Here is a 55108-nt window from a genome sequence, read left to right on the forward strand (position 1 = left end):
ACGGATCAGCAGCGACGCGGTCAGCATGTGTGCCGTCCGCTCGGCGTACCAGCGCGCTTCTGCCTCGGGCGGAAGCGCGGGCCATCGTGCGGCATGCTCGGTCAGGGCGGCGTCATAGCGCGCATCCGCGCCACGTGCGGCCACCAATTCTGCCTTCAGTTTTTCGGCTGCCAGCGGATCGCGCGCGAGGCTGCGCAGGATATCGAGGCAGATCACGTTGCCCGACCCTTCCCAGATCCCGTTCAGCGGCGCCTCACGATAGAGGAGCGGCAGGCCGGTCTCTTCGACATAGCCCATGCCGCCCAAAACCTCCATCGCTTCGACCACAACCACCGGGCAGCGTTTGTTGGCGAGGAACTTTGCCAGCGCCACGCCGATGCGGGCAAAGGCGCGGTCGGCCGGGTCGTTGCTGTCAAAGGCCTGCGCCACCCGCAGGCCCAGTGTCAGGGATCCTTCCCAGTCGAGCACCAGATCGGCCAGCACCGCCCGCATAAGCGGCTGGTCGATCAGGCGACGCTGAAAGGTGCTACGATGCTGGACCCAGTGATGCGCCTCGGCCAGCGCCGCGCGCATCAGCCCGGCGGGGGCCATCGCGGTATCCAGTCGCGTATGATGGACCATCTCGATGATGGTACGCACCCCGTCGCCCTCGCCGCCCAACTGATAGGCCAGCGCATCGTGGAACTCGACCTCGGAGGAGGCATTTGCCTTGTTGCCCAGCTTGTCCTTCAGGCGCATCAGGTGGATCGCGTTTCGCTCGCCCTCCAGCCAGCGCGGCAGCAGGAAACAGGTCAGCCCGCCCGGCGCCTGCGCCAGCGTCAGAAACCCGTCCGACATCGGCGCCGAGCAGAACCATTTGTGCCCCTTGAGCCGCCAATGGTCGCGGTCGCGCCGGGCAATGGTGGAATTTGCCCGCACGTCTGAGCCACTTTGTTTCTCGGTCATCGCCATGCCCAGCGTCGCGGCGCGCTTTTCGCCGATCGGGGTCACTGTCGGATCATAACAGCGTGCCATCAGCTTGGGTCGCCAATCGGCCGCGATAGCACTGTCGGCGGACAGAGCCGGGATCGCGGCATAAGTCATCGTCATCGGGCAGCAATGACCGGGCTCTACCTGGCTGGCGAGGTAGACCATTGCAGCATGCGTGGCGTGACCGCCCGGCTGGCCCTCCCACGCGATGGCGGCATAGCCGGCGGACTGGCTGGCCTCCATCAGCCGGTGATAGTCAGGATGGAAGCGGACCTCGTCCAACCGGCGGCCGCCCCGGTCAAACAGCTCCAGCCGAGGTGGATTGGCGTTGGCCTCGCGCCCGGCCTCGCGCATCTCGGACCTGCCCATGGTGCAGCCATAGTCGGCAAGCGTCTGTGTTTGCGCCCCGGCAAGGGCGGCGGTTTCTCGCAATACCGGATCGCTGGTCCAGAGGTCGATGTCGCCGCGCACCTCCGGCTGGTTAGAGACTTCGTGGGTGGCAAGATGGGACAAGGGGGCGGAACGCATGGCGACCTCGGGCAGATCAGTTGCTGCGATGCTCTGCCCGGGTATGCAGTCGGTCAAGCCTGACGGGCCGTCACTTGTCCTGTGGTTCGTCCGGAACCGGGTCGTACCCATCGCCGCCCAACGGGTGGCAGCGCCCGATCCTGCGCATGGCCAGCCACGTGCCGCGCAACGCACCGTGTTTTTCCAGCGCTTCCAGCGCATAGGCCGAACAGGTCGGTTGATACCGGCAGTTGAAGCCGACCCAGGGGCTGAAAACCAGCCGATAGGCGCGGACCGGCAGCGCAAGGAAATGGGCGAGAGGCGTCATGATCTGCAACTTATGGCGCGCGTGCCGAGGCGCCAACAGGCATTGCGACGCATGGTGTCAGCCTTTGGGGGAATGCAGTTTGACCAGCGCCTTGCGCAGATCGTTTTCCAGCATGGCAAAGGGTCGCGCAGCGGTGTCGCCGGGCTTGCCAATCAGGACATAGTCCCAGCCAGCGTGTCCAATCTCAGGCAGCACCCTGCGCGCAATCTCCCGCAAACGCCGCTTGGCACGATTGCGGGCGACGGCGTTTCCGACTTTCTTGGAGCAGGTGAAGCCGACGCGAATGCCCTCCGCCTCGCCCGGCGCGCGGCGCCGGGCCTGCACCAGCATCGACGGTGCTGGTTGCCTTTTGGCGCGGGCGGCTTTCAGGAAATCGCTGCGCTTGCTCAGGACTGTCATTCGGGCAAGTGCACAAACGGACACCGCCGGAGGCAATTCCCCCGGTTTGGCAGAGCCATCCATGGGGGCCTCCGGCGGTGTCATGTCCGTCAGAACGGGCTGTATGCGCTTACGCGCTCAGCTCCTTGCGGCCACGGGCGCGGCGTGCGTTCAGGATCTTGCGGCCGCCCTTGGTTGCCATGCGGGCGCGGAAACCGTGGCGGCGTTTGCGAACCAGGTTCGAAGGCTGATAGGTGCGTTTCATCGCTCCGTACTCCAATCTTGCGGTCGGGTGCGGCGCGGATTCGCCTCCCGGGTCTATTCGAAGCCCGTCCTCTAAAGCGAGTTCCGGGGCAAGTCAAACCCTCTGCGTCGGGTTTTGCGGGCTTTTGCAACAATTTCCCGTGCGACGCCAGTCCAAAGGTTTCAGAATCCGCCCGAGCGGGCAAAAATCTCACGTTTTGCACGTTGTTGGATCAACCGGGCGTGATGGGGCTGTTTGCGGGCCCTCTGCAACTGCATGTTAGATGGACAATGCCACTGAAAAACGACTCGGATCCGGATCGCCCTGCAATGAGTGATACAGCAAACGCATCTGCCATCCGGCGCTTGCGGCAGATGCCGCTGATTGTCATTCTATTTGTCGCTCTGCTCGGCGGGTTCCTTCTGCGTGACTATCTGACCTTCGACACTCTGGCTGCGAATCGCGAGGCATTGGTTGCCTATCGGGATGCCCATTTTGCCGCGCTGGCGGCGATCTTCGTCTGCGTCTACGTGATGATCGTGGCTTTCTCACTCCCTGGTGCTGCGTTGACCTCGATGACAGGCGGGTTCTTGTTCGGCCTGGTGGCTGGCACCGCCCTGAACGTTGTCTCGGCCACTATCGGAGCAGTGCTGATCTTTCTGGCCGCGCGCGCAGGCCTTGGTGCGGCGCTGTCCGCCCGTCTCGACGCTTCCGAAGGGACGGTCAAGCGGCTCAAGGACGGGCTGCGCGAGAACGAGATACCCGTTCTTTTCCTGTTGCGACTGGTGCCGGCGGTGCCCTTCTTTGCTGCCAACCTGATTCCTGCCTTGGTCGGGGTCAAGTTGCGGAACTACGTGCTGACCACGGCCTTGGGCATTATTCCTGGCGCTATCGTTTTCACCTGGATCGGGGTCGGGCTGGGTGAAGTGTTCGACCGGGGCGAAACACCCGATCTATCGCTTTTGAGAGAACCGTTTGTAATCGGCCCGATCCTGGGTCTTTGTTTGCTCGCTGCTTTGCCGATCGTCCTGAAGGCATGGCGCGGCCGCAAGGGAACCTGAGCCATGCAACGGATCAAAACCGACATCCTGGTAATCGGCGCCGGTTCCGGTGGATTGTCGGTGGCGGCCGGGGCCAGCCAGATGGGCGCCGACGTGGTTCTGCTGGAAGGCCACGAAATGGGCGGCGATTGTCTGAACTTTGGCTGTGTGCCATCCAAGGCGCTGATCGCCAGTGCCAAGGCAGCGCATGGTCAGGCGCATGCGGCGGTCTTTGGCGTGGCAAACCAGTCGCCTCAGGTGGACTATGCCGCGGCCATGAGGCATGTGCGCGAAGTTATCGACCGGATCGCACCTGTGGACAGTCAGGAACGGTTCGAGGGCTTAGGCGTCAGGGTGATCCGCGACTATGGCCGATTCATCTCGAAAACCCAGGTTCAGGCAGGTGACCATGTGATTACCGCGCGTCGCATCGTGCTTGCCACCGGATCCTCTCCGCTGGTGCCGCCGATCCCCGGGTTGGACAAGGTCCCGTACCTGACCAACGAAACCCTGTTCGACTTGCGTGAAAAGCCCGGTCACCTGTTAATCATCGGCGCAGGGCCGATCGGCCTGGAAATGGCCCAGGCGCATGTGCGGCTGGGGTGCCCGGTGACCGTGATCGAGGCCGACCGGGCGCTGGCCCGTGAAGACCCCGAAGCGGCAGCGCTGATTCTGGACCAACTGCGGGGCGAAGGCGTCGAGATTGTCGAACAAACCATGGCGGCGCAGGTTCGCGACAATGGCGGGGCCATCGAGGTCGTCAGTACCGAGGGCCGGATTTTCGCCGGCACCCATCTGCTGATTGCCGCCGGGCGCAAGGCCAACACTGATCGCCTGAACCTCGAGGCCGCGGGCGTCGAGACCACCGGTTCCGGTATCCGAACCGATACAGGGCTGCGCACCACCAACAGACGGGTCTATGCCATTGGCGATGTCGCTGGCGGGATGCAGTTTACCCATGTGGCGGGTTATCACGCCGGTATCGTCATACGGTCGGCGCTGTTCGGGTTGCCGTCGAAATCCACCTTGGTTCACATTCCGCGATCCATCTATACCGATCCGGAATTGGCGCAGGTCGGCCTGACCGAGGCCGAGGCCCGTGACCGGCACGGTGACCGTGTCGAAATCGCGCGCTTTGATTACCACCACAACGATCGCGCAATTGCCGAGCGAAGGGCCGAAGGTTTCATCAAGGTCATGGTAGCCAGGGGACGCCCCATCGGTGCCACCATCGTCGGCCATCAGGCGGGCGAGCACGTCGGTTTGTGGTCGCTTGCCTTGGCCAATAACCTCAAGATGAGCCAGATTGCTGCGATGGTTTCACCTTACCCCACATATGGGGAGGTTAACAAACGTGCCGCCGGAGCCTATTTCTCTCCACGGCTGTTCGAAAACCAGACGGTTAAACGAGTGGTTAGGTTGGTCCAGCGCTGGCTGCCCTGACCGGAAAAGGAGATCATGCTGAACTCGCTTTCAGGTCGGTTCTTGATCCTGACCGTGGTCTTTGTGATGCTGGCCGAAGTGCTTATCTTCGTGCCGTCCATTGCCCGTTTTCGCCAGGACTTCCTACAGAACAGGCTGGAACGGGCGCAGATCGCGTCACTCGCCTTGCTGGCGGACGATATGTTGGCAACCGAACTTGAGGCCGAGTTGTTGGCCAATGCAGGGGTGTACAACGTCGTGCTGCGTCGGGACGAGGTTCGGCAACTGATGCTCAGCTCTCCGATCCCCACGCAGATCGGGCATACCTACGACTTGCGGCAAGCAGCACCATTTCCGTTGATGCGGGATGCGCTCAAACGGTTCTTTTCTCCCGGAAACGAGGTGATCCGGGTCATTGGCGAACCGGTCAAGGGGGCCGGGTCACTGATCGAAGTGACCATGGACAGTGCCCCGTTGCGCATGGCGATGATCGACTATGGCATACGCATCCTGATCCTGTCATTGGTGATCTCTGTCATCACCGCCTTCTTCCTGTTTCTGGCTGTGCGGGCAACGCTGGTCCGGCCGATCACAGGAGTTGTCGATTACATGCAGCGGTACGCGCGTGCCCCCGAAGACATTCGCGGGATCATCACGCCGAGCGCGGGCGTGACAGAACTGCGCGAGGCCGAAGAAGCCCTGAAGATGCTGCAGTTGCAGCTGACACAGGCCCTGAAACAACGCGAGCGCCTGGCACAACTCGGCGGCGCCGTCGCCAAGGTCAGCCATGACCTGCGCAACATCCTGACCTCTGCCCAGTTGTTCACCGACCGGATCGAGGCGAGCGAAGATCCATTGGTTCGGCGTATGGCACCCAAACTGGTGAACTCGATCTCCCGCGCAGTGTCACTCTGCGAAAGTACGCTGGCTTTTGGGCGGGCCGAAGAGCCGGCGCCGATACTTACCATGGTCCGGGTTCGCGCGATTACCGAGGATGTTTCTGCCAGTGAACGCCTGGCGTTAGCCGAGGGCAGGATCGAGATCGCAAACGATGTGCCGGAAGGAATGACGGTGCGCGCCGACCCAGAACAGCTTTTCAGGGTGGTGATGAACCTGGTGCGGAACGCGCGCCAGGCGCTGGAGGTTCTGGACCGGCCCGGGAAGGTTACCATCGGCGGACATGAAACAGACCAGGACTGGATAATCGAGATTTCCGATACCGGCCCCGGTCTTCCCCCCAAGGCACGTGAAAACTTGTTCACGCCGTTCCAGGGCGGAGTGCGCAAAGGTGGCTCGGGTCTTGGTTTGGCAATCTCAGCTGAATTGGTGCGTGGTCACGGCGGAGAATTGGTGTTGACGGACAGTGCTCCAGAGGGAACCACCTTTGAAATAAGGCTCCCAAAGGCGAAGAAACTTTTTACCTGAATTCGGCAGAATCGGGTTGCGTGCCTCCAGTGTAACGTCTAGATAGCGCTTCACCACGCGGACCGATAGCTCAGTTGGATAGAGTACTTGACTACGAATCAAGGGGTCGGGGGTTCGAATCCTCCTCGGTCCGCCAGAGATTTCAAGGGCTTAGCGATGAACCGCTAAGCCCTTTTCTTTCCGCACCAGTGCATTCTGTCGCCAACACAAAGTCCGCACTGTCGAAATAGTTGAAGCTTGCGGCAGCCATGAAATCTTGTTCTGAATTGCAGAGACCTTCACACGCCGGGTTGGCTGTGTGACGCGAGGATCTTGAGCACAGGGGAACAATATGAAGGTATTCATTGCCGGTCTTGCGACAGAGACCAACAGCTTTTCTCCGATACCGACGGGAACCCTTGCCTTTCAGGACAGTTTCGTCAGCCATAAGGCCACTTCGGAACCGGCCAATCTGTTCTCGGCGCCGCTGCATGAGTGGCGCCAGATGGCAGAGGCCCGGGGGTGGGAGGTGATCGAAAGCCTTGCCGCCTTTGCCCAGCCTGCCGGGCCGACCATACGCGGGACATATGAATATTTTCGGGACGAAATCCTTGATGACCTCCGCAAGGCGGCGCCAGACATCGCGCTGTTTTCGATGCATGGTGCGATGATCGCCGAAGGTTATGACGATTGCGAGGGCGATCTGTTGACCCATTCACGCGGGATTCTGGGTGACAGGGTCGTGATCGGGCTGGAAATCGACCCTCACAATCACCTGACCCAGGACATGCTCGATGCGGCCGATCTGATCATCTGCTACAAGGAGTATCCGCATACCGACAGCCCCGACCGGGCGCGTGAGCTGTTCGCGCTGGCGGCTGATACGGCCGAAGGCAAGATCAAACCGGTGATGCGGGACTACGATTGCCGGATGATCACGATGTTTCACACCACGCGCGCGCCGATGCGCGGCTTTGTCGACGAGATGCAGGCGAACGAAGGCAAGGATGGTGTCTTGTCTCTGTCGCTGTCGCACGGGTTCCCTTGGGGCGATTGTGAAAGAGTGGGCGCACGGATGCTGGCGATAACCGATGGCGACGCGGGCAAGGCCCAAGCAATTGCGCGTGCTTTCGGCGAAAAACTCTGGTCCTTGCGTGAAGGTGTACGGGTGAACTGGCCGTCGATTGGCGGCGCGCTGGACAAGGCGCAGGCGGCAGCGGAAACTCCGGTTGTGGTGGCGGACTTTGCCGACAATGCCGGCGGAGGCGCTCCGGCGGATTCCACCTTTGTTCTGCAAGAGGTCCTGGCGCGTGGACTGACGGATGTGGCAATCGGCATCTTCTGGGATCCGGTGGTTGTTCGGATGTGCATGGATTCCGGTGTCGGTGCGACGATGCAGGTCAGGTTGGGGGGAAAGGTCGGGCCGATGTCCGGCGATCCGGTCGACCTGACGGTGACCGTGCGCGGCATCAAGGAAAACATGCATCAGATGATGGGTCAGACCAGAATGCCGATGGGCAATGGTGTCTGGCTTGAAGCGAATGGCGTACACATGGTGCTGAGCGACAAGCGCACCCAGGCCTTTCATCCGATCGGCTTCACCGATCTTGGTCTCGACCTGTCAAAGATGAAGATCGTGGTGGTGAAATCCTCGCAGCATTTCCATGCGGGTTTTGCGCCGATTGCGTCTGAGGTGATCTATATCTCCGGGCCGGGCGCGATTACGCCTGACTATGCCAACATCCCGTATACCAAGCGTCATGGGGGATACTGGCCCAAGGTCGAAGACCCCTTTCGCTGATTCCTTTCCAACCGGCTCTGTCCCAATCGGATTACTGGGTTCTCAGGAGGTTTGCCTTTGAAAAGGTGGACTTTTATTGCGTATCGGTTTGCTATTTGAACCGACGGTGGCCTTTTTTTCGAAATCCTTTGACTCGTACAAGCGGCGCCTCAATGATCGAGTCAGCGCATCAAAATTGCGTGTGAAAACGATAGGGAGCAAACAATGTTCAAAACCGCACGACGCGGCCTGATCAAGGGTGCCGTGGCCGCGATGGTGATGGGCCTGGGGTTGAGCGCCACAGGAACATTCGCCCAGGCCGAGACCACCCTGAAAGTCGTTCCGCATTCGGACCTAAAGATTCTCGACCCGATCTGGACCACTGCCTACATCTCGCGCAACCATGGCTATATGGTCTATGACACGCTGTTCGCGCTGGATGCATCCGGCAACGTCCAGCCGCAAATGGTGGATACAGTCACGACATCCGACGATGGGCTAACCATCACCATGACCCTGCGCGACGGTCTGTCGTGGCATGACGGTGCGCCGGTGACGGCGGCGGACTGTGTCGCCTCGATCAAGCGCTGGGGCTCCAAGGACGCCATGGGCCAGAAGATGATGAGTTTCGTCGACTCGCTGGAAGCGACGGATGACAAGACCATTACCTTCAGGCTCAACTCGCAGACCGGTCTTGTGACGCTGGCGTTGGCCAAGCCCAGCTCGAACGTGCCGTTCATGATGCCCGAGCGCATCGCCAATACACCGTCGTCCGAGCAGATCTCGGAGTTCATCGGGTCAGGCCCATTTGTGTTCAATCAGGAAGCCTGGGAGCCCGGCACCAAGATCGTCTATGACAAGTTCGCGGCCTATGTTCCACGCTCGGAACCGGCCTCGGGTCTGGCGGGCGGCAAGATCGCCAAGGTTGACCGGGTCGAGTGGCTGCCGATCCGTGACCAGCAACAGGCGGTCAACGCGCTGAAGGCAGGCGAACTCGACTATATCGAAGGGCTGCCACACGATCTGCTGCCTCTGGTCGAGGGTGACGAGAACATCAAGCTTGTCGACTTCAACCCGGCCGGCAACCAGTTCACCTTCCGGTTCAATGTTTTGCACCCTCCGTTCGACAATCCGAAGATGCGGCAGGCTCTGCTCTATGCGCTGAACCAGGAGGATTTCCTGCAAGCCCAGATCGGCAATGCCGACTACTACAAGGCGTGCAAGGCAATGTTCGGGTGCGGCATGCCGTTCGAGACGATGGCCCATATGGATGGCCTATTGGAATCGAACTTTGACAAGGCGCGCGAACTGATCGCGGAATCGGGCTATAATGGCGAACCGATCCTGCTGATGCATTCGACCGACCTTGCGGTTCTCACCAACCTTGCGCCGGTGGCCAAGGATCTGATGGAAGCCGTCGGTCTGAATGTCGACATGCAGTCGATGGACTGGCAGACACTGGTGGCACGCCGCTCCAAGAAGGATCTGCCTGCCGATGGCGGCTGGAACGCCTTCATCACGTCGTGGACTGCGGGCGACCTGTTCAACCCGGTGGCTATGGCCTTCCTCAACTCGTCATGTGACACGGCCCTCTTCGGCTGGCCCTGCGACGAAAAGATCGAGGGGCTGCGCGATTCCTTTGCACGTGCGACCACCAAAGAAGAGCAGTTGAAGATCGTCGAGGAGGTCCAGGGAGCCTGGCTCGAGTATCCGACCCATATTCACCTGGGTCAGTGGAACCAGGCGACGGCGACGCGGTCGAACATCGACGGTGTTCTGCCCACCGGCGCGGCGGTGTTCTGGAACATCTCCAAGAACTGACAAAAGTGAACTGCGCGGCGGCCTATGCTGCCGCGCAGACCATTTCGTCGCGTAACAGAGTCAGAGATCCATGCTCAGCTATCTTCTTCGCCGATTGATCGCGACCATTCCGGTCATGTTGCTGGTTGCGGTCTTTGTTTTCATGCTGTTGCGCCTGACGCCCGGCGATCCCGCTGCGATCATCGCGGGCGATTACGCAAACGATGCACAAATCGCCGAGATCAGGGCAAAGCTAGGACTGGACAAACCACTGCCGGTTCAATTCATGGTCTGGCTTGGCAACATGTTCCAAGGCGATTTTGGCGAAAGCTTCTTTTACAAGAAACAGGTCGGAGAACTGATTGCGGCGCGGCTGGAGCCAACCTTGTCCTTGTCTCTTCTGACCATCATTCTGACCGTCTGCATCGCTGTCCCGTTGGGCACGTTGGCAGCCTATCGCCAAGGCAGCTGGCTTGACCGGGGCATCATGGGTTTTTCGGTTCTGGGTTTTTCGCTGCCGGTCTTTGTTATCGGCTACATGCTGATCTACCTGTTTTCGATCAAGCTCGGGTGGCTGCCGGTACAGGGATATCAACGCATCGCCGACGGAGTTGGAGGATGGTTGCTCCGACTGATCCTGCCTTCGATCGCGCTTTCAGTAATCTTCGTGGCGTTCATTGCCCGGATGACACGGACCAGTGTGCTCGAAGTTCTCGGCGAGGACTATATTCGCACGGCGCGTGCCAAGGGGCAGACAGAAACCAGGGTGCTCATGCGCCACGCGGTGCGCAATGCAGCGGTGCCTATCGTCACCGTGATCGGCCTTTCCTTTGCCATTTTGATTGGCGGAGTGGTTGTGACCGAGTCCGTCTTTAACCTGCCCGGTCTTGGTCTGTTGACGGTCGAAGCTGTGCTTGCCCGGGACTTTCCGACCATCCAGGCCGTTATCCTCCTGTTCTCCTTCATCTATGTGCTGATCAATCTTCTGATTGACGTCAGCTATACCGTTCTAGACCCGAGGATCCGTTACTGATGTCGACTGCCGCGATTTCCCCCGGTCGCCAGACCCTGCGCCGAATGCTGGCCAACCCTTCGGTGATCATTGGTGGCGTGCTGGTCCTTGCCGTTGTTTTGTTGGGGCTGTTGGCGCCTGTACTGGGCACCCGTGACCCGGCCGATATTTCTCCCAAGGACCGAAACCAGCCGCCGGGGTACGAGACCACGGTGCGTGACCATTCGGGCAAGAAGGTGCCGGTTGTCTATCGGCTGGGATCCGACACGCTGGGTCGCGATGTTTACAGCCGCATAATCTATGGGGCGCGGATTTCGCTGGTCGTGGGTGTCTCGGTTGCTGCGATTTCGATCGTGGTCGGCATGGCGATCGGTGTGCTGGCCGGTTATGTCCGATGGCTTGACGGGATAATCATGCGAGTAATGGACGGGTTGATGGCCATCCCCGCGATCCTTCTTGCCATTGCGGTCGTTTCCCTGTTCAGCGCCGGTCTGACCAGCGTGATCATTGCCATCGTTGTGCCAGAGGTGCCGCGGGTGGTGCGCCTTGTCCGCTCGATCGTGCTGTCCATCCGCGAAGAACCCTATGTCGAAGCAGCGATCACCGCGGGCACTCGCACCCCGGTTCTGCTGGTGCGCCACATACTGCCCAACACCATCGCGCCGCTGATCGTCCAGGGTACGTTCATTGTCGCGTCCGCGATCATCGTCGAGGCGATCCTGTCTTTCCTTGGCATCGGCATCCCGCCCGAGATTCCGACCTGGGGCAACATTATGGCCGAGGGCCGGGCGGTGTTTCAGCTTTTCCCGCACAATATCTTCTATCCCGGTCTGGTGCTGGCTCTGACCGTTCTTGCGGTCAACATGTTGGGCGACGGTCTGCGCGACACGCTCGACCCGCGCTTTGCAAAACGGTTGTGAGAAGGGCGCAGGAAATGGAACAGCAAAACGTCCTCGAGGTTTGCAACCTGACCGTCAGCCTGCCCAAAAATGCAGACCGTCCCAATGCGGTGGAGAACATCAGCTTTACCGTCGCCCCGGGCGAGATTGTCTGTGTCGTGGGTGAAAGCGGTTCGGGCAAATCGGTTACCGCCTCGGCCGTCATGGGGTTGCTGCCAGCGGCCCTTAAACCGTCAACGGGCGAGACTCTCCTGCAAGGCGAGGATACACTCCAGGCGAGCGCGAACCGGCTTCGCGACCTGCGCGGCACCCGCATGGCGATGATCTTTCAAGAGCCGATGACCGCGCTCAATCCCGTGACCCGGGTGGGCGAACAGATATCTGAGGTGCTTGAGATTCATACGGATCTTTCTGCCTCGGATCGGCGCAAGCGCGCAATCGAGATCATGGAGGCGGTACACCTTCCCGACCCAGAAAAGATGGTCGACAGCTTCCCGCACCAGCTCTCGGGAGGGCAGCGGCAGCGGATCATGATCGCGATGGCGCTGGTGCTTGACCCGGCGCTGTTGATTGCGGACGAACCCACGACGGCGCTGGATGTGACGACGCAGGCGCAGATCCTCAAACTGATCAAAGAGATGCAGGAGCGGCGCGGAACCGGCGTTCTGTTCATCACCCATGACTTCGGAGTGGTGGCGGAAATCGCCGACCGCATTGTCGTCATGCAAAACGGCCGGGTGGTGGAATATGGCGACCGCGATGACGTTCTGCGCCGACCCAAGGAACCCTATACCCAGATGCTGATGGCCTCGGTCCCGTCCATGACGCCTCCGGACCGGATGCCTCGGACCGGGAAAAACGCGATCGAGGTAAGCAACCTCAACAAGATCTATGGCCGTACCGGCTGGCTGTCCAAGGACCGGATCGTACATGCGGCCTCTGATGTCGACCTGCATGTCCGCAGGGGCGAGACCCTGGGTATCGTCGGTGAATCCGGGTCGGGCAAATCAACCGTCGCGCGCTGCATCGCCCGATTGATCGACCCGACATCGGGTACCATCAGCCTGCATGGCACCGATATCGGCACCCTGCCTCAGGCCAAATTGCGCCCGCATCGCCGCAAGGTGCAGATCGTGTTCCAGGATCCTTACCGGTCGCTCAATCCGCGCCGCACCATCGGGCAGTCGCTGGTCGAAGCGCCGGTGAATTTCGGCGTGCCGATTGATCAGGCGCTGAAAACCGCGCGCGACCTTATGGAATTGGTCGGGCTTTCGGGCGACGCGCTCGAACGTTACCCTCACCAGTTCTCGGGTGGTCAGCGACAGCGGATCTGCATCGCCCGGGCGCTGGCCGTGGAACCCGATGTGCTGATCGCGGACGAGGCGGTTTCAGCGCTTGATGTCTCGGTTCAGGCTCAAGTGCTTGAATTGCTCGATGACATCCGCGAGCGTTATGACCTTGCCATGCTCTTCATCACTCACGATTTACGCGTCGCTGCTCAGATCTGCGACCGCCTGATCGTGATGAAAAAGGGCGTTGTTGTGGAACAGGGCCCGACGAAAGAGGTCTATTCCGACCCGCAACACGACTATACCCGGCTGTTGCTCGACGCAGCGCCAGGGCGCGACGTCACCTTTGGTTCTGATACCGCTGCCTGAGATCAGGCAGGGTTACGAAAAGGAAAACCACATGGGCATTCTTCCCGTCATCGAACAAAGCAAGGGTGAGTTGGAGGCGATCTTCAAGGATCTGCACGCCCACCCTGAGATTGGGTTCACAGAAACCCGCACCGCTGGTGTGGTGGCCGAAAAGCTCCGTGCATATGGGGTGGACGAGGTGCACGAGGGCATTGGCAAGACGGGTGTTGTCGCGCTTATCAAGGGCAAGGGCGGCGGTAACCGCCGCGTCGGCCTGCGGGCGGACATGGATGCGCTGCCGATCCACGAGGAATCCGGGCTCGACTACGCATCTCAGAACCCCGGGGTCATGCACGCCTGCGGTCATGACGCCCATACCACCATGCTGTTGGGCGCGGCCAAGCACCTTGCCGAAACACGTGATTTCGACGGTACTGCAGTCCTGATCTTTCAGCCTGCCGAAGAGGGGCTGGGCGGCGCGCGCGGCATGCTGGCCGATGGGTTGTTCGATAAGTTTCCCTGCGACGAGGTTTACGGCCTGCATAACTGGCCCAGTGGCCAGCCACGCAATTTCGGTATCGTCAAGGGTGCCGCGATGGCCGGATCGAGCTTTTTCGACATCAAGATCAAGGGCAAGGGCAGTCACGGCGCCATGCCGCATGAATCGCGGGATCCGCTCATTATCGCGTCGTCGCTGGTGGGCGACATCCAGACCATCGTGTCGCGCAATGTGCGCGCGCTCGACGCCTGCGTCGTCTCGGTCACGCAGATCCATGCCGGATCGGCCTATAACGTGGTGCCGGACACCGCAACGCTGGCCGGTACCATCCGGTATTTCAAGGACGAGGTCTGCGAACTGGCGGAGCGCCGGATGAAAGAGCTCTGCGATGGTTTTGCGCTGGCCTATGGGGTCGAGATCGACCTGCACCTGCGCAATGTCTTCAACGTGCTGCAAAACGATTCTGACCTGTCGGATGCTTATATGGAAGCAGCAGGGGATATCGTCGGCGCCGAGAATGTCGTTGAACGTGACGAGCCGGTGACCGGGTCCGAGGATTTCGCCGACATGCTGCGCGTGGTGCCCGGAGCCTATTGCACGCTGGGTCATGCAGGTACGGTTGCGGTTCATAACCCGAAATTCGTGATCGACACCGGCATCCTGCCGGTTGGGGCGTCTATCATGGCGCGCGTGCTGGAACGCCGCCTGCCGTTGGCTGGATAAACATATGTCCTTTCTGGATCTGCCTTTTGACACCGACACGATGGTGGCGGGCCTGCGCCCCTGGATCGAATGCGAAAGCCCCACGTTTGATGCCAGCGCAGTAAACCGCATGATGGATCTGGCCGCCTATAACCTGGCCGGTCTCGGTACGGTCGAGCGCATTCCAGGCCGGTTGGGATTCGGCGGCAGTCTGCGGGTACGCCTGCCGCATCCGGATGCGGGCAAGCCGGGCATCCTGATCTCGGGTCACATGGATACGGTCCACCCGGTCGGGACGTTGAACAAACTGCCGTTCCGGCGCGAGGGAAACCTGTGCTATGGCCCAGGTATTCAGGACATGAAGGGCGGCAATTTCTGCGCGGTCGAGGCACTGCGCCAGCTGGCCCGTGCGGGCATGCAGACCCCGCTGCCGGTTACGGTTCTTTTTACCCCGGACGAAGAGGTCGGCACCCCGTCGACCCGAGAACTGATCGAGGCCGAGGCCGCACGCAATCGGTATGTTCTGGTGCCCGAGCCTGCCCGCGACGATGGCGGCGCAGTGGTCGGTCGTTACGCCATCGCGCGCTTCAATCTGGAAACAGCGGGCCGTCCCAGCCATGCCGGCGCAAGACTGGCCGAGGGCCGGTCTGCAATTGCCACGATGGCGCGCAAGATCCTTGAGATCGAGGCGATGACAGGCCCCGATTGCACGTTCAGCGTTGGCGTGATCCATGCTGGGCAATGGGTCAACTGCGTATCCTCGGCCTGTCATGCCGAAGCGCTCAGCATGGCCAAACGGCAAGAGGATCTGGACAACGGCGTCGCACGGATGCTGGCCCTCTCTGGCGAGGAGAATGGGGTTGAGTTCCGCGTCACCCGTGGTGTCACCCGCCCCGTCTGGGAGCCCGATCAGCCCGGCACGATGCCGATGTTCGAAATCGCGCGCGAGATTGCGCAGGAGCTGGGATTTGATCTGACAGCGGCCAGCGCAGGCGGCGGATCGGACGGGAATTTCACCGGTGCGATGGGTATTCCCACGCTCGATTCCATCGGCGTGCGCGGCAAGGGGCTGCATACGCTGAACGAACATATCGAGGTCGACAGCCTGCCCGAGCGTGCCCGGCTGATCGCTGGGCTTCTAATGCGTCTGACTTGATTGGTATGAAAAAACCCGGGCCATTGGCCCGGGCAAGATCTCACGTCAGGTGAGGAAGGAAGCTTAGGATTTCGAGAACTCGGGATAGGCTTCCATGCCCAGTTCGGCCATGTCGAGCCCGTTGATCTCGTCCTCGGAGGAGACGCGAATTCCCATCACGGTTTTGAGCACGAACCAAAGCACGCCCGTAACGACGAAGGTGAAGGCGCCGACAACAACGATGGAGTAGAGTTGCGTTCCAAGGCTCGCGTCGCCATTGGTCAGAACCACGGCGATTGTGCCCCAGATGCCCGCCATCAGGTGAACCGGGATCGCGCCGACAACGTCGTCGATCTTGACACGGTCGAGGAAGGGCACGGCGAAGACCACGATCACCCCACCTACGGCACCGATAAGGGTGGCAGCACCCAGGCCGGGAGTCAGCGGTTCGGCAGTGATCGACACCAGGCCCGCCAGCGCGCCGTTCAGCACCATGGTCAGGTCGACCTTTTTGTACATCAGCTGGGTCAGGATCAGGGCCGCGATGGCGCCACCTGCTGCTGCGGTGTTGGTGTTTGCGAAAATCCGGCTGATGTCAGCGACGTTGCCTGCTGTGTCCATATAGAGCTGCGAACCGCCGTTGAAACCGAACCAGCCCATCCACAGAATGAACGTACCCAGCGTGGCGAGCGGCAGGTTCGAACCCATGATCGGGATAACACGACCGTCCTTGTACTTGCCGATGCGGGGGCCAAGGATCAGCGCGCCAGCAAGTGCCGCCCAACCACCGACCGAGTGAACTACGGTCGAACCGGCGAAATCGAGGAACCCGGCTGCATCCAGGAATCCTCCGCCCCATTTCCACGACGCCTGGATCGGGTAGATCAGGCCGGTCAAAACGACCACGAAGATTAGGAAGGGCCACAGCTTGATCCGTTCGGCCAGGGTACCCGACACGATCGAAGCTGTCGTGGCGCAGAACATCAGCTGAAAGAAGAAATCCGAACCAACGCTGGCATAGGTCAGGTCGGTTTCGGTATCGGCCAGCCCGACCGGCTCCATAGCCGCTATCGAGAAGGCGCCCAGCACGCCGTCGATGCTCCAGCCGTCGCCGGGATACATCAGGTTGTAGCCGATCGCGTAATACATGAGCGCCGCGATCGAGAAGAGCGCGATGTTCTTGGTCAGCTGCATGGTCACGTTCTTTTGCCGTACTAGCCCGGCCTCGAGCATGGTGAAACCGGCTGCCATCCACATCACCAGGAACCCGGTGACCAGGAACATGAAAGTGGTAAAGATATAGCCGATTTCTTCGTTCGGCGGCGTTACATCGGCCTCTTGGGCCAGTCCCAGCGTCGGCAACGCAATCAGCGCGGTGGCCGGAAGAAGAGTCTTGATAAGCGTCATAGCCTTGGTTTCCTTGAACATGTCTGAGGCGCCGATCACAGCGCGTCCTCGTCGGTTTCACCGGTGCGCACGCGCTGGGCCTGTGCCACGTCGACAACGAAAATCTTGCCGTCGCCGATCTTGCCGGTCCGTGCCGTGGTCGAGATCGTTTCGACGATCTGGTCGGCAACCTGATCGGAGACGACCAGTTCCAGCTTGATCTTGGGTACGAAATTCACGGTGTATTCGGCGCCGCGATAGATTTCGGTGTGACCGGACTGGGCGCCGAACCCCTTGATCTCGGTCACCATCATGCCGCGCACCCCGGCCTCGGTCAGGGCCTGCCTGACCTCCTCGAGCTTGAACGGCTTGATCGTTGCTATGATCAGTTTCACGTCTTTCCCCTTCGTTCAGCCGGGCGATCCGGCATTTCGCACATGCAGAAAGACCGGTTTTGGCGCCGCAACGAAGGATTCTGCGCAATTCCTACCCTCCAAACTGAAGGTGAGCGCACAAATTTTGCACAAATTTTCAGAAGCGGCTAAAATTTGAGCGATAACCAAAAGGAGAACATTCCCAAATTCACACCTCTACACGGCAAGCCCGAGGCGCTATTGTGCGACCCAAGAAAAATCGGGCAGAGTTGGCATGACGGATTCCAAACGGCGCAAATCGGGTTTAGTCGCCGACAAACGATATGGTTCAAAGAGCAAGCCCCCAGCCCCGGCAAAACCGCGCGGTGCCGGGGGGAAGCCAGCCGCGAAACGAAAGTCGAAACCGCCCCGGCGTTCGGGCGGTAACGTCATTACCCGTTTCTTCGGCAGGATCTTCGGATTGGTCTGGGGCCTGATCTGGCGTACCGGTATGATCGTGGTGCTCCTGATCGGATTGGCCGTCGCCCTGATTTATTCCACCCTACCGGATGTGAGTGCATTGCTCGACGGACGCGCGCGGGGATCGGTCACCTTGATGGATCGGGACGGCAAAGTATTTGCTTGGCGCGGCGACCAGTTCGGCGGGGTCATCACCACCGATACCGTTTCTCCACACCTCAAGAATGCGGTTCTCGCGACCGAGGACAAGCGTTTCTACTATCATTTCGGGGTCAGCCCGCGCGGCGTTGCAAGTGCGGTGCGCATCAACCTGCGCGAGGGGCGGGGCCCGTTGTCTGGTCACGGTGGCTCGACCATAACCCAGCAGACGGCCAAGCTATTGTGTCTAGGCGTGCCTTATGACCCTGATGTCTGGAAATCCGAGGCGGCCTATGAGTCCGACTGCCGGCAAGGATCCTTGTGGCGCAAGATCAAGGAAGCCGTCTTTGCCATGGCGATGGAGGTCAAGTACAGCAAGGACGAAATCCTCAATATTTATCTGAACCGGGCTTTCCTAGGGGCGGGTGCACGTGGGTTCGAAGCAGCCAGTCAGCGCTACTTTGCCAAGTCTGCGGCGCAAGTAAACCCGTCTGAGGCCGCGATGCTGGCTGGCCTTCTAGTGGCGCCGACGCGCTATGCGCCGACCAACAGCCTGAAACGCTCGCAAGAGCGGGCACAGGTCGTGCTTGGGTTGATGGAAGAACAGGGTTATCTGACCGCTGATCAGGCGCAGGCAGCACGCGCCAATCCGGCGCACCTGTCCGAAGCCGCAGCGGCGCAGGCCGGCGGATATTTCGCCGACTGGGTGATGAGCGAGCTGCCGGACTATTTTGGCGGCAATACCACCGAGGACGTGATCATCAAGACCACGCTCGACCAGCGTATCCAGACCTCGGCCGAAGAGGCGATGCGATTCATCTTCCAGGAAAAGGTTCGCGACGGGTCCAAGGCACAGGCCGCAATCGTCGTGATGTCTGCCGATGGCGCCGTGCGCGCGATGGTGGGCGGTCGCGACACCCGTGTCACCGGTGCGTTCAACCGGGCGACCCAGGCCTCGCGACAGACCGGCTCTTCGTTCAAGCCGTTTGTCTATGCCACCGCGCTGGAGATGGGGCATTCGCCGCTCGATACGGTGGTGGACGAACCCTATTGCATCAACATCCCGGGATCGGGACAGTGGTGCCCAAAGAACTACACCAACAAGTACTACGGCCGGGTTACCCTGGCGCAAGCGCTGAAAGACTCGCTGAACGTTCCGGCTGTCAAGGTGGCCGAGGCGATGGGTCTGGACAATGTGCGCAAGGTGGCCAGCGAGTTCGGCATCGAAAGTGATCTTGCCGCTGGACCGGCACTGGCGCTGGGCGCATCGGAAAGCTCTCTGCTGGAAATGACGGGCGCCTATGCGGGCATCCTGAACGGCGGGTCCTCGGTCGAGCCCTACGGTCTGACCGAGTTGCGCCTGCAAGGCGAAAGCGAAGTGCTGATGGGAACGGGAACCGGCATGGGTGAGCGTGTGATAAACGCCGAGGCTGCGGGGCAACTGATCTGGATGATGGAGAAGGTGATCTCCGAAGGATCAGGCCGCCGTGCCGCGCTGCCCGGCTGGCAGGCGGCGGGCAAGACAGGCACGACCCAGGCCGCGCGCGATGCATGGTTCATCGGCTTTACCGCGGATTACGTGGCGGGGGTCTGGATGGGATATGATGACAACACGCCGTTGAGCGGTGTCACCGGCGGAGGTCTGCCTGCCGAGATCTGGCACGAAACCATGGTCCGGATACACGAAGGCATGACGCCAAAACCATTGCCGATGCAGGCGCCGCGGCAGCCCAAGGTCGTTGCACAGCCTAAACCTGCCAAGCCGCAGGGCGGATTGGGTCAAGCCGTCGACAAACTTCTCAAGGATCTGTTTGGGAACTGACCACCTGGAAGCAGGTGGTCAGAATCAGGATTATCCGGCCGATGCCAGATCTCGGATCACCGCGTCGATATTGCCCTTGCGGCGATCCAGCATCGAACCGATTTCAGTGCGTTCGGTCAACAGCAGGTTCACCCCTTCGATGAACATGTTGAAGAACTTGTCCTTGCCGGACTTGTCCGAGACCAGGAAAGTTACGTCGAAGGGCGCCTGTCCCTGCAACTTGACCTTGGTGCGGACTTCATAGCCTGCCTTGATCTTACGCGCAGCCTGCACTGTGACAGATCCGCCGATGAATTCCCGGAACCGTTTGCCGTACTTGCGGGCAATGTAACCCTGAAAGGCATTGGTGAAGCTCTTCAGTTGCGCTGGCGTAGCCGAGCGAGCATCGGGGCCAAGCGCATAGCGTGCCATGATCGGAACATCGCCATAGCGGATAAAGATCCGCTCGAAATCTTTGATCATCGCACTTTCGGACTTACCCGATGCGATCACCTTGTTGATCTCGGCCACAACCTCATTCACCAGAGAGGAAGCGCCCGCCTCGGTCAGGGCAAAGGCAGGCACAGGCAGGGAAAGTGCGGTCAGGCCAGCCGCCAGAGTGGTCGCAAAACTACGGCGGGAGAAAAACTTACTCGGCATATGGGTCCTCATACGGGTCAGCCAGATCGGGCGCGACCGGTGTTCCGGTGTCGGAATAGGGGTCACTATACAGGCCCAGATAAGCATCTTCGTCGTCAGTTGCCAGTTCGAACCGGCGGTTTTGCAGGTAGATCAAGCGCAGTTGAGCGTAACTGTCCGAACTTTCGTAAAGGATCGAATCGACCGTATCGGAGTAAAGGCCGCGATCTCCCAGTCGACGGACGATTTCCGCATAAACCCCAAGATTGTTAATCGGCCGGGTCGGTGCAAAGTCTATCGGATTGGTGAACAAGTTTACAACGACGCCGATCGCATCTCTGGTGGTGGATGGGCCGTACAAGGGCAGTTCCAGATAAGGCCCCTCGGCAAAACCCCAGACGTGCAAAGTTTCGCCGAAATCGGTATCTGCACGCGGAATCTCGAAGTCGCTCGCCGGATCGGCAAGGCCGGCAAAGCCCACGGTTGAGTTCACGACAAAGCGGAACAGCGTAGTTCCTGCCTCTTTCGGCTTGCCCTGCAACAAGTAGTCGACCATTTGCCCTGGCAGAGACAGGTTCTCGGCGAACATGTTGAAGGAGTTCACCATCGGTCGTGGAACAATGGTGACATACCCTTTTGCGGCAGGACGAAAAAATACTCTGTCGACACCACGGTTGAAGTTGTGGATTGCGCGGTTGGAGTTTTCGTACGGGTCGTGGATGCGACCTCCGGCATCTGACACCGGGTTTGATGACGCACAAGCAGCCAGAGTCGCCAACAGCGATAACGCTAAAAGCTTGAGCATTATTCGGGAGAACTTGGTCATGATGATCTCGGAGATGCCAAAGCCGCCTGTCAAAGTCGAGGTCTGTAATCCAAAGGAGTGAACTTAAGGTTTGCGCAGATACATTGAAAACACATAGGCTATCTTTTCCGGATATGAAACAGCGACGCATTTAACTCGTAGGGCGGCTCGCGTAAAGAAAGCTATGCGCACAGCAACGCGAATTTGAGATCTTGTTCACATGACTTCTAAATCACATCTGCACGGCGCAGAGGAACTTCGAATGGCGCGTAGGCAAAGCCGGGCGCTGTACTGGTTTGTTGCCCTGTTCAGTTTTTTTGCGAATATGTTGATGCTGACCGGCCCGATCTACATGCTTCAGGTCTATGACAGGGTGCTTGGAAGCCGGTCGGAGCAGACCCTGGTCGCTTTGTCGCTGCTTGTCGTGTTCCTTTATGGCGTCATGGGTATTCTCGACTTTACCCGAGGTCGGGTGATGGCCCGCGCCGGCGCGCGGTTCCAGACGCACCTGGATCACCGGGTTTTCAACGCGATGGTGAGACGGTCGGCTGTGGCGCAGGATCCGGTTGCGCAGACCGGTCTTGCCGATCTCGAATCGGTGCAACGCTTCATCTCCTCTCCAGTGACGATGTCGCTGTTCGACCTGCCGTGGACGCCGGTGTTCCTTGCCGGTATTGCTATTTTCCATCCCTGGCTTGGCATAATGGCGCTGGCGGGTGGGTTTTTGCTGATTATCATTACCCTTCTGAACCAGCTCTTCTCTCGCAAGCCGACTTTTCATGCGGCCATTGCGGCAAACCGGGCCTCGCTGATCGGTGACGAAATCCGCAACGAGGCGGAAACGATCCAGTCGATGGGAATGCGCGGGGCGGCGTTCGCCCGTTGGAACGGCGCGCGCGAAACCTCGCTTGTCGATGGATTGGTTGCCAGCGACGTTGTTGGAAGTTTCTCGACCACCACCAAGACTCTGCGGCTATTCCTGCAATCGGCGATGCTAGGACTGGGGGCCTATCTGGTGTTGCTCGGCGAAGTCACACCCGGTGCGATGATTGCGGCCTCCATCCTGTTGGGGCGCGCCCTGGCGCCGGTCGAGATGATCGTGAACCAATGGCAGGTCGCGCAGCGCGCCATGAAAGGGTGGTCGAACCTGGCCGAGCTATTGGAGAAGGTGCCACCAGAGCAGCCGCGCATGCCGTTGCCCAAGCCAAAGGCCAAGCTCGATGTCCAGTCGCTGACCGTGGTACCGCCCGGAGATACCCGGGCACAGCTCAAGACAGTCAGCTTTTCGGTGCAGCCCGGGCAAGCCGTTGGTGTCATCGGCCCTTCGGGGTCAGGAAAATCGACGCTGGCCAAGGCACTAACAGGATTATGGCGCCCGGCAGGTGGAACCGTGCGACTGGACGGCGCTTCGCTGGACCAATACGATCCGGATGTCTTGGGTCAGCATATCGGTTACCTGCCGCAGCGGGTACAGCTATTCGAGGGCACGATCGCCGAGAACATTGCACGCCTTTCCGGAAACCCTGACGCCAAGAAAGTGGTCGAAGCCGCAAAGAAGGCAGCAGTTCACGACATGATCGTGCAGTTGCCCAATGGATATGACACCCGCATCTCCTCGGGCGGCGGTCGCCTGTCCGGTGGCCAGATGCAGCGGGTTGCGCTGGCGCGCGCGCTTTACGACGATCCGGTGATCGTCATCCTCGACGAGCCGAACTCCAACCTCGACAATGAGGGGTCACAGGCGTTGAACCAGGCGATCAAACTTCTCAAGGAGGCGGGAAAATCGGTGCTTATCATGGCGCACCGTCCGGCCGCGATTGCGGAATGTGATCTGCTTCTGGTTCTCGACCATGGTCAGGCCGTGGCCTTTGGTCCAAAGGATCAAGTCCTGAAAGAACGGATCACAAATCACCAAACCATTCAGCAGGCCAAGGCGCTTGGAGGCGTGCGATGAGCGAGAACAGATTTTCCGCACGTGCGCCAATTGTTTTTGGCATCATCGGCCTGATTATTCTTGTTGGTGGTTTCGGGACATGGGCAGTGATGAGCCAGATTGCCGGTGCGGTCGTCGCCGGCGGCCGGATCGAGGTCGACCGGAATCGGCAGATCGTGCAGCACCTCGATGGTGGAGTCGTGGCCGAGATCCAGGTCGACGAGGGCGATACCGTGTCCGAAGGACAGGTTCTGATCCGGCTCGACAGCAACCTGTTGAATTCGCAATTGCTGATCACCGAAGGCCAGCTATTCGAGTTGATGGCCCGCCGCGGTCGCCTCGAGGCTGAGCGCGACGGCAATGACACCATCACTTTCGAAGATGAACTGCTCGAAGTCGCGACTGGCCGACCCGAAGTGGCGGAACTCATCGACGGACAAGAACGGCTGTTCCGCGCCCGTCAGGAATCGGTCGACAAGGAAACCGAGCAACTGGAAAAGCGTCGCGGCCAGATCGGCAACCAGATCGAAGGTATCGTTGCGCAGCAAAAGTCGCGTCGGTCGCAGTTGAAGCTGATCGAAGAGGAATTGGTGAGCCAGCGTTCGTTGCTGGACAAAGGGCTTGCCCAGGCCGCACGGGTTCTCAGCCTTGAACGGACCAAGGCGGATCTTGAAGGATCGCTTGGTGAGTTGATCGCGGCTCAGGCGCAGCAAGAAGGCCGGATCACAGAGATCGACATCGAGATTCTGAAACTCGGTACCCGCCAACGGGAAGAAGCGATCACCAGGTTGCGCGACCTTCAGTACCGGGAACTGGAACTCGCGGAACAGCGCCGTTCGTTGCAAGAGCAACTCTCGCGGCTGGATATCAAGGCGCCGGTGTCGGGTATTGTCTACGGATTGCAGGTTCATACTCCACGTTCGGTCATCCGGCCGGCTGAACCGGTCCTGTTCCTGGTGCCGCAAGACCGCCCGCTTGTCATCGCCGCCCGGGTCGAAACCATTCACATTGACCAGATCCATGTCGGTCAGCCGGTGATGCTGCGGTTCTCTGCACTGGACCAGCGGCAGACGCCGGAACTGGTCGGCACGGTGAAACAGATATCGGCCGACGCTTTTGTGGACGAGGCAAGCCAGGTTTCCTATTACCGCGCCGAAATCGAGTTGAACGAGGGCGAAATCGACAAACTGCCCGAAGGAGCGGTTCTCATTCCAGGGATGCCGGTCGAGGCGTTCATCCGCACGGCGGATCAGTCTCCGATCTATTATCTGGTCAAACCGTTGGCCGATTATTTCACCAAAGCGTTCCGCGAAACCTGATCTTTGGCCCTTTTCCGCGCGAACGTTCCCGGTTAGCGTCCGCGCGACCGAAAGCCAATAGGAGGATTCCGACCATGGGTATCGAGGATAAACTGGCCAGTCTGGGCGTGACCCTGCCAAATGCTCCCGCTCCGGCGGCAAACTATGTGCCCTTCGTCAAGGTGGGCAACATCGTCTATATCTCGGGTCAGATCTCGAACGACGAGAACGGTCTGATCATTGGCAAGCTGGGCGAGAACATGGATGTGGCCGCCGGCGCCGCCGCAGCGCGCCGTTGCGCGATCAACCTCTTGGCTCAGGTCAAGGCCGCGTGTGGCGGCGATCTGGATCAACTCGTCCGCGTCATCAAGCTGACCGGCTTTGTGAACTCCACCGCCGATTTCACCAACCAGCCGCAGGTGATCAACGGCGCCTCTGATTTTCTGGTCGAGGCGCTGGGCGAGGCCGGGCGGCACTCGCGTTCGGCGGTCAGCGCCGCAGCACTGCCCCTGGGTGTCGCGGTCGAGATCGAAGGTATCTTCGAGGTAAAATGACGCCAGCTCTGCCTGTCGCCCTGCTTGGCGCGCCGATTGCACATCGCGGCTTTCATGACACTCTTCAGGGCCGGCCCGAAAACAGCCGCGCGGCCATCCGCGCGGCCATCGATGCCGGTTACGCCATTGAGATCGACCTGCAACTGACTGCCGACGGTCAGGCGATGGTGTTTCACGATTATGACATGCGCAGGCTTACGGGGCGACCCGGTGCCATTCGCCAGATCTCGAGTGCTGATGCCAACAGCATCGCTTTGCTGCATGGGGATGGCGAGGGTATCCCAACCCTGACCGAAATTCTCGATCTTGTGGCTGGCCGCGCGCCGCTGCTGATCGAGTTGAAGGATCAGGATGGCGGGATGGGTCCCGAGATTGGTATGCTGGAAGAAGCTGCCACCCAAGCCCTGGTCGGGTATCGGGGGCCGGTCGCTGTGATGTCCTTCAACCCATATAGCGTGGCCGCCATGGCACGGCTTGCACCCGATCTGCCGCGCGGATTGGTGACCAGCGCCTATCTCCCGCGCGAATGGCCGCTACCCGTCGCGACTTGCGAGCGTTTGCGCGACATCCCCGACTTCGAGAGTAGCGCCAGCGCATTCATCAGCCATGAGGTCGAAGATCTCACTCGTCCGCGTGTCGCCGAACTCAAGGCGCGAGGGGTACCAGTGCTGTGCTGGACCGTTCGCTCGGCGATACAGGCCTCCGAGGCGCGGAGCATCGCCGACAATATCACCTTCGAAGGGTACGCGGCTTGATCTTGCCCCCTCTGATCACAGATTGAGGTGGAAAGGGGCGGCGAATGGATCAGGCGCAGATCGAAGTTCGGGTAATGCAATCGCTGGAGGATATTCCGGCAACCGAGTGGGATTCCTGCGCCTGTCCCGAAACGCAGGATGGCGGTCGCCCGCTCGACCCTTTTACTACCTATCGGTTTCTCCGGGCGCTGGAAGAGAGCGGTTCGGTCGGGCGAGGCACCGGTTGGCAGCCGCAATATCTGACCGCTTATCTTGATGGCATGATGATCGGCGCGGCACCGATGTACATCAAATCCCACAGCCAGGGTGAATACATCTTCGACCACAGCTGGGCCCACGCCTATGAGCGGGCCGGCGGCCACTATTACCCCAAGCTTCAGGTCGCCGTGCCTTTTACCCCCGCCTCGGGGCGCAGGCTTCTGGTCCGGCCGGGCTATGAGGAGATCGGCCAGTCGGCTCTGGTTCAGGGTGCGGTTCAACTGGCGGCAAACAACAACGTCTCCAGCCTGCACATCACCTTCTGTACGGGGGCCGAGGCAGTGGCCGGCCGCCAGATGGGCCTGATGCACCGTGTGACCCAGCAGTTCCATTGGCTGAATGATGGCTATGTCGATTTCAACGGGTTTCTTGCCGCCCTGTCGTCGCGCAAGCGCAAGACGATCCGAAAGGAACGCGCGCAGGCCCAGGCGTTTGGTGGCCATATCCACGCCCTGACCGGCAACGACCTGCAACCCGAACACTGGGATGCATTCTGGCGCTTTTACCAGGACACTGGTTCGCGCAAATGGGGGTCTCCCTATCTGACGCGCTCCTTCTTCGACCTTGTGCACGACACGATGGCCGATGACGTTGTTCTGGTCCTGGCCGAGCGGGATGGGCATGCCATCGCGGGGGCGCTGAACTTCATCGGGCGCGAAACGCTTTTCGGCCGATACTGGGGGTGTACCGAACATCACCCCTGCCTGCATTTCGAACTGTGCTACTATCAGGCCATCGACTGGGCCATCACCCATGGCCTGATCCGAGTCGAGGCCGGGGCGCAAGGCGAACACAAGCTGGCGCGCGGGTACCTTCCGACCCGAACCCACAGCTTGCACTGGGTCAGCGACCCGGGTTTCGCGGATGCGGTCGCCCGCTATCTCGAGGCCGAGGGTGCCGCGGTCGATGAAGAAATTGAAATCCTGACGGACTATGGCCCGTTCAGAAAGATGCAAGTGGAGGAGCAGCAATGAGCGAACGATTGTCCGAGGAAACCCGCGGGCCGCTGCTGGACCCGCTGCTGGCCAATGGCTGGACCATGGTCCAGGGCCGGGACGCGATCACCAAGACCTATTCCTTTGACACGTTTGTCGAGGCGATCGGCTGGATGATGCGGGTTGCGATCTGGGCCGAGAAATGGAACCACCATCCCGAGTGGTCGAATGTCTATGGCAAGGTCGTTGTCGTGCTGACCACCCATGACGTGGGCGGCCTCAGTTCGCTTGACGCGAAACTGGCCCGCAAGATGGACAGCCTCTGTTAGCGCGACGCGCGCTTCCCGCCCCGTGCGGATGTCCGCTCGGCCTGACGCATCAGCTTTTGAAAACTGGGGCAATCCAGATGTGATGGCGCCGGGCAATCGGCAACATGCCGCAAGGTATCCTGAAGCAATTGCAGGCGCCGGATCTGGCGGCCCAGATCGTCGGCACGCGCGTGCAGCTCTTCCCGGGGCAGATCGGGGCGTCCGTCGGCACCAAGCATCTGTGCGATCTCGGGCAGGCTGAACCCGGCCGCCTTGCCCATCGAGATAAGGGTCAGCCGCAACAGGGTCTGCGGCCCGTATTGCCGCCGCAACCCCTTGCGCCCGATAGGTGCGATCAGCCCCTGTTCCTCGTAATAGCGCAGCGTCGAGGGCGGCACGCCCGACTGCGCGGCAACCTTGCCGATATCGAGAACTTTCACACTTGACCTCAAGTTGGCTTGAATTCGCAGAGTGCCCGGAAGATGCGAATGGATCAAGAGGTCGATCATGAAGTCTCACGTCGAAATCCCCCCTGCCCATGCGGTCTGGCGCGACCGGCGCGCGCAGGCGCTGCTGTTGGCGGCAACGCTGACCATCATGGCGAACGCCACGATCAGCCCGGCCTTGCCCGGTCTGGCGCGAGAGTTTGCCGCTCATCCACAAGTCGATTTGTTGACCCGCCTTCTGGTGCCTGCGCCCTCGCTTGCCGTGGTGCTGGTCGCGCCGCTGGTCGGGGTCCTGTCCGACCGCATCGGGCGGCGTGGTCTGCTGGTCTGGGGCATCGCCCTCTTTGTTCTGGCGGGCAGTGCCGGGCTGTTGCTGCCGGGGTTGGAAAGCATCCTGATCAGCCGCCTGATTCTGGGCGTCGCGGTGGCCGCGATCATGACCACGCAAACCGCACTGATCGGTGACTACTTCAGCGGTGCGGCACGGGCGGCGCTGACCGGATTGCAGACCTCGGCGCGCAACTTCGGCGGCTTTGTCTTCATTTCGACCGCAGGGCTGTTGGCGTCGCTCTCACCGCGTTTGCCCTTTGCCATCTATGCCATCCCGGTGCTGATCCTACCCTTTGTCTTGCGCGCCTTGCCGCGTCCGGTCCGCCGGGTTGCCGCGCAGGGCGGTGAGACCTCGGCGGCAGATGGGCACCGAAACTGGCGGTTGATCCTGACTGGCCTCCTGCTGTTCCAGATGGTCACAAACATGACCTTCTTCATCATGCCGACGCAGATCCCCTTCTACCTGGACACACTGGGCCATGACAGCGCGGTAATGACCGGCACGGTGCTGGGCCTGCTGACGCTGGCCGGGGGGCTGGCCGCGCTGGTCTATGGCCGACTTGCCGCCCGGGTGGGTGTGAGCGGGAGCTGGACGCTGGGATATGGCGCCATGGCGATAGGCATGGCCGCCATCGGGGCCCAGGCGGGGCTTCGCGCGATGCTGGCCGGGGCGGTGTGCATCGGGATCGGCTTTGCCTGGGTGCTGCCTGCATTTGTGACTGTGATGCTGGCGATTGCCCCGGCGCGGCGCCGGGGAACCGCCGGTGGCCTGCTGACCACGGCCATTTTTCTGGGTCAGGTCCTGTCACCCTTCCTGAGCCTGCCCATCATCGCCGCCATAGGCTTTGACGGGCTCTATCTGGGGGCTGGGGCGCTGCTGGCAACGATCAGCGCGCTGGCGCTGATCGTGGGTGCTTTGCAGCGCAGGCGCATTCGCGCCTGCGCGGTCTGATGTGTCAGATCTGCTCCAGCAGTTCTTCGCCAACGGTCAGCTTGCAGGCGCCCGCCTCTGTTTCAAGGTTCAGGACCTTGATCACCCCGTCCTCGGCCATCAGGGCAAAGCGCTGGCAGCGGTCGTAGAGGCCCACCACCGGTGCGCTGAACGCCAGCCCGATGGCTTTGGTGAACTCTGCCATAGGGTCGGCCAGCATGGTGATTCCGGCCTCTGCGGCGCCACTCTGCTGACCCCAGGCTGTCATCACGAACGGGTCATTCACGGAAACGCAGATCACCTCGTCCACACCCTTGTCGGCCAAGGCCTGACGCGTACGGATGAAACTGGGCAGATGCGTCATCGAACAGCCACGCGTAAAGGCGCCCGGCAGGCCGAACATCACCACCTTGCGGCCATTCAGCTTGGCTCCGAGATCGACCGTCTCGGGGCCCTTCTCGCTGAAGATCATGAACGTTGCGTCCGGCAGCCTGTCTCCGACTGAAATCATCCTCGTGAACCTCTCTGTTGGATTTGCGGAACTCGTCTCTCCGGCATATAGCTGTCAGATATGACAAGGCCATGGGAAAAAGCGGGGCGGGCAAAGAGATGAGCCATATTGTTGTGATCGGTGCCGGACAGGCGGGGGCGTCTCTGGTCGCGCGGCTGCGCAAAGACGGGTTTGCGGGCGAGATCACCCTGATCGGCGCCGAACCGGTGCCGCCCTATCAGCGCCCGCCACTCAGCAAGGCCTATCTGCTGGGTGAGATGGAAAAAGAGCGCTTGTTCCTGCGGCCCGAGAGTTTCTATGCCGAGCAGAACATCACCCTGCGACTGAACGCGCGGGTGAGCGCCATCGACCCGGCGGCCAAGACCGTTTCGCTGGGGGGTGAGGTCATCTCTTACGACCAGCTGGCATTGACCACCGGGTCCGAGCCGCGGCGCCTGCCCGCCGCCATCGGCGGCGATCTTGCTGGCGTGCATGTGGTGCGCGATCTGGCCGATATCGACGCGATGGCGCCTTCGGTGAGCGAAGGGGCCCGCGCCCTGATCGTCGGGGGCGGCTATATCGGGCTTGAGGCTGCCGCCGTCTGCGCCAAACGGGGGGTCCAGGTGACGCTGGTCGAAATGGCCGATCGCATCCTGCAACGGGTTGCGGCGCCCGAAACCAGTGCCTATTTCCGCGCGCTGCACATGGGCCACGGGGTCGATATCCGCGAGGGTGTGGGCCTGACCCGGTTGACCGGAGCGCAAGGCCGTGTGACCGGCGCGGTGCTGACCGATGGCGGCGAACTTCCGGTTGATTTTGTCGTCGTCGGCGTCGGCATCGCACCGGCTACGGCGCTGGCCGAAGCGGCAGGGCTGGCGCTGGAAAACGGCATCCGCACCGATGCGCAGGGCCGTACATCGGACCCCGCGATCTGGGCGGCGGGCGATTGCGCCTCGTTTCCCTACAAGGGCGGGCGCATCCGGCTGGAAAGCGTACCCAACGCGATCGACCAGGCTGAGATCGTGGCACAGAACATGCTGGGCGCGGGCAAGGATTATGTCGCGCAACCTTGGTTCTGGTCCGACCAGTATGACGTCAAGCTGCAAATCGCCGGGCTGAACACCGGCTATGACCGCGTGGTGACCCGCCTGGGCGAGGGCCAAACCGTATCTTTCTGGTATTACATCGGTGACCAGCTGGTGGCGGTCGACGCCATGAACGACCCGCGCGCCTATATGGTCGGCAAGCGGCTGATCGACAGCGGCAAGACCGCCGATCCGGCCATTGTGGCCGACCCGTCGGCGGATTTGAAGCCGCTGCTCAAGGCGTGAGGATCATCGCGGGTGATTTCCGGGGCCGGGCGCTGGCCTCGGTCGGCAAGGGCGATGCGGGCGCGCATCTGCGCCCCACCACCGACCGCGTCCGTGAAAGCCTGTTCAACGTGCTCATCCACCTCGATGTGATCGAGGGCGCGCAGGTACTCGACCTGTTTTCCGGTACCGGCGCACTGGGGCTCGAGGCGCTGTCGCGCGGTGCATCCCATGTCACATTCGTCGATAACGGGCGGGTGGCGCAGGGGCTGATCACCAAGAATATCAACCTGACCGGCAGTCGCGACAGCACCACGCCGATCCGCCGCGATGCCACCCGCCTTGGCCCCAATCCCGGCGCGCCCTGCGGCCTGATCTTTCTCGACCCGCCCTATGGCAAGGGGATGGGCGCGCGTGCCCTGGTCGCAGCGCTGGCGGGTGGTTGGGTGGCCGATGACGCCCTGATCGTGTGGGAGGAAAGCGCGCCCATGCCCGCGCCCGAGGGGTTCACCCTTCATGATGCGCGCAAATATGGTGATACCCACATCTCCCTGATGTGGCGGGATGTTTCAGGGTGAAACAGGATCGGCATGGTGCCGCTTGCCGCTGGTTTGTCACTACACACCGGCTGCGATAGGCCCCGGTAGGGCAATCTGGAGTACCCCCATGCGACATGAACTGGTGATATTCGATTGTGACGGGGTTCTGGTGGACAGCGAACCAGCGTCGAACCGGATAATGGCGGATAACCTGACGCGGCATGGGCTCCCTCTGACCGCGGAACAGTCGATGGAGCTATTCGTTGGCTGTTCCATGGCTGGGGTAAAGGATAAGGCGATCAGCCTGGGCGCAGATCTGCCACACGATTGGGTAGAGCAGGTTTATTCCGAGGAATACGCCTGTCTTCGAAAGGGTGTGCCGCTGGTGGCTGGTATCCGGGAACTGTTGGCTAGGTTGGACGCCGGAGGTATCAGTTGTTGCGTGGCCTCCAACGGTAGCGAAGACAAAATGCACATCACCCTGGGCCAGAACGGGCTGTGGGAGAGATTTCATCCCAACGCCATGTTTTCAGCCTACAAACTGGGGGTCTCCAAACCTGATCCGGGCCTGTTTTTGGCCGCCGCCAGCCAGTTCCAAGTGCTGGCAAGGGATTGTGTAGTGATCGAGGATAGCACCAGCGGTGTGACCGCCGCCATTCGGGCCGGAATGCGCTGCCTTGGCTATGCCGCCCATGACGATGGTGCGCGGCTGCGCGCGTTGGGGGCCGAGGTGTTTCACCACATGGCCGAGGTTCCGGCGCTTTTGGAGATCTGATTGGGTCGTGCTGGGCTGGATCCATGGACGCAACCCTGTCACAGCGACCTTGGTCAGCTGTCACACTTGCCGAGGTCAAGATTGGTCCCGGGACGGCCGTAACAGCGTGCCTCTGTTCATCGGGGATGCGATACAGTGTTGCTGGCACTGTTGCGGGCCAAGACGCAGGAAAAGCCGAACCCGGAAACCCCGGATCAATCCCGAGACGGGCTGTCCAGCCGGACCTGACCGCGGTCGCGCAGATAGGGCAACCGCGCCTGCGCCGCCGTGATCCGTGCCTTGTCCAGATCCGCAAACAGGATCTCGGGTTCGTAACCGGCCCGCGCCGCTTCGGTCCCGTTTGGGGCCGCGATCACGCTGTGGCCAAGGTAACGCAGACCGTTTTCGACCCCGGCGCTGTTGGCATAGGCGAGGTAGACGCCGTTTTCATAGGCCCGGGTCGGGATCATGCGCTCGGCAACCCAGCCCCATTCAGCGCCCAGACCGGACACATGCCGGACGGTTTCGGGAAACTCAGCGTCATAGCAGATCAGCGTCGCGATCCGGAAACCCGCCCATTCGAACAGTTGGCAGCCCGCACCCGCTGAGAATTGCGCACGCTCAAATCCTGGCGGGATTGCCAGCTTGCGATGGTGGCCCAGGATCTGTCCACCTGGCCCGACACACAGAGCCGCGTTGTAGACCTTTCCGCCTTCGCGTTCGGCATAGCCGCAATGGATGGCAAGCCCATGCGCGCTCGCCAGCCGTGACAATGTTGCAAGGGTCGGGCCGTCGCGCGGTTCGGCCCGGTCGCTGTCATGCGCGCCAATGTTATAACCGCAGGCGAACAGCTCTGGCAGCAGCACCAGATCGGCGCCTTTGGCCACGATCCCGGGCAGGGCATCCGACAGCCATCCCATACGCGCCCGAACCCCGTCGAGCTCTGCGGGCGGCTGTGCCACGGCCAGTCGCATCTTACCCCTCCGTCACCATGATCTCGCGCGGGTAATTGGTCAGGTATTCACAACCGGTTTCGGTCACCACGATACTGTCGCCGATCCGGCCCGCCGTGACCCCGTCGACCGAGATCCCGCCATCCACCGCAAAGGTCATGCCCGCCTGCAACACGGTCGTATCGCCTTCTTTCAGTTCCGGTGCCTCAAGGCAGGCAACACCGATTGAGCGACCGGTCCGGTAACCCGTGGCATAGCCGCGTTCCGCGTAGACCGCATTGGCCGCAGCGGCCACATCCTGAGCCAGAACGCCGGGGCGGATCGCGGCAATGGCTGCCTGCTGGGCGTCAATCGCCGCCTGTTGCACACGGGCCGCGACATCAGTGATTTCGGCCACGTGGAACATGCGGTCAAAGCCCAGTTTGTACTGCTTGAACTGGGCCATGTTGCAGAAACAGAAATAGACCGGGTCGGCGCGGTCATAGGTCTTTACCGAGGCGCGCCGGTGTACCATCGACGTGTCAGAGCCGCTTTGTACAATCTGAAGATTGTGGATCATCGGCGATACGAAGCGCTCCCATCCCCGATCGGTCAGGAACCCGGCGGCCTTTCGGGTTCCGGCCTCGATGATCACGAGCGCGCTTTCATATTCCTGCCGACCGATCCGCAAGGAGCCATGGGCCGCAGCCATCATTGCGCCGGCAATCTCGCCAGCCTGTCGCATCACCTCGATTTCCAGCGGCGATTTGATCATCCGAAAGGCGCCCAGCACCGGGCCGATGTCCTTTAGAGGGACACTTGGATAACGTTCGTCCAGGTAATTGCGCACCAGCGCCGGGACGTGCTGCCGCTCCACCCAAATCCCGGATGGTTTCTCGGGTAGCGCGCCTGACAAGGCGCGCGCCCAGGTTCTTTGGCCAGCGTCTTCCCAGGTCCGGACATCCGCGACCCATGTCATCTCGCTCACCATCTCGCTTTCCATCAGCGGGGTGATGATAACCGGGTCACTCTCTGCCGCCACCACCAGCATGGTGGGCCGCCCGAACTCGATGCCAAGATAGCCCCAGAACCCTGCCAGATAGGCGATCGAACTTTCCTCGGTGAAGACCGCATGCGAGATCCCCAGCTCGCGTATGCGGTCTTGTAGGCGTGCGGTCCTGAGCCTTGCCTCGTCCAACATCCCGACCGTCCCTCCTCCGGTTGGTTTCAGACCCTTCTTGGATCTGTCTAACCGGACAAAGGCGCAGCAACAGCGCCGGAACCGACCAATAATGTCGGGTTCGGCCCCTTCCCGGCCCTGTCAGGGGAAAGGTCAGCGAATGATGCTCAACTGCCGTAGGTTGGGTGAAACTTGCCGCCAGGCGACAGGGTAAAGATGTCGACCCCATCCGCTGTGACCCCGACCGAATGTTCGAACTGGGCCGACAGCGACTTGTCCCGGGTGACGGCTGTCCAGTCATCGGCCAGCGTCTTGGTTTCGGGGCGGCCGAGGTTCACCATCGGTTCGATGGTAAAGAACATACCTTCTTCCAGCACCGGACCCGTTCCGGGGCGGCCATAGTGCAGCACGTTGGGCGGTGCGTGGAACACCTGTCCCAGGCCATGCCCGCAGAAATCGCGCACCACGGACATGCGGTGCGCCTCGACATAGGCCTGAATCGCATGGCCGATATCGCCAAAGGTGTTGCCGGGCTTGACCATCTCGATTCCCTTGAACAGGGCGTCATGGGTGACCTGGATCAGCCGTTCGGCCTTGCGCGGCAGTTTGCCCGCCACGTACATCCGACTGGTGTCGCCGAACCAACCATCGACGATCACGGTCACGTCGATGTTCAGTATGTCGCCATCGTTCAGCCGCTTGTCGCCGGGAATTCCGTGGCAAACCACATGGTTGACCGAGATGCAGCTGGCGTGCTGATAGCCCTTGTAGCCGATGGTTGCAGATTTTGCACCGGCCGCTTCGACCATTTCGGTGATGATGCGATCGATCTCGCCCGTGGTCTGGCCCGGAAACACATGCGCGGCTATGTCGTCCAGAACACGCGCCGCAACCGCCCCGGCCGCGTGCATGCCAGCAAAGTCTGCGGTTTCATAAATGCGGATGCCATCCCTTGTCAGGCGGCCACGATGCTCTTTCATCGGTGCGAGGCTCCATCTGTTGCGCGCGGTGCCCTGTTTACGCTGCTTGTGCAGAAAGTGCCAGTGGCCGCAGCGTCGCAATATGTTCAGAGCATATCCGCAATTTCGATCCTTTCAGGAGAGATATGGGTGGTTATTATCAGCTTTTCCACTCCTTGCGCTTGGGCCATTTCAAAGGCACGTGCGTAGGTCGGGTCGATATCGACGGCCAGGGCGAAGCGGTGGCAATCGGTGCGCTGCACAAGATAGAGCATGATTGCCCGGTGCCCTTTTCGCGCCATTTTTGCCAATTCTTCCAAGTGCTTGGATCCTCTCGCCGTGACGCTGTCGGGAAATTCGGCCAGACCAGGTTGGCGGGAGAGGGTTACGCTTTTGACCTCGACATAGGCATCGGGCAGGTCGGGGCCGGACAAGAGAAAGTCGATGCGGCTGTTTGTACCGTATTTGACCTCGGAATTGACCGTTTTGTACATGGCCAGAGCGGGCAATGTTCCGTTTTGTAACACCTCGCGCAGGGCGCGATTGGGCACCGAAGTGTCGACACCGGTAAAATTCCCGTCCTCGTGATCGACCAGCCGCCAGCCGAATTTCAGCTTTTTCTTCGGGTCGTCATTCGGCTCCAGCCAGATCTTCATTCCCGGTTCGGCCAGCCCCATCATGGACCCTGGATTGGCGCAATGGGCGGTCACCTCGCGGCCGTCCTCCAGCCGGCAATCGGCGAGAAAGCGTTTGTAGCGGCGGATCAGGCGGGCGGGGACAAGCGGGGTGGCAAACTGCATGACCCTTCGCATATCGCAGCCCCGCCCGGTTGCAAAGGGTCAGGCCACGCCCGCCATTACCCCGCCATCGACATCCCAGATCGCGCCGGTGACCCAGGCGGTATTGTCCGACAGCAGATGCTGAATGGTGGCTGCCACATCTGCCGGTCGGCCGACACGCCCGATCGGGTGAAAGCTGTCAAAGCCACCGGTCAGCGTTGCCTCGATCTGTTCCGGCTCAATGAAGGCGCCATAGATCGGCGTGACCACCACCGCCGGAGAGACCGCGTTTGCCCGGATGCCATGCGGCGCCAGTTCCATCGCCAGATGCTGGGTCAGCGCGTGCAGACCGGCCTTGGCCATGGAATAGGCCGAGGACGGCGTGGTGCGCACGGCCTGTTTGGCCCACATAGAGCCGATATTCACGATCGCGCCGCCGCCATTGGCCACCATGTTGCGCGCCACCGCCTGGGTCAGCAGAAAGGTGGCCCGGTTCAGGTTCATGTAGCGGTCATAGTCGGCGGCCTCATGCTCCAGAAACGGTTTCGGCGCAAAGATACCGGCGGCGTTGACCAGACCGTGGATATGGCGGGGTTCTGCACCGATGCGGGTGATCAATGCCTCGACAGCGGCGGTATCGTTCAGGTCGGTGCGGATGATGTCTGCCGCCGCGCCAAGCTCGGCCTTGGCCGCCGCGAGCTTGGCCGCAGACGATCCGACCAGCGTGACATGGCCGCCCGCGGCCACGATGCGCCGGGCGGTTTCAAGGCCCATGCCGCTGGTGCCGCCGATGATCAGGGTGGTTTTATCGTTCATGAGATGATTCCCTATCTACTGATAGGTAGGTAAATTGACATTGGCACGGGCAATTGCAACCCCTATCTATAGGTAGGTAGAAATATTCCGATCACGAAAGCGCGAGCAGATGAGCCAACCCGACACGGTGACCCGCATTCTGGACAGTGCAGAGCGACTGGCGCGGCAGGGCGGCTATAACGCCTTCAGCTTTCGCCAGATCGCCGCCGAAATCGGCGTGAAACCGGCCAGCATCCACTATCACTTTGCCACCAAGGAGGATCTGGGGGCCGCCCTGGCGGAACGCTATGCCGACAGGTTCCTCAAGGCGCTGGGCGACCCCGAGGAAGGAGACCCGCCGCAATTGCTGCTGCGCTATATCGACGCCTATCGCGCGGCGCTGGTCACGGATCAACTGATGTGCCTGTGCGGCATGTTCGGGGCCGAGATCGGCTCGCTGCCGGACCCCGTGGCGCGGCAGACGCGCGGGTTCTTTGAGCGCAATCTGGCATGGCTGGAACACGTTTTTGCCCGCGCGAACAGGGCTGCGCCGGACAGTTCCGCCGCTCGCACCATCGCCACGCTCGAAGGTGGGATGATCCTGGCACGCGCCATGGGAGACATGGCGCTGTTTGACAAAAGTGTCCGCGCGCTGAGCGCGGAAATGCAGGTGGAGTGACGCTGCTCTCTTGCAGGCGGGCACAGGACCGATATTTTCGGTTCACAATTCAGGGAAAGGGCCCATCATGCCAAACCCAACTGCCGCCATGCTGGTCATCGGGGACGAGATCCTGTCGGGCCGCACCCGTGATGCCAACATGTACCATCTGGCCGGGGAACTGACCAAGCACGGGATCGACCTGAAAGAGGTGCGCGTCGTCAGCGACGACTCCGCTGCTATCGAGGCGGCGGTCAAGGCCCTATCCGACCGGTTCGATCACGTGTTTACCAGCGGAGGTATCGGACCCACCCATGACGACATCACCGCCGACTGCATCGCCCGTGCTTTTGGTGACCATATCGACATCCGGGACGATGCGCGCGCCTTGCTTGAAGCGCATTACCAGCGCACCGGGCTGGAGTTGAACGCTGCGCGCCTGCGCATGGCGCGTATCCCGGACAGCGCCACGCTGATCGACAACCCGGTCAGCACCGCGCCTGGGTTCACCATCCGCAACGTGCATGTGATGGCGGGTGTGCCCAGCGTGTTCCAGGCGATGGTGGCGAGCGTCCTGCCGACACTGACCGGAGGTCAGCCGCTGTTGTCGCAGACCCTGCGCATCGACCGGGGCGAAGGCGACATCGCCGAGACGCTGAGCCAATTGGCGGCGGATTTTCCGGACCTGTCCATCGGGTGCTATCCGTTCCAGATCAACGGGGCGTTTGGCGCCAACGTGGTGGTGCGCGGCACCGATGGCGCCCGGGTCGATGCCGCGGTGACCCGGCTGGCGCGGGAGAGCGCGCAATGACGCCTGACTGGTTCGCGGTGGTGGATGCCACCTGGCCCGCTGCGGGTCGCGAGACGCGCGGGAACCTGTTGCTGCGCGAGGGGCGCGGTGGGGGCAAGCGGGTCTCGGCCGCCTCGGCGCTGGGTCCGGTCAGCGCAGGCGAGATCGACGCGGCCGAGGACGCGATGCGCGCCATGGGCCAGCAGCCGCTGTTCCAGTTGCGGCCCGGGGACGAGGCGCTGGATGCGGAGCTGGCGCGCCGGGGCTATGACGTCATCGACCCGGTCAATATCTATGCCATCGCCACCGAGCGGCTGACCGATATCCCGATCCCGCGCGTGACCGTCTTTGCCCTGTGGGAGCCGCTGGCCATCATGCGAGAGCTGTGGGCCGAGGGCGGCATCGGCCCCGGACGGCTGGCGGTGATGGACCGGGTCACCGGGCCCAGGACCGGCCTGCTGATGCGGCATCGGGACAAGCCGGGCGGGGTGGCCTTTGTCGCCATCCATGACGGTGTCGCCATGCTGCATGCGCTGGAGATCCCGCCGCACCAGCGTCGGCAGGGGTTGGGCCGATGGGCGATGCGCGGCGCGGCCTTTTGGGCGATGGACAACGGCGCGCACACGCTTAGCGTGGTCTGCACCAAGGCGAACGAGGGCGCCAACGCGCTCTATCGCTCTCTGGGCATGGAGATTGTCGGAGAGTATCACTATCGCCTTTTGGAGGAGAAAGAGACCGCATGACCGACCAGACCCGACCCACCGCGCTGGACCTGCCGATGGTGGACCCGCTGCCACCCGAGACGCAGAAGTATTTCGACATCTGCGTCGAGAAGCTGGGCATGGTGCCCAATGTGCTGAGGGCCAACGCGTTCGACATTGCCAAGCTCAATGCCTTTACCGTGATGTATAACGATCTGATGCTGGCACCCAGCGGTCTGAGCAAGCTGGAGCGCGAGATGATCGCGGTTGTGGTTTCGTCGATCAACAAGTGTTTCTACTGCCTGGTCGCGCATGGCGCTGCCGTGCGGCAGTTGTCGGGCGATCCGAAACTGGGTGAGATGCTGGTGATGAACTATCGCGTGGCGCCGCTGGATGCGCGTCAGCGGGCGATGCTGGATTTCGCCGCCAAGATGACCACCGCCAGCGCGGAAATCGAGGAAGAGCATCGTCAGGCCCTGCGCGATGTGGGTTTCAGCGACCGCGACATCTGGGACATCGCCAATGTGGCCGGGTTCTTCAATATGTCGAACCGGGTGGCCAGCGCCACGGCCATGGTGCCCAACGACGAGTATCATTCGCAATTCCGATGATCCGCTGGCTCGCCCTCTGCGCGGCGCTTGCCGCGTCTCCGGCATTGGCGCAGGAGTTTGACCTGAGCCTGCCGCAGGGCAGCCGTCAGTTGACCGAGCGCATTCGCGTGCTCGACAGCTATGACCTGCCGACGGGTGTCTGGGCGAACGGTGTTCTGCCGGTTCAGGCCCTGGAGGGCCGGGTCGAGAAACGAAGCTGGCGGATCAGCGTCGGGTCGAAGACCACGCTCCAGATTCTGGCGCCGCTGCGCGACCAGATCCTGGAGGCGGGTTTTGACGTGCTGCTCGACTGTGCCGCGCAGACCTGCGGCGGGTTCGACTTCCGCTTTGCAACCGAGGTGATCCCAAGCCCCGACATGTATGTGGCCGTGCGCGATTTCCGGTTTCTTTCGGCCATGCGGGGGGACGAGGCGCTGAGCCTGCTGGTCAGCCGCAATCCGCCCGATGCCTATGTGCAGCTGATCCGGGTGTTCCCGACCGCCGCGCCGGAGGCCGAGGATGAAACCATCGTCGCGCCGGCACAGGCACAAGGTCCGGCGCCGATAGACATGCTGGGGCGGCTCCAGTCCCGTGGCCGGGTCATCCTGTCGGGTCTCGATTTCGGCACCGGGGCCGGTGCATTGGGCGAAGGTCCGTTTGACGTGCTGGGCGAGCTGGCGCAGATACTTGCGGCTGATCCGGCCCTGCATCTGGCGCTGGTGGGGCACACGGATAATGTAGGTAGCCTCGATTCCAACATCGACCTCAGCCGCCGTCGGGCCGAGGCGGTGCGTGACCGCATGATCGAGCAATATGGCATCGCGGCAGACCGGCTTCTGGCGCAGGGGGCGGGGTATCTCGCGCCGATTGCAAGCAACCTTACCGCTGAGGGTCGCGACGCCAACCGCCGGGTCGAGGCGGTACTGCTGGCACACTAGGTTACTGGGCGATCAGCCGGGGCCAGAGCGCGGCATTGCGGCGGGTAAAGGCACCCAGATGGCCGATGTCGCGCAGCCCGTGTTCCTTTGGCCGCAACAGGTGCCGCCGCGCGGTGTCGCCATAAAGGTCAGCCAGACGCCAGACACAGGCAGGCGGGATCGTATCGTCATCCGCGCAGGCAAAAAGATCGACCCGCGCGCCCGCGCGGCCCCAATCGGGTTTTGGCAGGCGGTGGCCGGTTTCAGGCAGATAGGCGCCGGGCGTGGTGCACCAGCGCCGCCATTCCCAATAGACGCCGGGCGGCAGGTCAGTCCCAAAACCGATCGCGCGGCCCGGCAGATAGCCCAATGTCTTGACCAGCAGCGGTGCGTGGCCGAACCAGAACAGCCGCGCCAGCGCCTGATAGGGCCAGGGGTGATCCGAATGATGCACCAGCCCGGAACAGACGCAGATCATGCGCGCGATGGGCTCAATCCCCGGTTGCAGCGGCCCCAGCATGGCGCCGACAGAATGGCCGATCACCCAGAGCGGCAGATCGGGAAACCGGCGTTGCATCTCGGCATAGGCGGCGGGCATGTCAATGAGTGCCCAGTCGGACATGGTGGCAGTCGAGGCCGCAAGCGGCCCGGTCAGCGAATGGCCGAAATCGCGATAATCATAGGTCAGGCAGGCCATACCCCGTTCGGTCGCCAGCCAGGTGGCGAAATGCTGGTAATACTCGCGCGGCACCCCGGTGGCGCTGTTGATCACAACTGCAACCCGGGGCGTACCCGCCGGGAGATAGAGCCGCGCCGAAAGCTGCGCCGATCCGGATGGAAAATGAAAATCTTCGACCCCGACAGATGTCTGCATATCCAGCATTTAGACCTCCAGATTTCCTAGACCGATTGGTCTATTTCCCATGTCTGGACCAATCGGTCTAGAGCTGTCAATATCCCCGTCAAATGACCCAACGTCCGCTTCCGACCAAAGATCGCCTGATCCGCACCGCCGCCCAGCTGTTCCAGCGCCGGGGGTATCACGGTGTTGGATTGTCCGAGCTGCTGACCGAGGCCGAGGCGCCCAAGGGCTCGCTCTATCACCACTTTCCGAACGGCAAGTCCGACCTGGCGCTGGCGTCGGCGACCTGGGCCTCGGATCAAATGCTGCGGCTGATCGCGGCCTCGTTCGAACCGGCCGAGAGCTTTCATGCCGGGATGCAGGTGTTGTGTGGCAAGGTTGCAAAACTGTTCGACAAATCGGGTCAGTGGGATGGCTGCCCGATCTCGTCGACCCTGTTCGAAGGCCCGGATAATGCCGCGTTTCGCGCCCATGCCCGCCACCTGTTCGAAGGCTGGATTACCGAGGGCGCGCATCACGCCAGACGCTTTGGTCTGGGTGATCCGCAAAAGACCGCCGAGACCATGTTCATCCTGCTGCAAGGTGGCTGGATGCTGGCCCGCGCCCGGCAATCCTCGGACGTGCTGCGCCGTTTGCCCGAGATGCTGCCGCGCGCGGATTAGAGACGGTTGGTGCTGAACGTGTCGCAGCTGGCGACCCGGCCACTATCAAAGCCGCGTTCGAACCAGGATGCCCGCTGTGCCGAGGTGCCGTGGGTGAATGTATGCGGTTGCGGGACCCGGCCCGCCTGCCGTTGCAGCCGGTCGTCGCCGATCATCCGGGCAGCGTTCAGCGCTTCCTCCAGATCGCCACGTTCCATCAGACCCTGAACCGAGCGCGCCCAGACCCCCGACAGGCAATCGGCCTGCAATTCCAGCCGCACGGTCAGTGCGTTGGCCTCGACCTGCGAGGATTGCCGCCGGGCCTGATCCACCTGGCCCAGAATACCCAGCTGGTTCTGCACGTGATGGGCCACTTCGTGGGCGATCACATAGGCGGCGGCAAAATCGCCGCCCGCCTGGAGACGCCGGGCCAGGGTGGTAAAGAAATCGGTGTCGAGATAAGCCTTTTGGTCGGCGGGGCAGTAGAATGGCCCGGTCGCGCCCGAGGCGCCGCCACAGGGGCTGGACGTCACTTGGGAGAACAGCACCAGCGTCGGCGGGATGTAGTCGCGGCCCAACTGATCGCGGAACACGGTGCCCCAGACATCCTCGGTCGTGGCCAATACGCGCGAGACGAATTCGCCCGCCTGCCGCTCTTCGGCGGTCAGTTCCTTGGGTGCGCTCTGGCTCGGGCCCGGCTGTTCGGTGAGAAACGGGGTGACGTCGATGCCGGTAAAGGCGCCGATCACCAAAAGCAGCAGGACCCCGCCGATACCCAGCCCGCGCCCGCCGATGGCCATGCCGCCGCGGCCGCGCTGCGCGCGGCGATCCTCGACATTCCTGCTGCCGCGCACGCCTCTTAGCCGCATGACGATCACCCCTTGAAGCCTGACTATCCGATACGGGTATCCGCAACCGGTCGCAGGGGGAAAAATCCTGGACCGGATACCGTAGCTTGACACCTGCACCGTACAAACGCTACCGCTGGCGTGATGGTTCCCGGGCCGTAATCGACTCGGGATGAAAAGGGAACACGGTGCGGTCATCTGGCAACAGAGGGCCAATACCGGGACTGCCCCCGCAACTGTAGGCGGAGAGCGAAGCCGAAATGCCACTGGCCGCAAGGCCGGGAAGGTCGGCAAAGCTGCGACCCGCGAGTCAGGAGACCTGCCATCAGCATTGTTACTCGAACCCGGGCGGGGTGTCCGGGAGGGACAGAAGCGCCTTTGTCGGCCGTCTCTCCATCACCCCTCCCCCTTGCGCGGAGGGCGCTGATGATCTGGACGACCGAGACCCACCAATTTTCTGTTACCCTGTGCCGACGCACGGGCAAGCCGTGTCCGGCCTTGTCGGCGCTGGTTTTGAACTTGGCCCGGGCCATGCAAAAGGCGGAACCCGTCACCGGGCAGGATTTCGAGATCGAAGGCGAATGCGCGCTGGCCGCCTGTGGCGACGGGTGTCAGGCGCTCTATTCCGCCTCGCACAGCCGTATCCGCATCTTTTGCGGCACCGGTGAGATGGCTGATTTCGGCTGGTTCGACCGGCTGGCAGATGCGCTGATGGCGCCGGGCGGGCAGATCATCGTCAAGGACAACAGGCCGCTTCCCTGTGCCATGGCAGAGGCCCGGCGGATCGCGCCATCCCAGGCCAGAACCGGCGCTGCCACAGAAGCGGAGCGCCGCGTCTTTAGCTGACAGTGCGACCGGCTTTGGCCCAGGCCATCTGTTCGTCGGTTTCGACAGCGCAGGCACGGACGGCGCGCAGGTGTTTCAGCGCGGCGTCCGGGTTTTCTCCGGTCTCGATCATCAGCCGCAAGGCAGCCATGCCCGAGCGCCCGCAACCGCCCATGCAATGGATCATGACACGCCCGCCGCCGCGCAGCGCGTGGCGGGCCGAGGCGCTGGCCGTGGCCCATTTCGCCTCGATCTCGCGGCTGGGGGTTCCAAAATCTTGGACCGGCAAGTGAACCCATCGGCTGGCGCGGCTCTGGATATCGGCGCCGAAGTTGTGCGCGCCGTGTTGCATCATCTCGATCTCGGTGGTCATCGAGATGACCAGCCCCGGTGCCCAGGATGCGATCAGATCCAGATCGCCCGCATAATCGCCGGACCGGCCGGGCAACTGGCAGATCGCCAACGTGCCGCCGCCGACTTGCAGCGCATAAAGCACCAGCTGCGCCATCTGCGGTCCTCCCTCCCGAACATACCGCGCCATGGGGCATGCCCAGTGCGCCCCGGCGGTAGAATGCCCTTGGACATGGCCGCATCGCAAGCCCGGATACCCTGGCGCGGGAAAACAGCCGCAGGGTGTGTCACCGGTTGTCGATGTGCACCTCGATCTGACCTGGGCTCATCCCCTGCACGCCCAACAGATGCGCGATCGGGATCCCGTTGATCAGGACAAGGGTTCCACCGTCGTCCTCAAGCTTTTGCAGGCTGACCGGCGAGGTCCCGTCCGGCGCCGGGCGCAACAGGTCGACGTTACCTTGTACAGTCAGCGCATCCTGTCCGGCGATGAAATCTGTGATCGTGATCAGATCATAGCCATCCACAACGTCGTTATAGGTCTCGATCACCACTTGGTCGGCGCCATCGCCAGTGGTGACATGATCGCCCTGATCCACCACCAGAATGTCCTGGCCAACGCCGCCCCTGACGGTATCCGCCGTGCCTTGATCGCTGGCATCATCCACGGAAATGATGAAATCGTCGCCCTGCTGGCCATTGATCAGGTTGCGACCAAAATTGTCAGAAATCGCATCGTCGCCCGTGCCGCCCGCGATCGTGTCATTGCCCTGTTCCAGATCGTCGCCGCGCACCGGCGCGTTGCCGACGGAAATGGCATCCTCGGGATCGGGAAAGCTCTGTTCATCATCGTCCCGGTGGATCACGCGCGTGTCGGTACCATAGACATCGTCGCCCGATCCCAGATTGACGTTATCCGCGCCGGTCCCGGACAGAACCATGTCGTCGCCATCGCCGGTCTCGATCCTGTTGTCGCCCTGAAGCAGCACCACCACATCGTCGCCCGCGCGGGTGTCCAGGTTCTGGGTGCCAGAGACGAAGTCGATATCTCCAAGGATCGCCTCGGCCTCGGCCTGGGTTATCTCGCCTTCTGCTACCAGATCGGTGAGGCCCTCGGCGATGCCGGGGCGGAAACCCTGGTCAAAGACCAGGTTGTCGTCGTCGGAGGTGATGCGGGGACCGGCGGCGACGGCTGCATCAACGTCATCGCCATCGTTCAGCAACAGCGCGGTCAGGCCGACACCGAGCCCAACCAGCGCAAGGATTCCCAGCATAATCAGATACCTCTACAAGATAACCCTGTTACCGCGAGTCGTAGAACCGCCCACAGAGTCGGTCAATGGGAACAAGAGGGGCATTGATGCCCGGATGGGTCCGATCAATGCACGCAAGGGAAACAATCACGCAAGCGGTGGACCTTCGCCGCGCCGCCCGGTACCGTCTGCGCACATAGAATCCAGTCCCGATGAAAGCTGCCAATGTCCGACGCGTCTCCGACCCCCTATCAGGTGCTGGCCCGCAAGTACCGGCCCGAGACCTTTGCCGATCTGGTGGGGCAGGACGCGATGGTGCGGACGCTGAAAAACGCCTTTGCCGCCGACCGGATCGCGCAGGCCTTTATCATGACCGGCATCCGGGGCACCGGCAAGACGACCACCGCGCGGATCATCGCCAAGGGAATGAACTGTATCGGCCCGGATGGGAATGGCGGCCCCACCACCGAGCCTTGCGGCAAATGTGAGCATTGCGTCGCCATCATGGAAGGCCGCCATGTCGACGTGATGGAGATGGACGCCGCCAGCCGCACCGGCGTGAACGACATTCGCGAGATCATCGACAGTGTCCGCTATCGCGCCGCCAGCGCGCGCTACAAGATCTATATCATCGACGAGGTTCACATGCTGTCGACGAGCGCGTTCAACGCGCTCTTGAAGACGCTGGAGGAACCGCCGGCGCATGTGAAGTTCATCTTTGCCACCACCGAGATCCGCAAGGTGCCGGTGACGGTGCTGAGTCGTTGTCAGCGGTTTGACCTGCGCCGGATCGAACCCGAGGACATGATCGCGCTGATGCGCCGGATCGCAGATGCCGAAGGCGCGCAGATTGCCGAGGATGCGCTGGCGCTGATCGTGCGCGCGGCGGAAGGGTCGGCGCGGGATGCGACCTCTCTCCTTGATCAGGCGATCAGCCATGGCGCGGGCGAGACCAGCGCCGAACAGGTGCGCGCGATGCTGGGGCTGGCCGACCGTGGCCGGGTGCTGGACCTGATGGACATGATCCTGCGCGGCGATGCGGGCGCGGCCCTGACCGAGCTTGGCGCGCAATATGCCGAAGGTGCCGACCCGATGGCGGTTTTGCGGGACCTGGCCGAGATCACGCATTGGGTCTCGGTGGTCAAGATTACTCCGGATGCCGCCGAAGACCCGACCGTATCGCCCGACGAGCGCGCGCGCGGTCAGCAGATGGCGGATGCGCTGCCGATGCGGGTGCTGACCCGGATGTGGCAGATGTTGCTGAAGGCACTGGAAGAGGTGGCCGCCGCCCCCAACGCGATGATGGCCGCGGAAATGGCGGTGATCCGGCTAACCCATGTGGCCGACCTGCCCAGCCCCGAGGAACTGATCAAGCGGTTGCAGGACGCGCCGCCGCCGCCGAACCCCGGTGGCGGGGTGCGCGGCGGTCAGGCCGCCCCGATCTCCAACGGGGGGAGCGCCAGCTATGCGCCGGCACCGCGCGGCGGTGGCGGTGGGCCGGTTGCGGCGCTGGCACAGGATGCGCAAACCGCGCTGGCGCGGTTTCCCACATTCGAGCATGTGGTCGAGCTGATCCGGGCCAATCGCGACGGCAAGCTGTTGGCGGATATCGAGATGGATCTGCGGCTGGTCAGCTATCAGCCCGGTCGGATCGAGTTCGAGCCGACCGAGCGCGCGCCCGCCGATCTGGCGCAGCGGTTGGGCAGTGCGCTGCAACGCTGGACCGGCAATCGTTGGGCGGTGAGCGTGGTGGCGCAGGGTGGTGGCAAGACCATTGACGAGGTCCGCAACGCCGAGAAATACGCGCTGGAGGAAAAGGCGCGGGAACACCCGCTGGTGCAGGCGGTGCTGGCGCAGTTTCCCAAGGCGCGGATCACCCATATCGAGACCCCGGAACAGCGTGCCGCCAAGGTGGTGACCGAGGCGCTGCCCGAGGTCGAGGATGAATGGGATCCGTTCGAGGACGGCTAAGCGCCGGTGACGCGCCTCAGGCGATTGCCTTTTGCATGGTGATCGAGGTGGGCCGGTCGTAACCGGGATGTGCGGACTCTCCGGTCTTTACGAATCCCAGCCTGGCAAAGGCGGCATGGTTTTCCACCAGTTCGACCCGTGTCTCCAGCTCGACAACCGGCAGGCCCAGCGCGCGGGCGCGGACCTCGGCCTGGGTCACCAGCCGGCGGGCCAGACCCTGGCCGCGCATGGACGCATCCACCGCCAGCTTGCCGAGATAGAGCCGCCCCGGTTTGGCCGTCAGGAAAACCACCGCGAGCGGCGGTGTGCCCAGCGCCCAGATTTCGTGCCGTGCCGCATGATCCGCGACCGTCTTTTCGGTGAGCCGGTGCATTGACGAGGGCGGGTCGATCCGGCCGTCCATGAAGGCGAAGCTACCCCGGATCAGGGACAGGACCGCCCCGATCTGCGGGCTGTCCGGGGCGATCTGATAGGGTGTGCCAAAGGTCACAGCGAGGCCTGTGGGCGGAAATCGTCAGGGATGTTGTCGCGCCCCTCCAGCACCAGATCTGCCATCACCTGGGCCACCTTGGGCGCCATGCCAAAGCCGATCTTGAAGCCGCCATTGGCGATGAACTGGCCGGGAAAAAGCGGATGCGCCCCCAGCATCGGCGCACGCGAGCGCGAGCGCGGGCGCACGCCAGCCCACCGCTCGATCACCTCGGCCCCGTGTAACAGCGGCACCGCCTGCACCGCGCGGTCCAGAACCGCGTCCAGCGTCGCATCGGTGCTGGTCGGGTCGTCATAGTCGCGTTCAGAGGTGGAGCCGATTGCTAGCGTGCCATCCGCATGGGGCACGATATGCACCGTATCGGCAAAGAGCTGCGCCGCCTGTCGCCCGGCATCGAACCGCAAGAGCGCGGCCTGGCCCTTGACTCCGGTGCCCACGGTGCGCCCGTGCGCGCGGTTCAGCTCTTCCAGCCCGGCGATGCCGGTGGCGTGGATCACCTGCCCCCGGTCAGGTGCCTCGACCTGTACCGCGACCCCGCGCGTCACCAATGCCGCGACCAGCGCGGCACAGGCCCGGCGCGGGTGCATCCGGGCGCTGAGCGTATCATGCACCACCAGCCCGGTGGGCGAGGGCGGGCACCAGCCGCCCATCTCGCCAACCGGACAGACCCGCCATTCGGCTCGCCCCTGCCACAGGCTGCGGGCCTTCTCTGCCCGCTCATGCGCCAGAGCCACGGCGCGGTCATCGGCCAGCGGCTGGATGCGCCCGGTGCGGCCATAGCCGGGGGACACGCCGCCTGCCGCCTCGACCCCGGTCCAGAACCCTTCCGCCATGATCAGGCTGTCGAACTGGAACGCCTTCTTGGCGTTCCAGTTTTCCGGCACATGCGGGGCCAGCGCGCCAACCAAGCCGCCCGAGGACCCGGCCCCCGGTCCGAACGGATCGACCACCTGCACCCGCGCCCCGCGCGACACGCAGGCCCATGCGATGGAGAGGCCGAATATCCCCGCCCCGCGTATCGTCACATCGGCCATTGCCATCGCCTGTCCCTTTCGCCAGTGTCGCGCCGATTTCGTAGGGGATATTCGCATGGTTGACCAGCAAGCGAAACTGAGCTGGACCGAGGACCGGGTGCCGGTGTCGGAGCAGTTCGACGACCCCTATTTCTCGCTTCAGAACGGGTTGGAGGAAACGCGGCATGTGTTTTTGGCGGGCAATGACCTGCCGGCACGCTTCGCGCCCGGATTTCACATTGCCGAGCTAGGGTTCGGCACCGGGCTCAACATGCTGACTGTCTGGTCGGAATGGGAGCGCGCGGGGCGAAGCGACCCGTTGCGCTTTACCAGTTTCGAGGCCTTTCCGATGGCGGTCGCGGATCAGGCCCGGGCGCTGGCGGTGTTTCCCGAACTTGCACCCTGGGCGGCGCGGTTTCTGGAGACGTGGAAAGGTGGCGCTTGCGATCTTGGCACCCTGCACCTGACGGTTGTCGAAGGCGATGCGCGCCTGACGCTGCCCGATTGGGACGGTCTTGCCGACGCCTGGTTTCTGGACGGGTTTTCCCCGGCCAAGAATCCGGAGCTCTGGGGACAGGAATTACTGACCCATGTCGCAAACCACACAGCGCCCGGGGGCACTGTTGCGACATACTCGGCGGCAGGATTCGTTCGGCGCGGATTGGAAGCGGCGGGGTTCACCGTGACCCGCAGCCCGGGATACGGGCGGAAACGTCACATGACACAAGGTCTGAAGGCATGACAGCGGCAACGATGCGGGTACAACAGAACAACATTCCCGCAGGCATCGCGCTGATGCTGGCGGCGACGGTGGTGTTCGCGCTGCAAGACGGGATCTCTCGCCATCTGGCGTCGAGCTACAATACCTACATGGTGGTGATGATCCGCTATTGGTTCTTTGCTGCCTTTGTCATCGCCCTGGCGGCGCGGTCGCGCGGCGGTCTGCGCGCGGCGGTGCGGACCGGCCAACCTGGAATGCAGATTTTTCGCGGCCTGCTGCTGGCCGGTGAAATCTGTGTCGCCGTCTTTGGCTTTACCGTGCTGGGCCTGATCGAGAGCATGGCGGTCTTTATCTGCTATCCGCTGTTGGTGGCGGCCCTGTCGGGGCCGGTTCTGGGCGAAAAGGTTGGCTGGCGGCGGTGGAGCGCCATTGGTGTCGGGCTGGTCGGCGTGCTGATCATTCTTCAGCCGGGCATGGGGGTGTTCAACCCCTGGGCCATCGTGCCGCTAATTTCGGCCTTTATGTTCGCGCTTTACGGCCTGCTGACCCGCTATGTCGCGCGGCAGGACAGTACCGCGACCAGTTTCTTCTGGACCGGTACGGTTGGTGCCGTCGCCATGACGGCCGTCGGCCTGTGGTTCTGGGAGCCGATGAGTGCCGCAGATTGGCGCTGGATGGCGGTTCTTTGCGTTACCGGTGCCATGGGGCACTGGTTGCTGATCAAGTGCTACGAGATGGCCGAGGCCAGCGCGGTGCAACCCTTTGCCTATTTCCACCTGATGTGGACCTCGATCCTGGGGATCACGATCTTTGGCGAGACCCTGCGCAGCGCCGTGATCATCGGCGCCACGCTGATCGTCGCCGCGGGCCTGTTCACCCTATGGCGCGAACGCGCGCAGCGTCGCGCCGGCAAGCTCGGCTGAGAACGGGATCGGCAGCGGCTCCTGCCCCAGCCGGGCGCGGTAGACCGGCAGGCTTTCGGTGACCCGCATGATGTAATTGCGGGTTTCTTCGAAGGGGATGTGCTCGATCCAGTCGACAATGTCGGGGGTACCGCTGCGCGGGTCGCCGAACCGCTCCATCCAGCTGATGGGACGATTGGGACCGGCGTTGTAACCTGCGGCCATCATCACGACGTTGCCGTCGAAATCGCCCGCCAGCCCGGCCAGATAGTTGGCGCCCAGCTTTGCATTGTATTGCCAGTCCCGGGTCAGGCTGTCGGTCGAGTGCCCGCCCAGAATGCCCAGGCCATCGGCCACCAGCCGCGCGGTCGCAGGCATCACCTGCATCAGCCCGCGTGCGCCTGCGCCGCTGATCACCACCGGGTCGAACTCGCTTTCGCGGCGGGCGATGGACAGCACCATTTCCGGCGCCATGGGCAGTTTCAGGTCAGCCACCGGGTGCAGAGGGTAATAGGCCCCGGCCAGCACCACCCCTTCTTGCGCCTTGCGCTTGGCGATCATCAGCGCCAGATGCGGCTCGCCCATGTCCATCGCCATCTCGGCCAGTTGCGAGGCCTGTTGCTGGTCCAGGCTCTCGGCCAGGTGGGTCAGGAAGCGTTCGGCAAGGTCCAGTTCTCCCGCCCGAAGCAACAGCAATCCAGCCTCCAGCACGCTGGACGTCATGAACGGCGCATCGCGCCAGGGCGGGTTCTTTGGCGGTGTCCTGAGCGTCGGGTCAAAGGGCCGCCCGATCCGTTCGGCTGCCAACAGGCCATAGAACGAGGTCTGGTTTTCGGCCCCGATCGCATAGGCGGCATGCGCCTTGTCCGCCTCGCCCAGTGCCGCATAGGCACGGCCCAGCCAATAGCCCGACCGCCCCTTGGAAATCGGCGAGGTCACCGCCGCATCGAAGCGCTGGAAATGTGCGACGGACGTGGTGGGATCGTTCAGCTTGGCCAGCGCGATATAGCCCGCGATCCATTCCAGTTCGGCATAGGTGTATCCCATCGCGGGGGTCATGAAATGCAGCGCCGCCACCTTGTAAGCCTGCTCGTTGCGGTCCTGACGCATCAGCAGCCGGGCAAGCCGGGCGCGGGCGTTGCCCCATTTGTCGGGTTCGCCCAGCGCGGCGGCACTGGTGGACCGTTCCAGCATCAACTCGATGGCACTGTCGTCCAGTTCCTTTCGGTCGCGCCAGACAAACCGGTCATGGGCCAGCCCCGGCGCATCGGCCAGACTTGCCGGGACGGCCGCAATCAACGTATCCACCCCGGGCTCCATATCCTTGAGCGCGATGCGGGCCGCCGCCAGTTTGCGGTGATCCTCGTCCACCAGGGACAGCATCTGCCGGGCGCTGATCGTGTAGCCCTCCCACAGCATACGGTCCAGACGCGCCTCGTGATGCGGTCGCAAAAGCTTGCCGAAGTTCTCGACAAAATCCTTCTGCAATCCGGCCCCCATCGGCAGGGTGCGCCAGGCCTTGACCAGTTCGGCCTCGGCATCGCCGCGCTGTCCCTTGGCGATCAGTGCAACCGCGTAGTTCAGAACGCCTTCGGCGCTTTGCGGCGGCAGACCTGCGTAGAATTTCAGCACGCGGTCGGGATCGGCATTGGTGAACTGCGGCTCGGACTGCTTGCGCAGATAGTCCATGCCGGGCCAGTCCGCGCGCCTTTCGGCAAACACCAGCGCATCGCCATCGGTGCCATAGCTGCGGCGCAACCAATGCCAGACGATCAGATCCCGCGACACCGACCCGCGCGCGCCTGCGATCTCCAGCGCCTCGGTCCAGTTTTCGTCGCGCATCTCGCGCAGTGCTGCGCGCAGATTCGCCGCCGCATCCGCCCAAACCGGGGCCACAAACGTGAGACACCAGAAAATCATGGCCGCCAAGGCGGTCGGAAGACGGGTCATCCCTTGCATTTCCTGTCGAACCAAGGCTAGAGCCTTTCACGTTAAACCTTGCGCGGTCGGGATCAAATCACATTCCCGCCCTTGTGAGGAACCGGCGGGCAATTGCCCGTTTGCCATGCAATCTAGGGAGCATTTTCCATGTTCAAAGGCTCGATGCCTGCACTCGTCACCCCGTTCCGCAACGGCGAGCTGGACCTGGACACGCTCAAACGTCTGGTCGAGTGGCAGATCGGCGAAGGATCGACCGGTCTGGTTCCCGTTGGCACCACCGGCGAAAGCCCGACGCTGACACATGAGGAACACGAAACCGTCGTGGCCGAAGTGGTCAAGGCCGCCGCCGGTCGTGTGCCGGTGATCGCGGGCGCGGGGTCGAACAACACGGTCGAGGCGATCCGCTTTGTCCAGTTCGCGGAAAAGGTCGGCGCCGACGCGGCCCTGGTGGTGACGCCCTATTACAACAAGCCGACCGCACGCGGGCTGATCGCGCATTTCACCGCGCTGCACGATTGCGCCAATATCCCGATCATCATCTACAATATCCCCGGCCGCTCGGTCATCGACATGAAACCCGCGACCATGGGCGCGCTGGCCAGGCTGCCACGCATTGTGGGCGTCAAGGATGCCACCGGCGATCTGGCCCGGGTCAGCCAGCAGCGTGCCGCCTGCGGCCCGGACTTCATCCAGCTCTCGGGCGAGGATGCCACCGCGCTGGGCTTCAACGCGCATGGCGGGGTGGGCTGTATTTCGGTCACCGCCAACGTCGCGCCGCGGCTCTGTGCCGAGTTCCAGCAGGCCACCCTTGCCGGTGACTACGCCAAGGCGCTCGACTATCAGGACCGGCTGATGCCCCTGCACGAGGCGATCTTTATCGAGCCGGGTCTGGTCGGCGCCAAATATGCCCTGTCGAAACTGGGCCTGTGCAGCGAAGAGGTCCGCTCGCCCCTGACCGGTCTCGAAGACAGCACCAAGGCCGCCATCGACGCGGCGATGAAGCACGCCGGGCTGCTTTAAAAGCCGGAAAAAAACCGGCGCCCGATCACTGGGCGCCGGACTACTGCTTCTTTCTGGTCAAAAATACTCAAATCGAGGCGTTGCCGTGCAGGCTAACGTTTGCCGTAGTAGAGCCCGACCACATGTTCCGCCTGCGCAAAGAACAGCCAGCGCGACGTGGCGATGCCGATCAGATGTGCGATCACGGCAATCAGGGCGAGCAGATGTTTGACGATCACGTCATGCACCGGCACCAGCAACAGCACCAGCGGCAGGACAAAGCCAAAGCCCAAGGCCATCATCCGCAGCTTTGCCGCGTGTTTGCGGCCGACGACATGCACGAATTCCCGCAGCAGGTAGTTGGATCCTGTATGCGGCGGCTCAAAGGCGCGCACCTTGCCGCGCGATCCCAGCCCGGTCGCGGTTCCGATATTCGTGCCGGAGTTGGCCAGCGCGGTGTCGCCCTGTTTCCAGTAGGCCAGTTGCACCGCACCCGCGATCAGCAGCAGAACGATTGCGGCGGTGTTCTGGCCGGCCAGCAGCGCGCCGCCAGCCAGGCTGAAGGACAAGAACATCGCTGGCGTCAGGTTCATGTTCCAGCGCGGAATGGTCTTGAGCTGCGCATAGATCATCGACGTGGTGAACACAGTGATCAGCGACAGCGCCGCGCCCAGCCAGCCCAGCAGGCCCCAGCTCTGGTCCAGGAAGATGACGCCGACGGCGTAAAGCCCCATGACGATCAGCGCCGCGACCGCAAAGCAGCCTTCGCGGCTCAGCCAGCTTGTCCGCCACTGGCTGAACGCCTTCCAGGCGCGCTCGGGGTGGCCGAGGTGGAATGTCGAGGCCAGAAGCCCGCCGACGGCCAGACCATAGGCGATGGCGAAGAAGACAAAGGCCACCCAGCCCGATACATTCGGCAGGCCAAGGCCGAGAAAGGCCAGAAGGCCAAAGCCCAGTCCGGACAAGGTGGTAAAGATGATGACGGAAGGAGCGGGATGCATCAGAGTTTCTCCAGGGCCTTGTCGAGCCAGGCGATGAACCCTTTGGGTTCTTCGGCCACCGGCGCCAGCAGCGGCGCCAAGATGTCGATCTGATCCTCGATCCGGTCCTTGGGCCGGGGCGGCAGGTACTTGTTGACGGGCTTGGTGCCCATTTCCGGCATCAGGTCCATGCCACCGCGTTCGGCCACCAGTTGCGACACCGCGCTGTCCGGGTCGCCCAGATCGCCGAAATGGCGCGCACCTGCCGGGCAGGTGCGCACACAGGACGGCACCCGGTCCACCTCGGGCAGGTTGTCGTTATAGATGCGGTCGACGCAGAGGGTGCATTTCTTCATCACCCCTTCGGCAAGATCCAGTTCGCGCGCGCCATAGGGGCAGGCCCAGGCGCAGAGCCCGCAGCCGATGCAGTCGCTTTCGTTGACCAGCACGATCCCGTCCTCGGAGCGTTTATAGCTGGCGCCGGTCGGGCAGACGGTGACACAGGGCGCGTCCTCGCAATGCAGGCAGGATTTCGGAAAATGGATCAGCTGGGCGTGCCCCTCGGGCGGCTGCACCTCGTAGGAATGCACCCGGTTCAGAAAGGTGCCTGACGGATCGGCACCATAGGGGTTCTGATCGCTGAGCGGCGCGCCGTAGTTCTCGGTGTTCCAGCCCTTGCAGGAGATCACGCAGGCATGGCAGCCGACACAGGTATCCAGGTCGATGACCAGACCCATCTTGCGGTCGGTGGATTGGGGGAGTTGGGTCATTCACCTACCTTCCAAGCCAGGGTTTTCGGGCCGGTTCCGAC

57 protein-coding genes, 1 tRNA gene and 1 riboswitch (2 of these 59 only partly in view) are annotated in these 55108 nt (G+C 62.3%); of the genes, 33 read left to right on the plus strand and 25 right to left on the minus strand.

Features of this window, described 5'->3' with window-relative positions:
- From OEZ49_RS06145 to rpmH, 4 genes are all read right to left on the minus strand, one after another.
- On the minus strand, window positions 1–1497 hold the 5' portion of the coding sequence (locus OEZ49_RS06145) for an acyl-CoA dehydrogenase family protein (protein WP_263387475.1). It extends 126 nt beyond the left edge of the window; 1497 of the gene's 1623 nt are visible here — the first part of the coding sequence; the start codon lies at window positions 1495–1497; the stop codon falls past the left edge of the window.
- Window positions 1498–1567: 70 nt separating this feature from the next.
- Complete coding sequence (yidD, locus tag OEZ49_RS06150; protein WP_263387476.1) at window positions 1568–1804, minus strand: membrane protein insertion efficiency factor YidD; 237 nt, start codon at window positions 1802–1804, stop codon at window positions 1568–1570.
- A 57-nt stretch (window positions 1805–1861) separates the two neighbouring features.
- On the minus strand, window positions 1862–2287 hold the full coding sequence (gene rnpA, locus OEZ49_RS06155) for a ribonuclease P protein component (RefSeq protein WP_263387477.1): 426 nt from the start codon (window positions 2285–2287) through the stop codon (window positions 1862–1864).
- 25 nt (window positions 2288–2312) lie between these two features.
- Window positions 2313–2447 carry a 50S ribosomal protein L34 gene (gene rpmH / locus OEZ49_RS06160; RefSeq protein WP_164131559.1) on the minus strand — a complete coding sequence of 45 codons (135 nt, stop codon included), beginning with the start codon at window positions 2445–2447 and terminating at the stop codon, window positions 2313–2315.
- A 308-nt stretch (window positions 2448–2755) separates the two neighbouring features.
- Here rpmH and OEZ49_RS06165 point away from each other — a divergent pair, with 308 nt between their 5' ends.
- The 11 genes from OEZ49_RS06165 to OEZ49_RS06215 all read left to right on the plus strand — a co-directional run bounded on the left by OEZ49_RS06165 (window position 2756) and on the right by OEZ49_RS06215 (window position 15777).
- Window positions 2756–3487, plus strand: coding sequence for a TVP38/TMEM64 family protein (locus OEZ49_RS06165; RefSeq protein WP_263387478.1), 732 nt, complete (start codon window positions 2756–2758; stop codon window positions 3485–3487).
- Between the two features lie 3 nt (window positions 3488–3490).
- Window positions 3491–4909: a dihydrolipoyl dehydrogenase family protein gene (locus OEZ49_RS06170; RefSeq protein WP_263387479.1), complete on the plus strand. Its 1419-nt coding sequence runs from the start codon at window positions 3491–3493 to the stop codon at window positions 4907–4909.
- A 15-nt stretch (window positions 4910–4924) separates the two neighbouring features.
- Window positions 4925–6313, plus strand: a complete 1389-nt coding sequence (locus OEZ49_RS06175; protein ID WP_263387480.1) for a sensor histidine kinase — start codon at window positions 4925–4927, stop codon at window positions 6311–6313.
- 59 nt (window positions 6314–6372) lie between these two features.
- Window positions 6373–6449: transfer RNA gene (locus tag OEZ49_RS06180), tRNA-Arg, on the plus strand.
- A gap of 195 nt (window positions 6450–6644) precedes the next feature.
- Window positions 6645–8093 carry a M81 family metallopeptidase gene (locus OEZ49_RS06185; protein ID WP_263387481.1) on the plus strand — a complete coding sequence of 483 codons (1449 nt, stop codon included), beginning with the start codon at window positions 6645–6647 and terminating at the stop codon, window positions 8091–8093.
- A gap of 204 nt (window positions 8094–8297) precedes the next feature.
- Window positions 8298–9893 carry an ABC transporter substrate-binding protein gene (locus tag OEZ49_RS06190; RefSeq protein WP_263387482.1) on the plus strand — a complete coding sequence of 532 codons (1596 nt, stop codon included), beginning with the start codon at window positions 8298–8300 and terminating at the stop codon, window positions 9891–9893.
- 70 nt (window positions 9894–9963) lie between these two features.
- Window positions 9964–10905 carry an ABC transporter permease gene (locus tag OEZ49_RS06195; protein WP_263387483.1) on the plus strand — a complete coding sequence of 314 codons (942 nt, stop codon included), beginning with the start codon at window positions 9964–9966 and terminating at the stop codon, window positions 10903–10905.
- Window positions 10905–11804 (plus strand): ABC transporter permease, encoded by a 900-nt coding sequence (locus OEZ49_RS06200; RefSeq protein ID WP_263387484.1) that lies wholly within the window; start codon window positions 10905–10907, stop codon window positions 11802–11804. Before OEZ49_RS06195 ends, OEZ49_RS06200 begins: the two co-directional genes overlap by 1 nt.
- A 14-nt stretch (window positions 11805–11818) precedes the next feature.
- A complete protein-coding gene (locus OEZ49_RS06205) occupies window positions 11819–13441 on the plus strand; it encodes an ABC transporter ATP-binding protein (protein ID WP_263387485.1) in 1623 nt (540 codons plus the stop codon).
- 31 nt (window positions 13442–13472) lie between these two features.
- Complete coding sequence (locus OEZ49_RS06210; protein ID WP_263387486.1) at window positions 13473–14642, plus strand: M20 aminoacylase family protein; 1170 nt, start codon at window positions 13473–13475, stop codon at window positions 14640–14642.
- Window positions 14643–14646: 4 nt separating this feature from the next.
- Entirely contained in the window at window positions 14647–15777 is a 1131-nt protein-coding gene (locus OEZ49_RS06215; protein ID WP_263387487.1) for a M20/M25/M40 family metallo-hydrolase, read from the plus strand.
- A 63-nt stretch (window positions 15778–15840) separates the two neighbouring features.
- Here OEZ49_RS06215 and OEZ49_RS06220 read toward each other — a convergent pair whose 3' ends face one another.
- Entirely contained in the window at window positions 15841–17163 is a 1323-nt protein-coding gene (locus OEZ49_RS06220; protein ID WP_263387488.1) for an ammonium transporter, read from the minus strand.
- 35 nt (window positions 17164–17198) lie between these two features.
- Window positions 17199–17537: a P-II family nitrogen regulator gene (locus tag OEZ49_RS06225; RefSeq protein ID WP_263387489.1), complete on the minus strand. Its 339-nt coding sequence runs from the start codon at window positions 17535–17537 to the stop codon at window positions 17199–17201.
- Between the two features lie 253 nt (window positions 17538–17790).
- Here OEZ49_RS06225 and OEZ49_RS06230 point away from each other — a divergent pair, with 253 nt between their 5' ends.
- Complete coding sequence (locus tag OEZ49_RS06230; RefSeq protein WP_263387490.1) at window positions 17791–19935, plus strand: transglycosylase domain-containing protein; 2145 nt, start codon at window positions 17791–17793, stop codon at window positions 19933–19935.
- 30 nt (window positions 19936–19965) lie between these two features.
- Here OEZ49_RS06230 and OEZ49_RS06235 read toward each other — a convergent pair whose 3' ends face one another.
- Together OEZ49_RS06235 and OEZ49_RS06240 are read right to left on the minus strand one after the other, a co-directional pair.
- On the minus strand, window positions 19966–20574 hold the full coding sequence (locus OEZ49_RS06235) for an MlaC/ttg2D family ABC transporter substrate-binding protein (RefSeq protein WP_263387491.1): 609 nt from the start codon (window positions 20572–20574) through the stop codon (window positions 19966–19968).
- Window positions 20564–21379, minus strand: coding sequence for an MlaA family lipoprotein (locus OEZ49_RS06240; protein WP_263387492.1), 816 nt, complete (start codon window positions 21377–21379; stop codon window positions 20564–20566). Before OEZ49_RS06240 ends, OEZ49_RS06235 begins: the two co-directional genes overlap by 11 nt.
- Before the next feature lie 199 nt (window positions 21380–21578).
- Between OEZ49_RS06240 and OEZ49_RS06245 the strand changes: the two genes are divergently transcribed.
- The 6 genes from OEZ49_RS06245 (at window position 21579) to OEZ49_RS06270 (ending at window position 27420) form a co-directional block, all read left to right on the plus strand.
- On the plus strand, window positions 21579–23312 hold the full coding sequence (locus tag OEZ49_RS06245; RefSeq protein WP_263387493.1) for a type I secretion system permease/ATPase: 1734 nt from the start codon (window positions 21579–21581) through the stop codon (window positions 23310–23312).
- Complete coding sequence (locus tag OEZ49_RS06250) at window positions 23309–24610, plus strand: HlyD family type I secretion periplasmic adaptor subunit (RefSeq protein ID WP_263387494.1); 1302 nt, start codon at window positions 23309–23311, stop codon at window positions 24608–24610. Before OEZ49_RS06245 ends, OEZ49_RS06250 begins: the two co-directional genes overlap by 4 nt.
- A 74-nt stretch (window positions 24611–24684) precedes the next feature.
- On the plus strand, window positions 24685–25143 hold the full coding sequence (locus OEZ49_RS06255) for a RidA family protein (protein ID WP_263387495.1): 459 nt from the start codon (window positions 24685–24687) through the stop codon (window positions 25141–25143).
- Window positions 25140–25898, plus strand: a complete 759-nt coding sequence (locus tag OEZ49_RS06260; protein WP_263387496.1) for a glycerophosphodiester phosphodiesterase family protein — start codon at window positions 25140–25142, stop codon at window positions 25896–25898. Before OEZ49_RS06255 ends, OEZ49_RS06260 begins: the two co-directional genes overlap by 4 nt.
- A gap of 44 nt (window positions 25899–25942) precedes the next feature.
- Window positions 25943–27130, plus strand: coding sequence for a GNAT family N-acetyltransferase (locus OEZ49_RS06265; RefSeq protein WP_263387497.1), 1188 nt, complete (start codon window positions 25943–25945; stop codon window positions 27128–27130).
- Entirely contained in the window at window positions 27127–27420 is a 294-nt protein-coding gene (locus tag OEZ49_RS06270; RefSeq protein ID WP_164131595.1) for a 4a-hydroxytetrahydrobiopterin dehydratase, read from the plus strand. The genes OEZ49_RS06265 and OEZ49_RS06270 overlap by 4 nt, the downstream gene beginning before the upstream one ends.
- Here the strand turns inward: OEZ49_RS06270 and OEZ49_RS06275 are convergent.
- Entirely contained in the window at window positions 27417–27839 is a 423-nt protein-coding gene (locus tag OEZ49_RS06275) for a helix-turn-helix domain-containing protein (protein WP_263387498.1), read from the minus strand. The two genes, OEZ49_RS06270 and OEZ49_RS06275, sit on opposite strands and share 4 nt — an antisense overlap.
- 67 nt (window positions 27840–27906) lie before the next feature.
- On the opposite strand from OEZ49_RS06275, the gene OEZ49_RS06280 reads away from it, so the two are divergent.
- Window positions 27907–29127 carry an MFS transporter gene (locus tag OEZ49_RS06280; RefSeq protein ID WP_263387499.1) on the plus strand — a complete coding sequence of 407 codons (1221 nt, stop codon included), beginning with the start codon at window positions 27907–27909 and terminating at the stop codon, window positions 29125–29127.
- Window positions 29128–29131: 4 nt separating this feature from the next.
- Here the strand turns inward: OEZ49_RS06280 and OEZ49_RS06285 are convergent, their stop codons facing one another.
- Entirely contained in the window at window positions 29132–29617 is a 486-nt protein-coding gene (locus tag OEZ49_RS06285; RefSeq protein ID WP_263387500.1) for a peroxiredoxin, read from the minus strand.
- Window positions 29618–29715: 98 nt separating this feature from the next.
- Here OEZ49_RS06285 and OEZ49_RS06290 point away from each other — a divergent pair, with 98 nt between their 5' ends.
- From OEZ49_RS06290 to OEZ49_RS06300, 3 genes are all read left to right on the plus strand, one after another.
- Window positions 29716–30927 (plus strand): NAD(P)/FAD-dependent oxidoreductase, encoded by a 1212-nt coding sequence (locus OEZ49_RS06290; protein ID WP_263387501.1) that lies wholly within the window; start codon window positions 29716–29718, stop codon window positions 30925–30927.
- On the plus strand, window positions 30924–31484 hold the full coding sequence (rsmD, locus tag OEZ49_RS06295) for a 16S rRNA (guanine(966)-N(2))-methyltransferase RsmD (protein ID WP_263387502.1): 561 nt from the start codon (window positions 30924–30926) through the stop codon (window positions 31482–31484). Before OEZ49_RS06290 ends, rsmD begins: the two co-directional genes overlap by 4 nt.
- 88 nt (window positions 31485–31572) lie before the next feature.
- Complete coding sequence (locus OEZ49_RS06300; RefSeq protein ID WP_263387503.1) at window positions 31573–32220, plus strand: HAD family hydrolase; 648 nt, start codon at window positions 31573–31575, stop codon at window positions 32218–32220.
- 194 nt (window positions 32221–32414) lie between these two features.
- Here the strand turns inward: OEZ49_RS06300 and OEZ49_RS06305 are convergent, their stop codons facing one another.
- From OEZ49_RS06305 to OEZ49_RS06325, 5 genes are all read right to left on the minus strand, one after another.
- Window positions 32415–33173 (minus strand): carbon-nitrogen hydrolase family protein, encoded by a 759-nt coding sequence (locus tag OEZ49_RS06305; protein ID WP_263387504.1) that lies wholly within the window; start codon window positions 33171–33173, stop codon window positions 32415–32417.
- A gap of 1 nt (window position 33174) precedes the next feature.
- Window positions 33175–34332 carry a M24 family metallopeptidase gene (locus OEZ49_RS06310; protein ID WP_263387505.1) on the minus strand — a complete coding sequence of 386 codons (1158 nt, stop codon included), beginning with the start codon at window positions 34330–34332 and terminating at the stop codon, window positions 33175–33177.
- A 146-nt stretch (window positions 34333–34478) separates the two neighbouring features.
- The gene (map, locus tag OEZ49_RS06315) at window positions 34479–35291 is read right to left on the minus strand and encodes a type I methionyl aminopeptidase (protein ID WP_263387506.1); all 813 of its coding nucleotides are present in this window, start codon (window positions 35289–35291) and stop codon (window positions 34479–34481) included.
- Window positions 35292–35377: 86 nt separating this feature from the next.
- Window positions 35378–36070, minus strand: a complete 693-nt coding sequence (gene sfsA, locus OEZ49_RS06320) for a DNA/RNA nuclease SfsA (protein WP_263387507.1) — start codon at window positions 36068–36070, stop codon at window positions 35378–35380.
- 39 nt (window positions 36071–36109) lie between these two features.
- Window positions 36110–36865 (minus strand): SDR family NAD(P)-dependent oxidoreductase, encoded by a 756-nt coding sequence (locus tag OEZ49_RS06325; RefSeq protein WP_263387508.1) that lies wholly within the window; start codon window positions 36863–36865, stop codon window positions 36110–36112.
- A 109-nt stretch (window positions 36866–36974) separates the two neighbouring features.
- On the opposite strand from OEZ49_RS06325, the gene OEZ49_RS06330 reads away from it, so the two are divergent.
- The 5 genes from OEZ49_RS06330 (at window position 36975) to OEZ49_RS06350 (ending at window position 40521) form a co-directional block, all read left to right on the plus strand.
- A complete protein-coding gene (locus OEZ49_RS06330; protein ID WP_263387509.1) occupies window positions 36975–37523 on the plus strand; it encodes a TetR/AcrR family transcriptional regulator in 549 nt (182 codons plus the stop codon).
- A gap of 67 nt (window positions 37524–37590) precedes the next feature.
- Window positions 37591–38313, plus strand: coding sequence for a competence/damage-inducible protein A (locus tag OEZ49_RS06335; RefSeq protein ID WP_263387510.1), 723 nt, complete (start codon window positions 37591–37593; stop codon window positions 38311–38313).
- Window positions 38310–39035 carry a GNAT family N-acetyltransferase gene (locus OEZ49_RS06340; RefSeq protein WP_263387511.1) on the plus strand — a complete coding sequence of 242 codons (726 nt, stop codon included), beginning with the start codon at window positions 38310–38312 and terminating at the stop codon, window positions 39033–39035. Before OEZ49_RS06335 ends, OEZ49_RS06340 begins: the two co-directional genes overlap by 4 nt.
- Window positions 39032–39604 (plus strand): peroxidase-related enzyme, encoded by a 573-nt coding sequence (locus OEZ49_RS06345; RefSeq protein ID WP_263387512.1) that lies wholly within the window; start codon window positions 39032–39034, stop codon window positions 39602–39604. Before OEZ49_RS06340 ends, OEZ49_RS06345 begins: the two co-directional genes overlap by 4 nt.
- Window positions 39601–40521, plus strand: a complete 921-nt coding sequence (locus tag OEZ49_RS06350; RefSeq protein WP_263387513.1) for an OmpA family protein — start codon at window positions 39601–39603, stop codon at window positions 40519–40521. The genes OEZ49_RS06345 and OEZ49_RS06350 overlap by 4 nt, the downstream gene beginning before the upstream one ends.
- Window position 40522: 1 nt before the next feature.
- Here the strand turns inward: OEZ49_RS06350 and OEZ49_RS06355 are convergent, their stop codons facing one another.
- Entirely contained in the window at window positions 40523–41383 is an 861-nt protein-coding gene (locus OEZ49_RS06355) for an alpha/beta hydrolase family protein (protein WP_263387514.1), read from the minus strand.
- Window positions 41384–41466: 83 nt separating this feature from the next.
- Between OEZ49_RS06355 and OEZ49_RS06360 the strand changes: the two genes are divergently transcribed.
- The gene (locus OEZ49_RS06360; RefSeq protein ID WP_263387515.1) at window positions 41467–42024 is read left to right on the plus strand and encodes a TetR/AcrR family transcriptional regulator; all 558 of its coding nucleotides are present in this window, start codon (window positions 41467–41469) and stop codon (window positions 42022–42024) included.
- Here OEZ49_RS06360 and ypfJ read toward each other — a convergent pair.
- The gene (gene ypfJ / locus OEZ49_RS06365; RefSeq protein WP_263387516.1) at window positions 42021–42872 is read right to left on the minus strand and encodes a KPN_02809 family neutral zinc metallopeptidase; all 852 of its coding nucleotides are present in this window, start codon (window positions 42870–42872) and stop codon (window positions 42021–42023) included. The two genes, OEZ49_RS06360 and ypfJ, sit on opposite strands and share 4 nt — an antisense overlap.
- Before the next feature lie 107 nt (window positions 42873–42979).
- Window positions 42980–43192, plus strand: a riboswitch (cobalamin riboswitch).
- An 85-nt stretch (window positions 43193–43277) separates the two neighbouring features.
- Between ypfJ and OEZ49_RS06370 the strand changes: the two genes are divergently transcribed.
- On the plus strand, window positions 43278–43697 hold the full coding sequence (locus OEZ49_RS06370; RefSeq protein WP_263387517.1) for a hypothetical protein: 420 nt from the start codon (window positions 43278–43280) through the stop codon (window positions 43695–43697).
- Here OEZ49_RS06370 and OEZ49_RS06375 read toward each other — a convergent pair.
- Both OEZ49_RS06375 and OEZ49_RS06380 read right to left on the minus strand, forming a co-directional pair.
- Window positions 43690–44184, minus strand: a complete 495-nt coding sequence (locus OEZ49_RS06375) for a protein-tyrosine phosphatase family protein (protein WP_263387518.1) — start codon at window positions 44182–44184, stop codon at window positions 43690–43692. The genes OEZ49_RS06370 and OEZ49_RS06375 overlap by 8 nt on opposite strands.
- Before the next feature lie 130 nt (window positions 44185–44314).
- Entirely contained in the window at window positions 44315–45301 is a 987-nt protein-coding gene (locus tag OEZ49_RS06380; RefSeq protein WP_263387519.1) for a calcium-binding protein, read from the minus strand.
- Window positions 45302–45505: 204 nt separating this feature from the next.
- Here OEZ49_RS06380 and OEZ49_RS06385 point away from each other — a divergent pair, with 204 nt between their 5' ends.
- Window positions 45506–47251 (plus strand): DNA polymerase III subunit gamma/tau, encoded by a 1746-nt coding sequence (locus tag OEZ49_RS06385; protein WP_263387520.1) that lies wholly within the window; start codon window positions 45506–45508, stop codon window positions 47249–47251.
- Between the two features lie 16 nt (window positions 47252–47267).
- Here the strand turns inward: OEZ49_RS06385 and OEZ49_RS06390 are convergent, their stop codons facing one another.
- Window positions 47268–47741 carry a GNAT family N-acetyltransferase gene (locus OEZ49_RS06390; RefSeq protein ID WP_263387521.1) on the minus strand — a complete coding sequence of 158 codons (474 nt, stop codon included), beginning with the start codon at window positions 47739–47741 and terminating at the stop codon, window positions 47268–47270.
- Window positions 47738–48781, minus strand: coding sequence for an NAD(P)/FAD-dependent oxidoreductase (locus OEZ49_RS06395; protein WP_263387522.1), 1044 nt, complete (start codon window positions 48779–48781; stop codon window positions 47738–47740). Before OEZ49_RS06395 ends, OEZ49_RS06390 begins: the two co-directional genes overlap by 4 nt.
- 49 nt (window positions 48782–48830) lie before the next feature.
- Between OEZ49_RS06395 and mnmD the strand changes: the two genes are divergently transcribed.
- A complete protein-coding gene (gene mnmD / locus OEZ49_RS06400) occupies window positions 48831–49496 on the plus strand; it encodes a tRNA (5-methylaminomethyl-2-thiouridine)(34)-methyltransferase MnmD (RefSeq protein ID WP_263387523.1) in 666 nt (221 codons plus the stop codon).
- Window positions 49493–50398, plus strand: a complete 906-nt coding sequence (locus tag OEZ49_RS06405; RefSeq protein WP_263387524.1) for a DMT family transporter — start codon at window positions 49493–49495, stop codon at window positions 50396–50398. The genes mnmD and OEZ49_RS06405 overlap by 4 nt, the downstream gene beginning before the upstream one ends.
- Here the strand turns inward: OEZ49_RS06405 and OEZ49_RS06410 are convergent.
- The gene (locus OEZ49_RS06410) at window positions 50354–52327 is read right to left on the minus strand and encodes a lytic transglycosylase domain-containing protein (RefSeq protein ID WP_263387525.1); all 1974 of its coding nucleotides are present in this window, start codon (window positions 52325–52327) and stop codon (window positions 50354–50356) included. The two genes, OEZ49_RS06405 and OEZ49_RS06410, sit on opposite strands and share 45 nt — an antisense overlap.
- A gap of 138 nt (window positions 52328–52465) precedes the next feature.
- On the opposite strand from OEZ49_RS06410, the gene dapA reads away from it, so the two are divergent.
- Complete coding sequence (gene dapA, locus OEZ49_RS06415) at window positions 52466–53338, plus strand: 4-hydroxy-tetrahydrodipicolinate synthase (protein WP_263387526.1); 873 nt, start codon at window positions 52466–52468, stop codon at window positions 53336–53338.
- 92 nt (window positions 53339–53430) lie between these two features.
- Here dapA and OEZ49_RS06420 read toward each other — a convergent pair whose 3' ends face one another.
- The 3 genes in view from OEZ49_RS06420 to OEZ49_RS06430 are tightly spaced (each overlapping or abutting the next) and all read right to left on the minus strand, a layout consistent with a single transcriptional unit that may run on beyond the window.
- Window positions 53431–54318 carry a dimethyl sulfoxide reductase anchor subunit family protein gene (locus OEZ49_RS06420; protein WP_263387527.1) on the minus strand — a complete coding sequence of 296 codons (888 nt, stop codon included), beginning with the start codon at window positions 54316–54318 and terminating at the stop codon, window positions 53431–53433.
- A complete protein-coding gene (locus OEZ49_RS06425) occupies window positions 54318–55067 on the minus strand; it encodes a 4Fe-4S dicluster domain-containing protein (RefSeq protein ID WP_263387528.1) in 750 nt (249 codons plus the stop codon). The genes OEZ49_RS06420 and OEZ49_RS06425 overlap by 1 nt, the downstream gene beginning before the upstream one ends.
- On the minus strand, window positions 55064–55108 hold the 3' end of the coding sequence (locus OEZ49_RS06430; protein WP_263387529.1) for a molybdopterin oxidoreductase family protein. Its footprint extends 2781 nt past the window's final position; only the last 45 of its 2826 coding nucleotides appear in the window; the start codon falls outside the window, past its right edge; the stop codon is at window positions 55064–55066. Before OEZ49_RS06430 ends, OEZ49_RS06425 begins: the two co-directional genes overlap by 4 nt.

The organism is Ruegeria marisflavi, assembly GCF_025673445.1.
Classification (GTDB): domain Bacteria; phylum Pseudomonadota; class Alphaproteobacteria; order Rhodobacterales; family Rhodobacteraceae; genus Ruegeria_B; species Ruegeria_B marisflavi.

What these genes read in the sequence shown, in the direction of transcription:
- yidD (WP_263387476.1), bottom strand. Translation starts at nt 1,804, where the DNA reads ATGACGCCTCTCGCCCATTTCCTTGCGCTGCCGGTCCGCGCCTATCGG.
- rnpA (WP_263387477.1), bottom strand. Translation starts at nt 2,287, where the DNA reads ATGACACCGCCGGAGGCCCCCATGGATGGCTCTGCCAAACCGGGGGAA.
- rpmH (WP_164131559.1), bottom strand. Translation starts at nt 2,447, where the DNA reads ATGAAACGCACCTATCAGCCTTCGAACCTGGTTCGCAAACGCCGCCAC.
- OEZ49_RS06165 (WP_263387478.1), top strand. Translation starts at nt 2,756, where the DNA reads ATGAGTGATACAGCAAACGCATCTGCCATCCGGCGCTTGCGGCAGATG.
- OEZ49_RS06170 (WP_263387479.1), top strand. Translation starts at nt 3,491, where the DNA reads ATGCAACGGATCAAAACCGACATCCTGGTAATCGGCGCCGGTTCCGGT.
- OEZ49_RS06175 (WP_263387480.1), top strand. Translation starts at nt 4,925, where the DNA reads ATGCTGAACTCGCTTTCAGGTCGGTTCTTGATCCTGACCGTGGTCTTT.
- OEZ49_RS06185 (WP_263387481.1), top strand. Translation starts at nt 6,645, where the DNA reads ATGAAGGTATTCATTGCCGGTCTTGCGACAGAGACCAACAGCTTTTCT.
- OEZ49_RS06190 (WP_263387482.1), top strand. Translation starts at nt 8,298, where the DNA reads ATGTTCAAAACCGCACGACGCGGCCTGATCAAGGGTGCCGTGGCCGCG.
- OEZ49_RS06195 (WP_263387483.1), top strand. Translation starts at nt 9,964, where the DNA reads ATGCTCAGCTATCTTCTTCGCCGATTGATCGCGACCATTCCGGTCATG.
- OEZ49_RS06200 (WP_263387484.1), top strand. Translation starts at nt 10,905, where the DNA reads ATGTCGACTGCCGCGATTTCCCCCGGTCGCCAGACCCTGCGCCGAATG.
- OEZ49_RS06205 (WP_263387485.1), top strand. Translation starts at nt 11,819, where the DNA reads ATGGAACAGCAAAACGTCCTCGAGGTTTGCAACCTGACCGTCAGCCTG.
- OEZ49_RS06210 (WP_263387486.1), top strand. Translation starts at nt 13,473, where the DNA reads ATGGGCATTCTTCCCGTCATCGAACAAAGCAAGGGTGAGTTGGAGGCG.
- OEZ49_RS06215 (WP_263387487.1), top strand. Translation starts at nt 14,647, where the DNA reads ATGTCCTTTCTGGATCTGCCTTTTGACACCGACACGATGGTGGCGGGC.
- OEZ49_RS06220 (WP_263387488.1), bottom strand. Translation starts at nt 17,163, where the DNA reads ATGACGCTTATCAAGACTCTTCTTCCGGCCACCGCGCTGATTGCGTTG.
- OEZ49_RS06230 (WP_263387490.1), top strand. Translation starts at nt 17,791, where the DNA reads ATGACGGATTCCAAACGGCGCAAATCGGGTTTAGTCGCCGACAAACGA.
- OEZ49_RS06235 (WP_263387491.1), bottom strand. Translation starts at nt 20,574, where the DNA reads ATGCCGAGTAAGTTTTTCTCCCGCCGTAGTTTTGCGACCACTCTGGCG.
- OEZ49_RS06240 (WP_263387492.1), bottom strand. Translation starts at nt 21,379, where the DNA reads ATGACCAAGTTCTCCCGAATAATGCTCAAGCTTTTAGCGTTATCGCTG.
- OEZ49_RS06245 (WP_263387493.1), top strand. Translation starts at nt 21,579, where the DNA reads ATGACTTCTAAATCACATCTGCACGGCGCAGAGGAACTTCGAATGGCG.
- OEZ49_RS06250 (WP_263387494.1), top strand. Translation starts at nt 23,309, where the DNA reads ATGAGCGAGAACAGATTTTCCGCACGTGCGCCAATTGTTTTTGGCATC.
- OEZ49_RS06255 (WP_263387495.1), top strand. Translation starts at nt 24,685, where the DNA reads ATGGGTATCGAGGATAAACTGGCCAGTCTGGGCGTGACCCTGCCAAAT.
- OEZ49_RS06260 (WP_263387496.1), top strand. Translation starts at nt 25,140, where the DNA reads ATGACGCCAGCTCTGCCTGTCGCCCTGCTTGGCGCGCCGATTGCACAT.
- OEZ49_RS06265 (WP_263387497.1), top strand. Translation starts at nt 25,943, where the DNA reads ATGGATCAGGCGCAGATCGAAGTTCGGGTAATGCAATCGCTGGAGGAT.
- OEZ49_RS06270 (WP_164131595.1), top strand. Translation starts at nt 27,127, where the DNA reads ATGAGCGAACGATTGTCCGAGGAAACCCGCGGGCCGCTGCTGGACCCG.
- OEZ49_RS06280 (WP_263387499.1), top strand. Translation starts at nt 27,907, where the DNA reads ATGAAGTCTCACGTCGAAATCCCCCCTGCCCATGCGGTCTGGCGCGAC.
- OEZ49_RS06285 (WP_263387500.1), bottom strand. Translation starts at nt 29,617, where the DNA reads ATGATTTCAGTCGGAGACAGGCTGCCGGACGCAACGTTCATGATCTTC.
- OEZ49_RS06290 (WP_263387501.1), top strand. Translation starts at nt 29,716, where the DNA reads ATGAGCCATATTGTTGTGATCGGTGCCGGACAGGCGGGGGCGTCTCTG.
- OEZ49_RS06300 (WP_263387503.1), top strand. Translation starts at nt 31,573, where the DNA reads ATGCGACATGAACTGGTGATATTCGATTGTGACGGGGTTCTGGTGGAC.
- OEZ49_RS06305 (WP_263387504.1), bottom strand. Translation starts at nt 33,173, where the DNA reads ATGCGACTGGCCGTGGCACAGCCGCCCGCAGAGCTCGACGGGGTTCGG.
- OEZ49_RS06310 (WP_263387505.1), bottom strand. Translation starts at nt 34,332, where the DNA reads ATGTTGGACGAGGCAAGGCTCAGGACCGCACGCCTACAAGACCGCATA.
- map (WP_263387506.1), bottom strand. Translation starts at nt 35,291, where the DNA reads ATGAAAGAGCATCGTGGCCGCCTGACAAGGGATGGCATCCGCATTTAT.
- sfsA (WP_263387507.1), bottom strand. Translation starts at nt 36,070, where the DNA reads ATGCAGTTTGCCACCCCGCTTGTCCCCGCCCGCCTGATCCGCCGCTAC.
- OEZ49_RS06325 (WP_263387508.1), bottom strand. Translation starts at nt 36,865, where the DNA reads ATGAACGATAAAACCACCCTGATCATCGGCGGCACCAGCGGCATGGGC.
- OEZ49_RS06330 (WP_263387509.1), top strand. Translation starts at nt 36,975, where the DNA reads ATGAGCCAACCCGACACGGTGACCCGCATTCTGGACAGTGCAGAGCGA.
- OEZ49_RS06335 (WP_263387510.1), top strand. Translation starts at nt 37,591, where the DNA reads ATGCCAAACCCAACTGCCGCCATGCTGGTCATCGGGGACGAGATCCTG.
- OEZ49_RS06340 (WP_263387511.1), top strand. Translation starts at nt 38,310, where the DNA reads ATGACGCCTGACTGGTTCGCGGTGGTGGATGCCACCTGGCCCGCTGCG.
- OEZ49_RS06345 (WP_263387512.1), top strand. Translation starts at nt 39,032, where the DNA reads ATGACCGACCAGACCCGACCCACCGCGCTGGACCTGCCGATGGTGGAC.
- OEZ49_RS06350 (WP_263387513.1), top strand. Translation starts at nt 39,601, where the DNA reads ATGATCCGCTGGCTCGCCCTCTGCGCGGCGCTTGCCGCGTCTCCGGCA.
- OEZ49_RS06355 (WP_263387514.1), bottom strand. Translation starts at nt 41,383, where the DNA reads ATGCTGGATATGCAGACATCTGTCGGGGTCGAAGATTTTCATTTTCCA.
- OEZ49_RS06360 (WP_263387515.1), top strand. Translation starts at nt 41,467, where the DNA reads ATGACCCAACGTCCGCTTCCGACCAAAGATCGCCTGATCCGCACCGCC.
- ypfJ (WP_263387516.1), bottom strand. Translation starts at nt 42,872, where the DNA reads ATGCGGCTAAGAGGCGTGCGCGGCAGCAGGAATGTCGAGGATCGCCGC.
- OEZ49_RS06370 (WP_263387517.1), top strand. Translation starts at nt 43,278, where the DNA reads ATGATCTGGACGACCGAGACCCACCAATTTTCTGTTACCCTGTGCCGA.
- OEZ49_RS06375 (WP_263387518.1), bottom strand. Translation starts at nt 44,184, where the DNA reads ATGGCGCAGCTGGTGCTTTATGCGCTGCAAGTCGGCGGCGGCACGTTG.
- OEZ49_RS06380 (WP_263387519.1), bottom strand. Translation starts at nt 45,301, where the DNA reads ATGCTGGGAATCCTTGCGCTGGTTGGGCTCGGTGTCGGCCTGACCGCG.
- OEZ49_RS06385 (WP_263387520.1), top strand. Translation starts at nt 45,506, where the DNA reads ATGTCCGACGCGTCTCCGACCCCCTATCAGGTGCTGGCCCGCAAGTAC.
- OEZ49_RS06395 (WP_263387522.1), bottom strand. Translation starts at nt 48,781, where the DNA reads ATGGCAATGGCCGATGTGACGATACGCGGGGCGGGGATATTCGGCCTC.
- mnmD (WP_263387523.1), top strand. Translation starts at nt 48,831, where the DNA reads ATGGTTGACCAGCAAGCGAAACTGAGCTGGACCGAGGACCGGGTGCCG.
- OEZ49_RS06405 (WP_263387524.1), top strand. Translation starts at nt 49,493, where the DNA reads ATGACAGCGGCAACGATGCGGGTACAACAGAACAACATTCCCGCAGGC.
- OEZ49_RS06410 (WP_263387525.1), bottom strand. Translation starts at nt 52,327, where the DNA reads ATGACCCGTCTTCCGACCGCCTTGGCGGCCATGATTTTCTGGTGTCTC.
- dapA (WP_263387526.1), top strand. Translation starts at nt 52,466, where the DNA reads ATGTTCAAAGGCTCGATGCCTGCACTCGTCACCCCGTTCCGCAACGGC.
- OEZ49_RS06420 (WP_263387527.1), bottom strand. Translation starts at nt 54,318, where the DNA reads ATGCATCCCGCTCCTTCCGTCATCATCTTTACCACCTTGTCCGGACTG.
- OEZ49_RS06425 (WP_263387528.1), bottom strand. Translation starts at nt 55,067, where the DNA reads ATGACCCAACTCCCCCAATCCACCGACCGCAAGATGGGTCTGGTCATC.